62 protein-coding genes (1 of these 62 only partly in view) are annotated in these 54,582 nt (G+C 58.1%); 34 read left to right on the forward strand and 28 right to left on the reverse strand.

Going from position 1 to position 54,582, the window contains the following annotated elements; translation table 11 throughout:
• Positions 1-204 precede the first annotated feature (204 nt).
• Positions 205-1,188: a quinone oxidoreductase family protein gene (locus ACR0JR_RS10675; RefSeq protein WP_480456125.1), complete on the forward strand. Its 984-nt coding sequence runs from the start codon at positions 205-207 to the stop codon at positions 1,186-1,188.
• A gap of 41 nt (positions 1,189-1,229) precedes the next feature.
• Here ACR0JR_RS10675 and ACR0JR_RS10680 read toward each other — a convergent pair whose 3' ends face one another.
• From ACR0JR_RS10680 to ACR0JR_RS10715, 8 genes are all read right to left on the reverse strand, one after another.
• Positions 1,230-1,763, reverse strand: a complete 534-nt coding sequence (locus ACR0JR_RS10680; RefSeq protein ID WP_480456126.1) for an outer membrane protein — start codon at positions 1,761-1,763, stop codon at positions 1,230-1,232.
• Between the two features lie 263 nt (positions 1,764-2,026).
• Positions 2,027-2,500 carry a YHS domain-containing (seleno)protein gene (locus tag ACR0JR_RS10685; RefSeq protein ID WP_010443607.1) on the reverse strand — a complete coding sequence of 158 codons (474 nt, stop codon included), beginning with the start codon at positions 2,498-2,500 and terminating at the stop codon, positions 2,027-2,029.
• 172 nt (positions 2,501-2,672) lie between these two features.
• The gene (locus tag ACR0JR_RS10690; RefSeq protein ID WP_170544754.1) at positions 2,673-2,948 is read right to left on the reverse strand and encodes a hypothetical protein; all 276 of its coding nucleotides are present in this window, start codon (positions 2,946-2,948) and stop codon (positions 2,673-2,675) included.
• Positions 2,945-3,550 carry a glycerol-3-phosphate 1-O-acyltransferase PlsY gene (gene plsY, locus ACR0JR_RS10695; RefSeq protein ID WP_480456127.1) on the reverse strand — a complete coding sequence of 202 codons (606 nt, stop codon included), beginning with the start codon at positions 3,548-3,550 and terminating at the stop codon, positions 2,945-2,947. The genes ACR0JR_RS10690 and plsY overlap by 4 nt, the downstream gene beginning before the upstream one ends.
• The gene (gene pyrC, locus ACR0JR_RS10700) at positions 3,550-4,830 is read right to left on the reverse strand and encodes a dihydroorotase (RefSeq protein ID WP_480456128.1); all 1,281 of its coding nucleotides are present in this window, start codon (positions 4,828-4,830) and stop codon (positions 3,550-3,552) included. Before pyrC ends, plsY begins: the two co-directional genes overlap by 1 nt.
• Positions 4,827-5,213 carry a hypothetical protein gene (locus tag ACR0JR_RS10705; RefSeq protein WP_480456129.1) on the reverse strand — a complete coding sequence of 129 codons (387 nt, stop codon included), beginning with the start codon at positions 5,211-5,213 and terminating at the stop codon, positions 4,827-4,829. Before ACR0JR_RS10705 ends, pyrC begins: the two co-directional genes overlap by 4 nt.
• The gene (locus ACR0JR_RS10710; protein ID WP_480456130.1) at positions 5,198-5,716 is read right to left on the reverse strand and encodes a hypothetical protein; all 519 of its coding nucleotides are present in this window, start codon (positions 5,714-5,716) and stop codon (positions 5,198-5,200) included. Before ACR0JR_RS10710 ends, ACR0JR_RS10705 begins: the two co-directional genes overlap by 16 nt.
• Positions 5,713-6,648, reverse strand: a complete 936-nt coding sequence (locus ACR0JR_RS10715; RefSeq protein WP_010443613.1) for an aspartate carbamoyltransferase catalytic subunit — start codon at positions 6,646-6,648, stop codon at positions 5,713-5,715. The genes ACR0JR_RS10710 and ACR0JR_RS10715 overlap by 4 nt, the downstream gene beginning before the upstream one ends.
• A 758-nt stretch (positions 6,649-7,406) precedes the next feature.
• Here ACR0JR_RS10715 and ACR0JR_RS10720 point away from each other — a divergent pair.
• The 6 genes from ACR0JR_RS10720 to ACR0JR_RS10745 all read left to right on the forward strand — a co-directional run bounded on the left by ACR0JR_RS10720 (position 7,407) and on the right by ACR0JR_RS10745 (position 14,903).
• Complete coding sequence (locus ACR0JR_RS10720) at positions 7,407-8,171, forward strand: uracil-DNA glycosylase (RefSeq protein WP_480456277.1); 765 nt, start codon at positions 7,407-7,409, stop codon at positions 8,169-8,171.
• A complete protein-coding gene (locus ACR0JR_RS10725; protein ID WP_480456131.1) occupies positions 8,168-8,767 on the forward strand; it encodes a metallophosphoesterase family protein in 600 nt (199 codons plus the stop codon). Before ACR0JR_RS10720 ends, ACR0JR_RS10725 begins: the two co-directional genes overlap by 4 nt.
• On the forward strand, positions 8,764-9,384 hold the full coding sequence (locus tag ACR0JR_RS10730; protein WP_170781276.1) for a LysE family translocator: 621 nt from the start codon (positions 8,764-8,766) through the stop codon (positions 9,382-9,384). Before ACR0JR_RS10725 ends, ACR0JR_RS10730 begins: the two co-directional genes overlap by 4 nt.
• A 6-nt stretch (positions 9,385-9,390) precedes the next feature.
• Positions 9,391-9,933, forward strand: coding sequence for a molybdenum cofactor biosynthesis protein B (gene moaB / locus ACR0JR_RS10735; RefSeq protein WP_010443618.1), 543 nt, complete (start codon positions 9,391-9,393; stop codon positions 9,931-9,933).
• Between the two features lie 105 nt (positions 9,934-10,038).
• The gene (locus ACR0JR_RS10740) at positions 10,039-11,496 is read left to right on the forward strand and encodes an efflux RND transporter periplasmic adaptor subunit (RefSeq protein WP_480456132.1); all 1,458 of its coding nucleotides are present in this window, start codon (positions 10,039-10,041) and stop codon (positions 11,494-11,496) included.
• A gap of 5 nt (positions 11,497-11,501) precedes the next feature.
• Positions 11,502-14,903 carry an efflux RND transporter permease subunit gene (locus ACR0JR_RS10745; RefSeq protein ID WP_480456133.1) on the forward strand — a complete coding sequence of 1,134 codons (3,402 nt, stop codon included), beginning with the start codon at positions 11,502-11,504 and terminating at the stop codon, positions 14,901-14,903.
• On the opposite strand, the gene ACR0JR_RS10750 is transcribed toward ACR0JR_RS10745, so the two are convergent.
• Both ACR0JR_RS10750 and ACR0JR_RS10755 read right to left on the reverse strand, forming a co-directional pair.
• Positions 14,883-15,317, reverse strand: a complete 435-nt coding sequence (locus ACR0JR_RS10750; protein ID WP_170772025.1) for an NUDIX hydrolase — start codon at positions 15,315-15,317, stop codon at positions 14,883-14,885. The two genes, ACR0JR_RS10745 and ACR0JR_RS10750, sit on opposite strands and share 21 nt — an antisense overlap.
• A gap of 4 nt (positions 15,318-15,321) precedes the next feature.
• The gene (locus tag ACR0JR_RS10755; protein WP_480456134.1) at positions 15,322-16,134 is read right to left on the reverse strand and encodes a protein-disulfide reductase DsbD domain-containing protein; all 813 of its coding nucleotides are present in this window, start codon (positions 16,132-16,134) and stop codon (positions 15,322-15,324) included.
• 148 nt (positions 16,135-16,282) lie between these two features.
• On the opposite strand from ACR0JR_RS10755, the gene ACR0JR_RS10760 reads away from it, so the two are divergent.
• Complete coding sequence (locus ACR0JR_RS10760; protein ID WP_480456135.1) at positions 16,283-16,837, forward strand: YqgE/AlgH family protein; 555 nt, start codon at positions 16,283-16,285, stop codon at positions 16,835-16,837.
• Here the strand turns inward: ACR0JR_RS10760 and ACR0JR_RS10765 are convergent.
• Positions 16,834-17,781, reverse strand: a complete 948-nt coding sequence (locus tag ACR0JR_RS10765; protein ID WP_480456136.1) for an L-threonylcarbamoyladenylate synthase — start codon at positions 17,779-17,781, stop codon at positions 16,834-16,836. The two genes, ACR0JR_RS10760 and ACR0JR_RS10765, sit on opposite strands and share 4 nt — an antisense overlap.
• Before the next feature lie 132 nt (positions 17,782-17,913).
• Here ACR0JR_RS10765 and ACR0JR_RS10770 point away from each other — a divergent pair, with 132 nt between their 5' ends.
• The 7 genes from ACR0JR_RS10770 (at position 17,914) to ACR0JR_RS10800 (ending at position 24,420) form a co-directional block, all read left to right on the forward strand.
• Positions 17,914-19,617, forward strand: a complete 1,704-nt coding sequence (locus ACR0JR_RS10770; RefSeq protein WP_480456137.1) for an acyl-CoA dehydrogenase family protein — start codon at positions 17,914-17,916, stop codon at positions 19,615-19,617.
• Positions 19,617-20,663 (forward strand): MBL fold metallo-hydrolase, encoded by a 1,047-nt coding sequence (locus ACR0JR_RS10775; protein ID WP_480456278.1) that lies wholly within the window; start codon positions 19,617-19,619, stop codon positions 20,661-20,663. The genes ACR0JR_RS10770 and ACR0JR_RS10775 overlap by 1 nt, the downstream gene beginning before the upstream one ends.
• A gap of 4 nt (positions 20,664-20,667) precedes the next feature.
• Complete coding sequence (locus ACR0JR_RS10780) at positions 20,668-21,117, forward strand: DUF6173 family protein (protein ID WP_170544721.1); 450 nt, start codon at positions 20,668-20,670, stop codon at positions 21,115-21,117.
• Positions 21,118-21,181: 64 nt separating this feature from the next.
• Complete coding sequence (locus ACR0JR_RS10785; protein ID WP_480456138.1) at positions 21,182-23,020, forward strand: glycerophosphodiester phosphodiesterase family protein; 1,839 nt, start codon at positions 21,182-21,184, stop codon at positions 23,018-23,020.
• The gene (locus tag ACR0JR_RS10790; RefSeq protein WP_480456139.1) at positions 23,007-23,561 is read left to right on the forward strand and encodes a hypothetical protein; all 555 of its coding nucleotides are present in this window, start codon (positions 23,007-23,009) and stop codon (positions 23,559-23,561) included. The genes ACR0JR_RS10785 and ACR0JR_RS10790 overlap by 14 nt, the downstream gene beginning before the upstream one ends.
• A gap of 68 nt (positions 23,562-23,629) precedes the next feature.
• Positions 23,630-23,764: an aa3-type cytochrome c oxidase subunit IV gene (locus ACR0JR_RS10795; protein WP_480456141.1), complete on the forward strand. Its 135-nt coding sequence runs from the start codon at positions 23,630-23,632 to the stop codon at positions 23,762-23,764.
• Between the two features lie 23 nt (positions 23,765-23,787).
• Complete coding sequence (locus tag ACR0JR_RS10800; RefSeq protein ID WP_480456142.1) at positions 23,788-24,420, forward strand: hypothetical protein; 633 nt, start codon at positions 23,788-23,790, stop codon at positions 24,418-24,420.
• Here ACR0JR_RS10800 and ACR0JR_RS10805 read toward each other — a convergent pair.
• Together ACR0JR_RS10805 and ACR0JR_RS10810 are read right to left on the reverse strand one after the other, a co-directional pair.
• Complete coding sequence (locus ACR0JR_RS10805; protein ID WP_480456143.1) at positions 24,409-24,741, reverse strand: AzlD domain-containing protein; 333 nt, start codon at positions 24,739-24,741, stop codon at positions 24,409-24,411. The two genes, ACR0JR_RS10800 and ACR0JR_RS10805, sit on opposite strands and share 12 nt — an antisense overlap.
• The gene (locus tag ACR0JR_RS10810; protein WP_480456144.1) at positions 24,738-25,448 is read right to left on the reverse strand and encodes an AzlC family ABC transporter permease; all 711 of its coding nucleotides are present in this window, start codon (positions 25,446-25,448) and stop codon (positions 24,738-24,740) included. Before ACR0JR_RS10810 ends, ACR0JR_RS10805 begins: the two co-directional genes overlap by 4 nt.
• On the opposite strand from ACR0JR_RS10810, the gene ACR0JR_RS10815 reads away from it, so the two are divergent.
• Genes ACR0JR_RS10815 through ACR0JR_RS10830 form a run of 4 tightly spaced genes read left to right on the forward strand, consistent with a single transcriptional unit; the run spans position 25,447 to position 28,787 of the window.
• On the forward strand, positions 25,447-26,388 hold the full coding sequence (locus tag ACR0JR_RS10815) for a formate dehydrogenase accessory sulfurtransferase FdhD (RefSeq protein WP_480456145.1): 942 nt from the start codon (positions 25,447-25,449) through the stop codon (positions 26,386-26,388). The two genes, ACR0JR_RS10810 and ACR0JR_RS10815, sit on opposite strands and share 2 nt — an antisense overlap.
• Positions 26,381-27,037, forward strand: coding sequence for a molybdenum cofactor guanylyltransferase MobA (mobA, locus tag ACR0JR_RS10820; RefSeq protein WP_480456146.1), 657 nt, complete (start codon positions 26,381-26,383; stop codon positions 27,035-27,037). The genes ACR0JR_RS10815 and mobA overlap by 8 nt, the downstream gene beginning before the upstream one ends.
• Entirely contained in the window at positions 27,034-27,525 is a 492-nt protein-coding gene (gene mobB / locus ACR0JR_RS10825; protein ID WP_480456147.1) for a molybdopterin-guanine dinucleotide biosynthesis protein B, read from the forward strand. The genes mobA and mobB overlap by 4 nt, the downstream gene beginning before the upstream one ends.
• Positions 27,522-28,787 (forward strand): molybdopterin-binding protein, encoded by a 1,266-nt coding sequence (locus tag ACR0JR_RS10830; RefSeq protein ID WP_480456148.1) that lies wholly within the window; start codon positions 27,522-27,524, stop codon positions 28,785-28,787. Before mobB ends, ACR0JR_RS10830 begins: the two co-directional genes overlap by 4 nt.
• Here ACR0JR_RS10830 and ACR0JR_RS10835 read toward each other — a convergent pair whose 3' ends face one another.
• From ACR0JR_RS10835 to ACR0JR_RS10845, 3 genes are all read right to left on the reverse strand, one after another.
• Positions 28,788-29,780: a hypothetical protein gene (locus ACR0JR_RS10835; protein ID WP_170474133.1), complete on the reverse strand. Its 993-nt coding sequence runs from the start codon at positions 29,778-29,780 to the stop codon at positions 28,788-28,790.
• 14 nt (positions 29,781-29,794) lie between these two features.
• Positions 29,795-30,265, reverse strand: coding sequence for a transcription elongation factor GreA (greA, locus tag ACR0JR_RS10840; protein ID WP_039540543.1), 471 nt, complete (start codon positions 30,263-30,265; stop codon positions 29,795-29,797).
• Between the two features lie 233 nt (positions 30,266-30,498).
• Positions 30,499-30,879, reverse strand: coding sequence for a VOC family protein (locus ACR0JR_RS10845; protein WP_170474136.1), 381 nt, complete (start codon positions 30,877-30,879; stop codon positions 30,499-30,501).
• An 89-nt stretch (positions 30,880-30,968) separates the two neighbouring features.
• Here ACR0JR_RS10845 and soxR point away from each other — a divergent pair, with 89 nt between their 5' ends.
• The 4 genes from soxR to ACR0JR_RS10865 all read left to right on the forward strand — a co-directional run bounded on the left by soxR (position 30,969) and on the right by ACR0JR_RS10865 (position 35,835).
• Positions 30,969-31,424 carry a redox-sensitive transcriptional activator SoxR gene (soxR, locus tag ACR0JR_RS10850; RefSeq protein ID WP_480456149.1) on the forward strand — a complete coding sequence of 152 codons (456 nt, stop codon included), beginning with the start codon at positions 30,969-30,971 and terminating at the stop codon, positions 31,422-31,424.
• Positions 31,425-31,560: 136 nt separating this feature from the next.
• Complete coding sequence (locus ACR0JR_RS10855; protein WP_480456150.1) at positions 31,561-33,207, forward strand: electron transfer flavoprotein-ubiquinone oxidoreductase; 1,647 nt, start codon at positions 31,561-31,563, stop codon at positions 33,205-33,207.
• Positions 33,208-33,311: 104 nt separating this feature from the next.
• Entirely contained in the window at positions 33,312-35,024 is a 1,713-nt protein-coding gene (locus ACR0JR_RS10860) for a tetratricopeptide repeat protein (protein WP_480456151.1), read from the forward strand.
• Positions 35,014-35,835, forward strand: coding sequence for a 4-(cytidine 5'-diphospho)-2-C-methyl-D-erythritol kinase (locus ACR0JR_RS10865; protein WP_480456152.1), 822 nt, complete (start codon positions 35,014-35,016; stop codon positions 35,833-35,835). Before ACR0JR_RS10860 ends, ACR0JR_RS10865 begins: the two co-directional genes overlap by 11 nt.
• Here the strand turns inward: ACR0JR_RS10865 and ACR0JR_RS10870 are convergent.
• Positions 35,828-36,826, reverse strand: coding sequence for a polyprenyl synthetase family protein (locus ACR0JR_RS10870; RefSeq protein WP_480456153.1), 999 nt, complete (start codon positions 36,824-36,826; stop codon positions 35,828-35,830). The two genes, ACR0JR_RS10865 and ACR0JR_RS10870, sit on opposite strands and share 8 nt — an antisense overlap.
• A gap of 56 nt (positions 36,827-36,882) precedes the next feature.
• On the opposite strand from ACR0JR_RS10870, the gene ACR0JR_RS10875 reads away from it, so the two are divergent.
• The 3 genes from ACR0JR_RS10875 to ACR0JR_RS10885 all read left to right on the forward strand — a co-directional run bounded on the left by ACR0JR_RS10875 (position 36,883) and on the right by ACR0JR_RS10885 (position 38,154).
• On the forward strand, positions 36,883-37,098 hold the full coding sequence (locus tag ACR0JR_RS10875) for a putative signal transducing protein (protein WP_008755664.1): 216 nt from the start codon (positions 36,883-36,885) through the stop codon (positions 37,096-37,098).
• The gene (locus ACR0JR_RS10880) at positions 37,095-37,874 is read left to right on the forward strand and encodes a tRNA1(Val) (adenine(37)-N6)-methyltransferase (protein ID WP_480456154.1); all 780 of its coding nucleotides are present in this window, start codon (positions 37,095-37,097) and stop codon (positions 37,872-37,874) included. Before ACR0JR_RS10875 ends, ACR0JR_RS10880 begins: the two co-directional genes overlap by 4 nt.
• Before the next feature lie 115 nt (positions 37,875-37,989).
• Positions 37,990-38,154, forward strand: a complete 165-nt coding sequence (locus ACR0JR_RS10885; RefSeq protein WP_010443648.1) for a YdcH family protein — start codon at positions 37,990-37,992, stop codon at positions 38,152-38,154.
• Here the strand turns inward: ACR0JR_RS10885 and yddG are convergent.
• From yddG to ACR0JR_RS10935, 10 genes are all read right to left on the reverse strand, one after another.
• Positions 38,151-39,017 carry an aromatic amino acid exporter YddG gene (gene yddG, locus ACR0JR_RS10890; RefSeq protein WP_480456155.1) on the reverse strand — a complete coding sequence of 289 codons (867 nt, stop codon included), beginning with the start codon at positions 39,015-39,017 and terminating at the stop codon, positions 38,151-38,153. The two genes, ACR0JR_RS10885 and yddG, sit on opposite strands and share 4 nt — an antisense overlap.
• Positions 39,014-39,961: a transcriptional regulator GcvA gene (locus tag ACR0JR_RS10895; RefSeq protein WP_480456156.1), complete on the reverse strand. Its 948-nt coding sequence runs from the start codon at positions 39,959-39,961 to the stop codon at positions 39,014-39,016. Before ACR0JR_RS10895 ends, yddG begins: the two co-directional genes overlap by 4 nt.
• Before the next feature lie 303 nt (positions 39,962-40,264).
• Positions 40,265-40,987 (reverse strand): acetoacetyl-CoA reductase, encoded by a 723-nt coding sequence (phbB, locus tag ACR0JR_RS10900; protein WP_010443651.1) that lies wholly within the window; start codon positions 40,985-40,987, stop codon positions 40,265-40,267.
• A 187-nt stretch (positions 40,988-41,174) separates the two neighbouring features.
• Positions 41,175-42,350 (reverse strand): acetyl-CoA C-acetyltransferase, encoded by a 1,176-nt coding sequence (locus tag ACR0JR_RS10905; RefSeq protein WP_480456157.1) that lies wholly within the window; start codon positions 42,348-42,350, stop codon positions 41,175-41,177.
• A 193-nt stretch (positions 42,351-42,543) separates the two neighbouring features.
• On the reverse strand, positions 42,544-43,377 hold the full coding sequence (locus tag ACR0JR_RS10910) for an EAL domain-containing protein (RefSeq protein ID WP_480456159.1): 834 nt from the start codon (positions 43,375-43,377) through the stop codon (positions 42,544-42,546).
• 112 nt (positions 43,378-43,489) lie between these two features.
• Complete coding sequence (locus tag ACR0JR_RS10915) at positions 43,490-43,678, reverse strand: hypothetical protein (protein ID WP_010443654.1); 189 nt, start codon at positions 43,676-43,678, stop codon at positions 43,490-43,492.
• 90 nt (positions 43,679-43,768) lie between these two features.
• Positions 43,769-44,740: a sterol desaturase family protein gene (locus ACR0JR_RS10920; RefSeq protein ID WP_480456160.1), complete on the reverse strand. Its 972-nt coding sequence runs from the start codon at positions 44,738-44,740 to the stop codon at positions 43,769-43,771.
• Complete coding sequence (locus ACR0JR_RS10925; RefSeq protein ID WP_170474180.1) at positions 44,737-45,123, reverse strand: hypothetical protein; 387 nt, start codon at positions 45,121-45,123, stop codon at positions 44,737-44,739. Before ACR0JR_RS10925 ends, ACR0JR_RS10920 begins: the two co-directional genes overlap by 4 nt.
• Positions 45,124-45,182: 59 nt before the next feature.
• Positions 45,183-45,512, reverse strand: coding sequence for a hypothetical protein (locus tag ACR0JR_RS10930; RefSeq protein ID WP_170474183.1), 330 nt, complete (start codon positions 45,510-45,512; stop codon positions 45,183-45,185).
• Positions 45,513-45,594: 82 nt separating this feature from the next.
• On the reverse strand, positions 45,595-46,161 hold the full coding sequence (locus tag ACR0JR_RS10935) for a TlpA disulfide reductase family protein (RefSeq protein WP_480456161.1): 567 nt from the start codon (positions 46,159-46,161) through the stop codon (positions 45,595-45,597).
• A gap of 21 nt (positions 46,162-46,182) precedes the next feature.
• On the opposite strand from ACR0JR_RS10935, the gene argH reads away from it, so the two are divergent.
• The 5 genes from argH to ACR0JR_RS10960 all read left to right on the forward strand — a co-directional run bounded on the left by argH (position 46,183) and on the right by ACR0JR_RS10960 (position 51,898).
• Entirely contained in the window at positions 46,183-47,571 is a 1,389-nt protein-coding gene (argH, locus tag ACR0JR_RS10940; RefSeq protein WP_480456162.1) for an argininosuccinate lyase, read from the forward strand.
• Positions 47,571-47,753 (forward strand): hypothetical protein, encoded by a 183-nt coding sequence (locus tag ACR0JR_RS10945; protein ID WP_010443668.1) that lies wholly within the window; start codon positions 47,571-47,573, stop codon positions 47,751-47,753. The genes argH and ACR0JR_RS10945 overlap by 1 nt, the downstream gene beginning before the upstream one ends.
• Positions 47,754-47,834: 81 nt before the next feature.
• Positions 47,835-47,984, forward strand: a complete 150-nt coding sequence (locus ACR0JR_RS10950) for a hypothetical protein (protein WP_480456163.1) — start codon at positions 47,835-47,837, stop codon at positions 47,982-47,984.
• A 71-nt stretch (positions 47,985-48,055) separates the two neighbouring features.
• Entirely contained in the window at positions 48,056-49,321 is a 1,266-nt protein-coding gene (lysA, locus tag ACR0JR_RS10955; RefSeq protein ID WP_480456165.1) for a diaminopimelate decarboxylase, read from the forward strand.
• 96 nt (positions 49,322-49,417) lie between these two features.
• Positions 49,418-51,898: a TIGR02302 family protein gene (locus ACR0JR_RS10960; protein WP_480456279.1), complete on the forward strand. Its 2,481-nt coding sequence runs from the start codon at positions 49,418-49,420 to the stop codon at positions 51,896-51,898.
• Here ACR0JR_RS10960 and ACR0JR_RS10965 read toward each other — a convergent pair.
• The gene (locus ACR0JR_RS10965) at positions 51,895-52,584 is read right to left on the reverse strand and encodes a zinc-ribbon domain-containing protein (RefSeq protein WP_480456166.1); all 690 of its coding nucleotides are present in this window, start codon (positions 52,582-52,584) and stop codon (positions 51,895-51,897) included. The genes ACR0JR_RS10960 and ACR0JR_RS10965 overlap by 4 nt on opposite strands.
• Positions 52,585-52,766: 182 nt before the next feature.
• Here ACR0JR_RS10965 and ACR0JR_RS10970 point away from each other — a divergent pair, with 182 nt between their 5' ends.
• The 3 genes in view from ACR0JR_RS10970 to ACR0JR_RS10980 are tightly spaced (each overlapping or abutting the next) and all read left to right on the forward strand, a layout consistent with a single transcriptional unit that may run on beyond the window.
• A complete protein-coding gene (locus tag ACR0JR_RS10970; protein WP_480456280.1) occupies positions 52,767-53,444 on the forward strand; it encodes a cell division ATP-binding protein FtsE in 678 nt (225 codons plus the stop codon).
• On the forward strand, positions 53,441-54,340 hold the full coding sequence (locus ACR0JR_RS10975; RefSeq protein ID WP_480456167.1) for a cell division protein FtsX: 900 nt from the start codon (positions 53,441-53,443) through the stop codon (positions 54,338-54,340). Before ACR0JR_RS10970 ends, ACR0JR_RS10975 begins: the two co-directional genes overlap by 4 nt.
• Positions 54,340-54,582 carry the start of a lysophospholipid acyltransferase family protein gene (locus tag ACR0JR_RS10980; RefSeq protein WP_480456168.1) on the forward strand. It continues 498 nt past the right edge of the window, so the window shows 243 of its 741 coding nt (coding positions 1-243); its start codon is at positions 54,340-54,342; its stop codon lies off the right edge, out of view. Before ACR0JR_RS10975 ends, ACR0JR_RS10980 begins: the two co-directional genes overlap by 1 nt.

Here is a 54,582-nt window from a genome sequence, read left to right on the forward strand (position 1 = left end):
TCTCTGGCGTGGGTGCGCCGCGGGATGCATCCGGTACGGCAAATTCGTGTGACCGGATCAGCCGGCAACGTCTGCCCATTTACAACGTCCACCCGCATTATAGCACATATTGCAAAATCTTGCCCGAACATGCTTGAGGGATAACAACGATTGCCCTGTCGAACAGGCATGTTAGCTTTGTTTCAACAGGCAACGGAGGGTATCATGCAGCAAACAGCGCGCACTGTCGTCATTCACGAACACGGCGGGCCAGAGGCCCTGCGGATTGAGGATCGTCCGCTTGGGGATCCGGGGCCGGGAGAAGTACGCATTCGCCACCATGCCTGCGGATTGAATTTCATTGATGTGTATCAGCGCACCGGTCTCTATCCGCTTGAATTGCCTCACGCATTGGGGATGGAGGCAGCCGGCGTGATTGAGGCTGTGGGCGAAGGTGTCACGCACCTTTCCACTGGCCAACGCGCGGCCTACGCTGCAGGCCCGTCCGGGGCCTATTCCGAAGCGCGTGTGATGCCTGCCGCACAGGTATGTCCGCTGCCCGAAAGTATCTCGTTCCGTACCGCTGCGGCCATGATGCTGAAAGGCATGACGGTCGAGTACCTGTTTCACCGCACAACGCCTTTGCGTCGGGGGGACACCGTTTTGTTTCACGCCGCCGCTGGAGGCGTCGGCCTGATTGCCTGCCAATGGGCGAAATCCGAAGGCATCAAGCTGATTGGCACCGCGGGAACGGATGAAAAATGCAGCCTGGCGCAGTTCAACGGCGCGTCGCATTGCATCAACTACCGAACCGAGAACTTTGTCGAACGTGTCGCCGAGATCACCGGCGGCAAAGGTGTAGATGTGGTGATGGATTCCATTGGCGCAGACACGTTCGAAGGGTCGCTGGATTGCCTGAAACCCTTGGGTATGATGATTTCATTTGGCAATGCATCGGGACCAGTACCACCGGTTGACTTAGGCATGCTTGCGCAACGAGGATCCTTGAAGATCACCCGCCCAACCCTGTTCACCCATATCTCGGATCACGCTACTTGTCAGGCAATGGCGCGGCGTCTGTTTGGCAAAGTGGATGGGCGCGAGGTTAAGATCCACGTCGATCAGGAGTTTCCGCTGGATCAGGTTGCTGATGCACATCGCGTATTGGAAGCGCGTCAGACCACCGGCAGTACAATCCTGGTGCCCTAACAGGAGAGGCCCGGCAATGACCGCCGGACCCGTACATTTGTTTAGAACCGGTACGCGACACGCAACTGGAGCGTCGTGGCATCAACATCGACGCCCGATGAATTGAAATCATCAAACTCATGATACAAAAGTTCGCCGCCTACGCTGATGTTGGGGGCGACGATCTGTTCATAGCCAGCACCAATAAACCAGCCATTGTCGCTGCCCAGATTATTTGTGTCCGCGTCGGCATAACCAGCGGTTCCGTATAGCAGACCCTGTGGGTTCACCTTGTAGCCAGCGCGCGCTTTGATGCGCCAGACTTTCTCGACCGTGGTAGCGCTGCCCAGGTCGATGTCGCTCCAGTCATAGTCAAAGCCACCGCCAACTACCCAGTCGCCCAGATCATAGTCATATCCAAGGATGATACCACCAATGGCACCATCGCCATCAACGCCTGAGATGTTGGTGTCGATATCCGCATAGCCGATCTGCGCGCCGCCATAGAAGCCAGTCCAACTGCCCGAGGATTGAGCCATCGCTGAACCCGCCGCTAGCGTCACGATAGAGGTGAACAGTGCAAGTTTACCCGTCATCTTCTGTTTCCTTTCGCTCGAAATCTGCTGACCGGTAATCGGCTGGCAGCCTTATGCCCAGCACTACGAACCAGCCCAAAAGCCGGATCAGTGATGCTTTGTCTATTCCGAACCATCCTGATGGCTAGCCGGTGTCCCCGGCGCGGGCCCATTTGATCTGGGCGCTTGTCTTTGATTCTAAATAGGCCGCGGCACGGCGCCTTCAAACGAAGATCGGCGGCAGATACGATCTGCCGCCGATATACAAAGGTCTTGTCAGCGAATTATTGCTGCAGTTCAGCCGGGTCTTTGTCGGCGATGTCTTCCCAGTTTGCGCTAGCCTGCTCAACAAAGCCCGGAATGTCGCCTTCCCAACGCTCCTGAATGTCCTGCGACAGGTTCAGGTACAGCTTGTTGTCGACGATTTTCCAGTAATTCGGGTCACCGTCAAACTTGAAGCCCATTGCGGTGCCAAATGCGCAGTAGCCACCGTAAGCGGGCAGGTATGCCTCAGGGTTGGCTTCAAAGGCGGCTTTGTTCTCTTCCGATGCGAAACGGTACAGCGCGTCGTTGTGCAGGGTGGAAATGCGGTAGTCGCCCTTGGTGGCTTCACCAACGGTGAAATAGGCAACTGGGTCATAGCCCTGCATTGCCAAGCCGGTTGAGCTTGCATTGATTTCAACACCTGCGGCCATGGCCGAGCTTGCAATGGCAACAGACAGCGCGACTCCGCTGATTATGGATTTGAACTTGTTCATGACTTCACCTTTCGTGAATAGGCTCGCTTAAGAGCACGGTAATTTTGCCCGGGCGATCCGGATTTGATTGTCGCGACGCCGGTAATTGGTCGTCACAAAATCCCAGTTGGGGAATGGCCTGTTCACGTTCAAAGCAATCAATTGTGATTGTGCGGTCACAAAGACCTGTTGTTCATTCCTGCACGTCAGGCACGAGCGCCAGAACAAAGGCAACCACTTTCTCAGCGGGCATCTCACAGGGGCGCAGCAGCGCACCGCTCTTGCGGGTGAGATAAAGGTTTAAGCTGATATAGTCCGGTCCGCCCAGTTGATAGGCCACGAGCTTGTGTGATTTCCCACCTGCCATGATCTGATGCGAAACCAAATATCTGCGCGGGCCAGCGGCCCCCGTGAATGTGCCGATGGGCAGATCATCGATCGCCTTCAGGAAAGCGCTGGACGCCGTCACGATTTTCCGATTTTTGGCTCGGTGCCTGCCTTGATACGCGCGAGGTTGGCGCTGTGCCGCCAGTAGACCAGTAAGGTCAAAGCAATCCCGAGGAAAAACGTACTGCCATCTGTCAAAACCATAATCCAAGTTGTGGACAGAGCGGCGGCGGCCAGCGCCCCAACAGATGAAATACGCCAGATCAGCACTGCAACCAGCCATGTCAAACAACAGGCGACACCCACGCGCCAGTCAAGCGCGAGCCAAAGGCCCAGAAAGGTTGCTACGCCTTTGCCGCCTTTGAAGCCCAGCCAGACCGGGAAGCAATGACCAAGAAATGCGGCAAGCGCTGCGATTTGCGCAGCGTCTTCACCGGCCAATACGCGCGCCAGCAAAACGGCAGCGGCGCCTTTGGCCGCATCAAACAACAATGTCAGCGCCGCCGCTCCCTTGTTGCCGGTGCGCAGAACGTTGGTTGCCCCGATATTACCCGACCCGATTTGCCGCAGGTTTCCCAGACCCATCACGCGCGCGACGATCATGCCAAACGGGATTGACCCAAGCAGGTATCCCAACGCGGCCCACAGGATGAGCTGAGTCATTGTGCTGTCGATCAAGGGCATCAGGCTCTCCGGTACACTTCTTGTCCAGCGACATAGGTTGCGGTGACCTTACCCTGCATCCGCTGGCCGTCAAACGGTGTGTTCTGCGATTTCGATTTCAGCGTAAAGCGGTCCAGAACAAAGGGAACATCCGGGTCGAACAGGACCAGATCAGCGGGCGCGCCTTGGGACAGGCGACCACTCTCCAAGCTCAGCCGTTTGGCCGGGTTCAGGGCCATGGCGCGGAACAGGGTCGGCAAGTCCAGCTGTTCGGAATGGTATAGGCGCAGCGCCGCAGGCAGCAGCGTTTCCAGCGCCACCGCGCCCGAGGCCGCCTCTTCAAACGGCAGGCGCTTGCTTTCCTCATCCTGCGGGGTGTGCATGGAGCTGATCGTGTCTATCAGACCGGTTCGCACTGCTTCGATCACGGCTAGCCGGTCATCTTCGGATCGCAGTGGGGGCTTGATTTTGAAGAAGGTGCGATAATCGGACACGTCCAATTCGTTCAGTGTCAAATGGTGGATCGACGTGCCTGCCGTGATGTCCAGCCCGTTGCGCTTGGCGCGTTCCAGTGCGGGCAGGGCGCGGGTCGTTGTGATCTGATCGGCGTGATAGGCGGCTCCGGTCATTTCAAGCAAGGCGATGTCACGATCCAGTCCCATCCGCTCAGCAATAGGCGCTACGGTGGGCAAGCCTCGCAGAGCGGCGAACTTGCCGCTGGTGGCTGCAGCTCCAGCGCTGAGCCCCGGCTCCTGCGGATGCGCAATGACCAGTGCGCCGCAGGATTTAGTGTAAGTCAGAGCACGAGAAAACACCTTGGTGTTGGTCACGACATGATCGCAATCGGTAAACGCCACGGCGCCTGCGTCCTGCAGGAACCCGATCTCGGTCATCTCACGCCCTTCGCGTCCTTTGGTCAGGGCGGCCATCGGCAGGACGTTGACCGGAGCGTCCGCTTGCGCGCGGCGGGTGGCAAACTCCAGCGTCTCGGGTGTGTCGACGGCAGGTAGGGTATCAGGGCGCGTGACGATGGTTGTCACACCCCCCGCGGCTGCTGCAAGACCTGCAGATTTATAGCTTTCCTTGTGCCGTTCACCGGGTTCGCACACCTTGACGCCAATGTCGACAATGCCGGGGGCAAGGCATTGCCCACCGCAATCGACCACCTGCGCGTCAGCGTCTGGGGCCGCGCCTTCACCAAGCGCCGCGATCCTACCGTCGGCAACCTTCAGCCAGCCGATGCTATCTGTGTCCGCTTCGGGGTTGATCAGGCGGGCATTGGTGAAAATCAGATTGCTCATGCCATGGCCCTTTCGATTGCGGCTTTGGTGGCGGCGGGGTCCGCCTGGTATTTGATAAGGTGTTTGTCGCCGCCTTTGGTGACGATCTGGACAAAGCTGCCAATCGTGTTGACCGCCTGAATCTGGTTCAGCGCCACCTTGCGCGAACCGGGACCGGTGAGGGTGGTGTCTGTCATTTCCCACGTGGCGACCAGTTCTTCCGAGGCCAAATACCACGCGCGGATCCCGATGGCAGCCAACCCGGCAGGCGCGCCGGTCCAGACGTAGGGATTGCCGATCAACCATAGCACGACCATCGCGGCCGCCATTGCAAAGGCGGCGAGCCATGCATTGGTGCGGACAAAAGCGCTTTTGTCCGAGGAGAATGTCACAGGATCAGCCACAAGGCACCTCCGATGGCGATCAGAATCAGCAAGGCAATGACCGCTGATCCGATGCGGTTTGGTTTGGTATCCGCTGGCGGGCTTTGCGGGGCCGAGTATGGCTTTGCGCTTTCCGTCTCGATCACGTCGCCGGTCCAGTTCGTGGCCTCTTCCGTGAACAGGCCAATCAGATGCAGGCGTGGATCGGGTGAAAGGGTTACTGATCGATCGCCGAAAGCCGCGCTGCGCAGGACCATCACCCAGCCTTCGATGGCCTCCAATTTCGTGCGGTCTAACTGGTCTATCGAGACACCGCAGCCTTCGCTGAGATAGCCATAAAGCCCAAGGTCTTCGAGGTCGGATACTGGAAAAATGTCGATCTGTTCGGGGTCCAGCCCTTCGACTCCAAGTACCTGATCAACAGCCCCCGGTTCGTGCAGGAATTTCGCCTCTTCCGGGTGCATATCCAGCGAGAACAGGCGGATCACGCCGCGCTCATGGGGGGCGATGATCAGATCGTTCATGCGGCTTCTCGCACGTTGCGCGCCAGCAGGTCCATGGCGGCCATGCGGACAGCAACGCCCATCTCGACCTGTTCCTGAATGACGGACCGGTTGATGTCATCGGCCAGAGTGCCGTCGATCTCGACCCCTCGGTTCATGGGGCCGGGGTGCATGACGATGGCGTCGGACTTTGCCAGCGCGAGTTTCGCGGCATCCAGCCCATAGCGGTGGTAGTATTCGCGCTCTGAGGGGATGAAACCGCCGTCCATGCGTTCTTTCTGAAGGCGCAGCATCATGACTACGTCGACGTCTTTCAGGCCTTCGTTCATGTCGTCATAGATTTCGGCCCCGAATTCGGCGAACTGAGACGGTACCAGCGTCGGCGGGCCGATCAGGCGGATACGGTTTTCCATCTTGCCCAGCAGGATCAGGTTCGAGCGCGCGACGCGCGAATGCGCCACATCTCCGCAGATCGCGATGTTCAGCCGGTGCAGCCGGCCCTTGGCCCGGCGGATGGTCAGCGCGTCCAGAAGGGCTTGTGTCGGGTGCTCATGCCGCCCGTCGCCCGCGTTCAGCACGGCGCAGTTTACCTTCTGCGCCAGCAGGTCCACCGCGCCGGAATGAGGATGCCGTACTACAAGCAGATCGGGATGCATCGCATTCAACGTCATCGCCGTATCGATCAGTGTCTCGCCCTTTTTGATCGAACTGGCCTGCATCGCCATGTTCATCACATCGGCCCCCAACCGCTTGCCCGCCAGTTCGAAACTGGCCTGCGTGCGGGTCGAGTTTTCAAAGAACATGTTGATCTGGGTCAGACCCGACAGCACGTCCGAATGCTTAGTCGATTGCCGGTTCAGATCGACATAGGTTTCGGCCAGATCAAGGATAGCGGTGATATCGGATTGCGACAGATGCTCGATGCCAAGAAGGTGACGATGGGCGAAACGCATGGGCGGGCTCCTGTCTGACAATCGGACCGCTTATAGGAAGCCATGCAAGCCAAGGCAACCTAAGGTTCCGACCCTTCTGGCAGTTTCTCGCATCCGCCTTCGGGCAGGCATTGTTCGCCGGGTTTGCACCACTTGCCATAGCCGCAATCGATAGCCTTGATCGGAACACAGCCCTGATGAGCCGAGCATTTAAAGCCGGGCCGGCATTGCGAACCGGTTTCATCACACAGAAACCAGCCGGGGCGTGAGCATCCGCCGCCCGGCAAGCAGGATGAACCGGCTCCGCAGGTCCGGCCATCCGCGCAGGTTGGGGATGGAGCTGGGACCAAATCCGGTCTGCTGCGCTCGCATTCCCCGCGCCCGTTGCAGAAGCTGCCACCTGGGCAATCCAGACGCGAGGTGCACTTGTTCGCCCCCGCCGGGGCGCAACGGGTTCCTCCTGCCACGCAGCGCTCGAACGGGCCGCAGGTGCGTCCGCCTCCACAATAGGTGTGCCCGGGTGGGATACAGCGGCCATCAAAGCTGCAGCGCTGGCCTGCGGGGCAGCAACCGCGCCCGCATTGCAACTGTCCGGGGCGGCATTGAGTATTCCGGTCAAACAGCTGCGCGCTCGCCGAACCGCCAGAGGTTGCTAGCAATAGAGCAATCAGAAGGAATCGCAGAAATGACAGCATGACCCCGCCATGGTCGGTGCGACCCTGTGCCATGGCAAGGTCTATTCGCTTTCCCTCGGTCAAAAGCTGGTTAGATTGAGGGTTATGGAATCGGGTTTGGACCATCATACCGCGAGGGCGCTGCTGGAATGGCAGATCGAGCTGGGCGCCACCGAGGCGATCGGCGACGCGCCGGTGGATCGCTATGCGTTGCCGGACAAAGCGTCCAAGGCGAAGAAACCCGCTGCGATTGAACCTGCAAAAAAGCCTGAACCCGTCGATGCCGTAGCAGTTGCAAAACAGGCGGCAAAGACCGCCGGATCGCTCGTCGATTTGCGTGCGGCGATGGAGACGTTTGATCTTTGCGACCTCAAACGCGGCGCGCGGCAGTTGGTGTTTGCCGACGGCACACCGGGCGCAAGGGTAATGATCATCGGCGAAGCGCCCGGTCGTGATGAGGATCGCGAAGGTAAGCCCTTTGTCGGGCGCGCCGGGCAATTGCTGGACCGGATGCTGGCCGCGATTGATCTGGATCGGCGCGAGAATGTCTACATTACCAACGTGCTGCCGTGGCGCCCTCCGCAAAACCGCGATCCCAAGCCAGAAGAGATCGGCATGATGAAGCCGTTTCTGGAACAGCATGTGGCATTGGCCAAACCCGAGGTGCTGGTGGTGATGGGCAATATCAGCTGTCAGGCCGTGCTGGGCAAACGCGGTATCACACGGCTGCGCGGGAAATGGGATCAGGCGCTGAACCTGCCGGTCATCCCGATGTTCCACCCGGCCTACCTGCTGCGTCAACCGCAGATGAAGCGACAGGCCTGGGCCGATCTGCTGGACCTGCAAGCGCGGCTGAGGGGCGGGGCATGAGGGTGCTGGCGTTCTCTGACCTGCACATGGCGCGCAACCGCGCTTCCGACTTGGTGGCCGCCAGTGCTGAGGCTGATCTGGTCATTGGGGCCGGCGACTTTTGCAACGCGCGGCGGGGATTAGATGAAGCGATGCAGATGCTTTCGGGCATTGCGGCTCCGCTGGTTCTGGTGCCGGGCAATGCGGAAAGCGCCGAGGAACTGACAGAAGCCGCGCCTGAAGGTGCGCATGTTCTGCACGGGACAGGCATGACACTGGATGGTCTGCGCCTGTTTGGGCTGGGCTATGGCGTGCCAGTCACGCCTTTTGGCGATTGGTCCTGCGACCTGACCGAGCCTGAGGCCGCAGAACTGCTGGATCGGTGCGAGGCCACAGATATCCTGATCGTGCATTCTCCACCCAAAGGGCATGGCGATACTACCTCGCAAGGCCAATCGGTTGGCTCAGTCGCCGTTCGAGACGCAGTCGAACGGCTTCAGCCCAAATTCGTCTTTTGCGGGCATATCCATGACAGCTGGGGTTACCGAGGCACCATCGGCCGTACACAGATAGCCAATCTGGGGCCCAAAGTGCATTGGTTCGAGGTGAGTTTATGATCGACACGGTAACGCTGCTGGCTTTTATCCCGGCAGCGCTGGCGCTGAATTTCACACCCGGCGCGGATATGATGTTCTGTTTTGGTCAAGGCTTGCGCGCAGGTCCGCGCCCTGCGATTGCCGCAAGTGCCGGGGTCTCTGCAGGCGGTATGGTGCACGTTCTGATTGCCGGTCTCGGCCTTGGCGCGGCGGTCGCTACCCTGCCGTGGCTGTTCGATGTGATCCGCTGGGTCGGGGTGGGTTATCTGCTTTATCTCGCATGGGGTGCGATCAGGAATGGTGCAGTCGCCGCCGACGCACCGAACAGACCCACCCGTTACGCTTTTCGGGACGGGATGCTAGTCAACCTGACCAATCCCAAAGTCATTCTGTTCGTGCTCGCTTTCATCCCGCAATTTATCGATCCAGGGAAGGGTTCGGTATTGGCGCAGTTCCTGATCTATGGCGCAATTCTTGGTGTCGGCGGGTTTGTTGTGAATGGGCTGGTCGGCATTTTCGCTGGCGGCGCAGGTCGGATGCTAATCGGCAACCCGCGTGCCTCGCGTATTCTAGGTTGGGTGTCAGGGGGGATCTTCACCGCTTTGGCCCTCCGGCTTGCTATTATGGAAAGGGCCTGACACCGCATGTCACGCATTGACGAAAGCAAGAAGTTCATTCCCGTCCGGATCGCTGTCCTGACTGTTTCTGACACGCGGTCTCTGGACGAGGATCGCTCGGGCCAGACGTTGGTGGATCGGATCGAAAAAGCGGGCCACTCAGTGGCGGATCGCAGGATTATACAAGATGAGCGCGCTGAGATAGCAAAACAATTGCGTGCTTGGATCGCTGATCCTGAGATCGACGTTGTGATCTCGACCGGCGGCACAGGTCTGACGGGTCGCGATGTTACAGTCGAGGCACATCGGGATGTTTATGAAAAAGAGATCGAGGCGTTTGGCACCGTGTTCACCATAGTGTCTATGGAAAAGATAGGTACTTCTGCCGTGCAGTCCCGCGCCACAGGCGGTGTGGCGGGCGGAACCTATCTGTTTGCGCTGCCGGGCAGCCCGGGCGCGTGTAAAGACGCGTGGGATGCGATTTTGGAGAAACAGTTCGATTATCGCCACCGCCCCTGCAATTTCGTGGAAATAATGCCCAGATTGGACGAACATCTGCGACGGAAGTAGACTGGTCCTGCGTTTAACGCATCATAACCGCTTTGTGGCTTGGCATTTTTTGCGACCCGGCTACCTTTGCGGAAGACAGCATGTGCGACCAAAGGTGAGTGACCGATGCGATTTCTGCGGCAAAGCCTTGTAGGTGTGTTCCTGGCGTTTCTGACGCTGGGCCTGTTGATCGTGGCTGTACAGATGATCTCGGGTGCGGTGCAGGATGTGCTGACGCGGGACAATCAGACCCCCGAGGCGCGGGAACGCATTTTCGCCGTCAGTGTCCGCGCCGCCGAACCAGAAACCGTTACGCCCTATCTGGAGGCATTTGGTCAGATCCAAAGTCGCCGTCGGCTGGAGCTGCGCGCAGCCTTGGGCGGGCGCGTTGTGTCGCTGGCGGATGACTTTGAAGACGGTGGCACCGTGACGGCTGGTGAGTTGCTGGTTGAGTTGGATCCAGCTGATATGCAGTCAGCCTTGGACCGCGCCAAATCCGATCTTCTGGATGCCCAATTTGAAGAACGAGACGCAGAACGCTCGCTGCTGCTGGCGCAGGATGAATTGAAATCAGCCGAAGCGCAGGCCGAGCTACGCGACCGGGCTCTTCAGCGTCAACAAGACCTACAGACACGAGGCGTTGGCGCGGCTGCCAGTGTTGAAGAGGCGGAACTGGCTGCAACATCTGCTCATCAGGCAGTTCTGGCGCGCAGGATTGCGTTGGCGCAGGCTGAGTCTCGGGTTGATCAGGCCACCACACTGTTTGCCCGCGCCCGCATCGCGCTGGAAGGGGCCGAGCGTGATTTGGAAGACATGACGATCCACGCCGGCTTTGACGGGACGTTGACTGAGGTCACTTTGGTTGAAGGCCGGTTGGTCGCGGCCAATGAAAAGCTGGCTGAACTTGTGGACCCCAACGCGCTTGAGGTCGCGTTCCGGGTCTCGACCGCGCAATATGTGCGATTGTTGGACGCGCAAGGCGGCTTGATTTCCGCACCAGTTACCGTGTCGCTAGAGGTCACTGGGACCGATCTGATCGCCAAGGGCCAAATCAGGCGCGACAGCGGTGCTGCGGGTGAAGGGCAGACCGGGCGTCTGATCTATGCCCGCCTCGATGATGCGCCAGGTTTCAAACCAGGGGATTTCGTCACCGTTTCGGTTGAGGAACAACCGCTGGAGAATGTTGTGCGTCTGCCGTCCTCTGTTCTGGATGCAGCGGGCAACGTGCTGGTGCTTGGTCCGGACGATCGGTTGGAGCCTTTGGCAGTACAACTGATCCGTCGTCAAGGAGATGAAGTATTGCTGCGCGGTGAAGGTCTGGAGGGTCGAGAAGTAGTGATCGGACGGACGCCTCTGTTGGGTTCGGGCGTTCGTGTCCGGCCTCTGCGGGTTGAAGCCAGCACCGAAGTTGATCCCGGCATGGTCGAACTCTCCGACGAAAAGCGGGCTCAACTTGTCGCACAGGTCGAGGCCAGCGATGGGATGTCACAGGCGGATAAGGCCCAGGTATTGGGTCAACTGAGCGAGGCAAAGGTACCTGCCGCTCTTGTACGCCGTCTTGATGACAATCGGGCCGGGGGTTAGGCGCCATGATGCGCGAAATTCCCAGCGCGGCAGGCGGTATCCTGAGTTATTTTACCAGGCATCGGACAGCGGCCAATCTGTTGCTGCTGGTCATGTTGGTGTTGGGCATCGCGGCGATCCCCAACATGCGGGCGCAGTTCTTTCCTGATGTGATCCTTGAACGCGTCGATGTGAATGTCGAATGGGAGGGCGCCGGCCCCGAGGATGTCGACAATGGCATAATCCAACTGCTCGAACCTGCGCTATTGGCTGTCGAGGGTGTGGCCAGTACCGAATCAACCTCGCGCGAAGGATCGGCACAGGTCCGGCTGGAATTTGAACCAAACTGGGATATGTCCCGCGCAGTCGAAGAGGTTAGGACGGCAGTCGACAGTGTCACCAACCTGCCCGAAGACGCCGAGGAGCCGACAATTCGGCGCGGGGCCTGGCGTGATCGTGTCACAGATGTGGTCATCACTGGCCCCATCGAGGCCGAGCAATTGGCTAAGTTCACCGATGAACTGATCAGCCGCCTCTTTGCCGCCGGGGTCACGCGCACTACGATCCGCGGTTTGGCCGCACCGCGCGTGGTGGTCGAGGTGCCCACAGTGCAGCTGATCGCCAATGACATTTCACTCTCGGATATCGCGGCGGCCATCGCTGCCGAAGTCACGGCTAACCCTGCAGGCGATGTCTCGGGAGCCAATGCGCGCATCCGGACGGGGGTGGAAAAACGCACCCCGGAAGAAATTGAGGGCATCGCCCTGCGCAATTTTGCAGACGGCTCAAAGCTTGTTGTAGGGGATGTGGCTGAAATCAGGGTCGAGGGCGTTACGCGCAATCGCAGCTATTTTGTAGGTGAAAATCCTGCAATGTCGATCCGCGTAGATCGTTCCAATCTTGGCGACGCCATTGGCATCCAGCGCGATGTTGAGGATGTAGTGGCCCAGATGCAGGCGAGCCTGCCCGAAGGCATCACGATTGAGCTGATCCGCACACGGGCGCAAGCCATCACCGACCGTCTGGATATTCTGGTGGACAACGGTCTGTTGGGCCTGGGACTGGTGGTGTGCCTGCTCTTCCTGTTCCTCAACGCGAGGATCGCTTTTTGGGTGGCCGCCGGCATTCCGGTTGCGATGTCAGCGGCTATTGCTCTGATGTATCTGGGCGGGCTTTCACTGAACATGGTGTCTCTGTTTGGTCTCATCATCACGCTGGGCATTGTGGTCGATGACGCCATTGTGGTGGGCGAACATGCCGATTTTCGTGCTCGCCGGCTGGGCGAAGCGCCGATGGTCGCTGCCGAACGCGCAGCCCGGCGCATGGCGATGCCGGTGTTTGCCGCAACCGTCACAACCGTCATCGCATTCTTTGGACTAACCGCGATCGGTGGCCGGTTCGGAGAGTTGATCCGCGACATTCCGTTCACCGTTATTGCGGTCCTGATTGCCTCATTGATCGAGTGTTTTTTGATCCTGCCGAACCACATGGCGCATGCCATCGCACATTCGGCAAAGGAACATTGGTATGACTGGCCAAACCGGGTCGTAAATAGAGGTTTCCGCTGGGTGCGCGATCATCTGTTCCGCCCGCTGGTCGCGTGGGTGATCTGGGCGCGCTACGTTGTGGTTGCGTTGATGGTTGTCGTTCTGGCCAGCCAGATCGCTCTGTTCATACGGGGGGATGTGAACTGGCGTTTCTTCAATGCGCCGGAACGCGGCTCGGTCACCGGCAATTTCATCATGGTTGAAGGTGCCACACGTGCGGAGACGCTTGAAATGATGCACATGGTCCAGCGGGCCACCGAAGAACTGGGCCAGATCTACGAAGAGCGTCATGGCCGCAATCCCATCGATTATGTTCTGTCAGAAGTAGGCGGATCGGCCGGATGGGGGCTGCGTGCGGCGGATGGGAAGGACAGCGATCTGCTGGGCGGTGTCTCGATCGAGTTGATTGATGCCGACCTGCGTCCCTATTCCAGTTTTGAGTTTGTGGGTGAGCTTCAGGACTTTGTCCCCCGCCATCCGAAGGTCGAATTGCTCAGTTTCCGCGGCTGGCGCTCGGGCCCCGGTGGCGATGCAATTGACGTGCAATTCTACGGCGCCGATGTGAACACGTTGAAATCCGCGTCCGAAGATTTGCAGGCGGCGCTGTCGAAATACACAGAAGTTTCGGCGCTTGAGGATAATCTGGCCTATGACAAGGAAGAGTTCATTCTGGATCTGACGGCACAGGGCCAGGCGCTGGGCTTCCGCATCGAAACACTTGGCCGCGTATTGCGAAACCGACTGAACGGGATCGAGGCCGCCACTTTCCCGGACGGACCGCGCAGCACCGAGATTCGGATCGAACTGCCCGAGGGCGAACTGACAGCTGATTTTCTGGAACGCACGCTGATGCGGACGCCCGATGGTGTTTACGTTCCGCTGGCCGATATTGTCTCGGTCGAGCGAAAGTCAGGGTTCTCGACTGTCAGGCGCGAAAATGGCCTGCGCGTGATCTCGGTGAACGGCGACATTTCCGAGGATGATCCGGCGCAAGCCGCCGAGATTGCTCGGGCGATGCAGGAGGAAATTCTGCCCAACATTGCCTCCGAACGTCAGGTTGAATGGCGCATGGCAGGTCTGAGCGAACAGGAGGACGAGTTCCTCTCAGAGGCGCGCACCGGGCTGATCCTGTGTCTGACCGGGATTTATCTGGTTCTGGCATGGGTCTTTGCCAGCTGGACGCGGCCCTTGGTGGTCATGGCGATCATACCCTTTGGCCTCGTGGGCGCGATTTGGGGGCATTACCTTTGGGATGTGCCGCTGAGCATGTTCACCGTTGTTGGCTTGTTGGGCATGACCGGGATCATCATCAACGACTCGATCGTGTTGGTGACTACAATCGATGGGTATCAACAGGAACGAGGGCTGGTACCGTCGATTGTTGAAGGCACCGCAGACCGGCTGCGACCGGTGATGCTGACCACTTTGACCACTGTGCTGGGCCTGACGCCTTTGATGTACGAAAGCTCACAACAGGCACAGTTCTTGAAGCCAACCGTGATCACGCTGGTCTACGGGCTGGGCTTCGGGATGGTGCTGATCCTGTTGCTTGTTCCCGCGCTGCTGGCGATCCTGAACGATGTCTCGCGTCCGATGACTGCAATGCGGCGTGCCTTACGAGCGCCGGATAGAGTGGTGCGCATAGCCGTTCGCGCAACAGGCGCAGCGCTGGCGGTTTGGTTAGGGGTATCAATGATCTGGCCCGCCGTTACGGGTGAACCGATGGTGCTGCTTTCAGACTTCTACCCAGCCCCGGATGGGCCAATTGTGTTGCAATTGGGCTTTGGCGTCTTTGCCGCCGGAGCGACGGTGATCCTGTTGTTGGGAGTGCTGCTGTCGAGCTTGCTATACGCACGATTGTCAGGTCGCGCCGAGGCTTGATCGCAAGATCGCAAGCTGCAGAAGATCGGGTACGCGGCTACTCATGGGAAGGTCACGGGCTTTGATCTGATCGACGGGGAACCACTGCGCGTCCCGCGCGTCATCTGCAGCAACCGGCGTACCCGAAGTGTAGCGACACGCGACACCAACCAACAGATAATGCGCCCGGATCAGCCCTTCGCCGTCGCGCAGAAGCAAATCCAGATTATCGAGATACTCCATCGGTTCGGCAATCACGCTCGTCTCTTCCCGCAGCTCACGGGCAGCGGCGGCCAAAACGGTTTCACCCCATTCCACATGGCCACCGGGAAAACCCCACAACCCTGCGTCGGGTTGCTTGTTGCGCTGAACCAACAGCACCTGATTTTCATGAACAACTACGGCCAACGCGCCAATCTTAGGAGTTTGACTCATCCGATCAGCCTGCGCTGCATCCCTGTATGTCTACAGCGTGGTTCGCCCCGAGCACAGTGATTCGCACTTCAGACCGATCCAGCGCAAACGGACCACCCGAGGCGCTGATGACCTCAGAACTGGTGATTAAGGTTTTGCCCTGGCGATGTGTTTCGGGTTGCGAAGCCCAGAGCATCGGGTTTCCCGGTTCGATTATGGCGAATTCGGACCCGCCTGCAGAGGGCATGGTGATATGCGCCTCGATCCGCATCCCGTCCGAAGTGGGCGTCAGGTGGCAGGTTGCGTTCACCACGCCAGCCTCACGCTCGGAAAACGGGCGCTGGGCAAGGGCAGCTGCTATAGCCGGATGGCGACCGGCTTTTGCATCCAGAGTGTGGTCAAAATCCAGCTTACCCGGTACACAGACATCTTTGCAGACACCCAAATCCATCTCACCGCGCAAACGAACGGGTTTTGCAGGGTTCTTAGGTGTGATCTCAACGGGAAGTACCAGTTGATCCTCATACCCGACCGAGCGCAGCCCATTTTGATCGAACACATGCGGTGCGGGCCACGTGATAGCGATATCCGCTATGTTGCCAGAGCCTGTCCAATTGAACTGCGGCGGAATGCCCGCATCACCCGGCGCACGCCAATAGGTTTTCCAGCCTTCCTTCAGCGTCAGATGCAAAGCGCCTTGATAGGTGCCCTTGGCGGTCCGGCCACCGTCCAGAACCTCAAGCTGCACCAGGTTACCAACCCCTTGAGCAATCGCAGGCAAGCCAAAGCAAAGAGTGGCCGTCAGACCGGCTGCGGCGGATTTCGAAAACAGTTTCATTGGCAGAACATGCGCATTCTGAGCGTAAATGCCAAGTCACGTTCCGGTCACTTAGGTGAAATGCCCAGAAATCCCAGCTGGTCCCTTGCCATTCCCCGGCATGCGGGTTCATTCTGGTGTCATCCTATGGCGCAAGAGAAGTTTGCTGATGGACCTTACGGGAAAACTGCTGATTGCTATGCCCGGCATGGGCGACTCACGATTCGAACATTCGGTCGTCTATATCTGCAGCCATGGCGAAGATGGCGCGATGGGTTTGATTGTCAACAAGCCTTCAGATTTGCGGATCAAGACCTTGCTGGAACAGCTCAACATCCCGTGCCGCATTCCGGTTATTGGGGAGCGTCTGGTTCAATTCGGCGGCCCGGTCGAGATGTCGCGTGGCTTTGTGCTGCACAGCGCGGACTACGATGCGAATCTGCATTCGATGCAAATTGCGGAAGATTTCAGCATGACCGCAACGCTCGATGTGCTTGAAGATCTGGCATCAGGCAAGGGGCCGCTGAATTCGATGCTGACTCTGGGCTATTCTGGTTGGGGGCCGGATCAGCTTGAGGATGAGATCGCCATGAATGGCTGGTTGACGACCGAAGCGTCCTCGAAACTTGTTTTCGATGTTCCGGATGACGAGAAATGGGAGGCCGCTTTGGCCACGCTGGGGGTTGATCCACTGACACTCTCTGCCAGCGCAGGCCGCGCCTAATCGCGGGGGGCCGCCGCGCGGCGAAGGCGGTCGTTGATGGCTGTACCCAACCCATGATCTGGGATCGGTGAAACAGCAATCGGTCGGCCTGTTTCATTCAGCTTGTGTAGCGCCGCGAACAGGTTGGCGGCGGCTTCGGCAAGATCGCTGCTATCTGAAAGGTTCAGATCACAGGTGACATCTCCGAATCCCAGCAAAACTTCGGCGCCTTGTGTGGCTTGTGCGTTCAGGCGAACGGGCGCATCCGGCGCGTAGTGGGATTGCAATTGCCCCGGCGCAGTCAGCAGATCACCCGGCTGGTGATGATGCAATTCCGTTTGCAAAACTTCTTCGATTCGTTCCAGCGCCACACCACCTGGCCGCAGCAGAGCAGGGGCTCCGGCCAGACCGACAATGGTGGATTCAAGCCCAACACCGCAGGGACCATCATCCAGAATGGCAGCGATCCGCCCCTCGAGCCCGGTTCGGACATGGGCCGCTGTGGTTGGGCTGATCTGCCCAGACGGGTTAGCCGAGGGGGCCGCCACTGGGCCATCAAATGAGGCCAACAAGGCGCGTGCGGTGGGATGGGCGGGCACCCGAACAGCCAAAGTATCCAGCCCCGCCGTGACGAGTGATGAAATCCCGTGATCATCCTGCAAGGGGAGAACCATTGTAAGTGGACCGGGCCAGAAGGCTTGTGCCAATTGCTCGGCCTGATCGGTCCATTCAACAAACCTTTTTGCTGTTTCGGTTGAGGCTACATGGGCGATCAGCGGGTTGAAGCTGGGCCGCCCCTTGGCCTCATAGATCGCAGCCACAGCCTCGCCATTCCGCGCATCGCCGCCCAGACCATAGACAGTCTCGGTCGGGAAGGCGACCAGCAGTCCTTGCCGCAACAGGTCGGCGGCCTTAGCGATGCCGTCGGCATCTGCTGATAAGTCTTGAGTGCCGAGAATGGTCATAGGTCGTGACGCCGCGTTTTGGTTGCTTGCAGTTCAGGTCACGGTAGGTAATCGTGCCAGCCCAGATGAATACCGGCGTGGGGCCGGGATTCCAACCCCACGCTGACAAACTGCCAGACTCAGAGGGAAACCATGCCCTATCGTGCCCCGATCTCAGACTATGAATTCCTGTTTCGCAACGTGATCGGTTTTGACCAGATCGCCGCGACCGAGAAATTCTCGGAGGCCAGCGATGACGTTGTCAGCGCCATTCTGACCGAGGCCGGGAGAATGTGCGAAGAGATCATGGCCCCGCTTCAACGTCCGGGCGATCTGGAACCCGCGCGGTTGGAGAACGGCGTTTTGCGTACGCCTCCGGGTTACGCAGAAGGGTGGAAAGCGATTGCCGAAGGCGGATGGATCGGGATGAGCGGCGATCCCGAATATGGTGGCATGGGCCTGCCCATGACCATGACCACCGCCGTGAATGAGATGATGAGCGCCGCCTGCCTGTCGCTGCAACTGGCCCCGCTGATGACCCAAGGCCAGATCGAGGCGCTGGAGCATCACGCAAGCGATGCGTTGAAGGCGCTCTATCTGCCGAAGATGATGGCGGGTGAATGGTCGGGCACCATGAACCTGACCGAGCCACAGGCTGGCTCGGATGTCGGAGCGCTGACTTCGAAGGCCGAAGATAATGGCGATGGCACATATTCGGTGACGGGCCAGAAGATCTATATCTCATGGGGCGATAACGACTTTGCCGAGAATGTCTGCCATCTGGTACTGGCGCGTCTGCCCGATGGTGTGCCGGGGACCAAGGGGATTTCGCTGTTTCTGGTGCCGAAATACATCCCCGATGAAAATGGCAATCCTGGCGTTGCCAACGATTTGAAAGTCGTCTCGCTGGAACACAAGATGGGCCTGCACGGGTCCCCAACCTGCGTGATGCAGTATGACGGTGCCAGAGGCTGGTTGGTCGGCAAAGAAAATGGCGGGATGGCCGCGATGTTCACCATGATGAACAACGCACGTCTGGGCGTTGGTGGTGAGGGCGTCGGTGCGGCCGAAGGAGCCTATCAGCACGCGCTTGCCTATGCGTTGGAACGCAAGCAAGGCAGGACGCCCTCGGGCACGATCATCGACCACGCGGATGTACGGCGGATGCTGATTTCGATGCGTGCGGATGTATTTGCCGCGCGAGCAATCATGCTGGCCAATGCAGCTGCGATCGACATGGCGCAGGCCACGCGTGAGGCCGATTGGGCTGCACGGGCCGCTTTGCTGACGCCAATCTGCAAGGCCTTCGGGACGGAAACCGGGATGCGTGTGTCTGAGACCGGGGTGCAGGTGCATGGTGGCATGGGCTTCATCGAAGAAACCGGCGCTGCGCAATACTACCGCGATGTCCGCGTAACCGCGATCTATGAGGGCACCAATGGCATTCAAGCCATGGATCTTGTGGCGCGCAAGATGATGGATGGGGGTGAGGCGGCTTCGAACCTGCTGGATGAGATCGAGGATCAGGCCGAAAAAGCCCGCGCCACTATGCCCGAGCTTGCCGGCCCAGTGTGGGAGGCATCTGAGACACTGCGTGAAGCCACAGAGTGGATCGTTGCGCAATCAGACATGAATAACCGCTTTGCCGGGGCGTCAGCCTTTCTCAAGGCCTTTGCGCGGGTGCTGGGCGGGCATTACCACCTGTCGGCGGCTCTGGCCGATCCCGATGGACCGCGCGCAAAACTGGCGCGCTACTACATCAACGCGCTGCTGCCCGAGCATACAGGCTTGCTGGCACAGGCGCAGAACGGGGCTGATGACCTTTATGCGCTCAGCGCTGAGGAGTTGGCGGTTTGATGGATGGCGAGGGGCCTCAGGTGATGCGTTATCCGTGGGTTGAACCGCCTGCACCCGGCGAATGGGTCGAGGTTGCAGAAGGTGTTCTGTGGATCAGGCTGCCTTTGCCCATGGCGCTGGATCATGTGAATGTATATGCGCTGGATGATGGCGATGGCTGGACGATAGTCGACACCGGGCTTTCGTCGAAGAAAACACGTGCCATCTGGCAGACCCTGATGGAAGGGCCTCTGGCCGGAAAGCCAGTACACCGGGTTGTGGTCACCCATCATCACCCCGACCACGTCGGCAATGCAGGCTGGTTCCAGACCGAACACGGGGCCGAGCTTGTGACCAGCCGCACCGCTTGGTTGTTCGCCCGAATGCTGACGCTGGACGTCCAGGAGAACTGGCCGAAGGAAACGCTCGATTACTACCGCAGCGCCGGGATGGATGCGGATGTGCTGGCGGGCCGGATGGCTGAACGTCCCTTCAACTTTGCCGACACCGTCTACCCCATGCCGCTGGGCTTTACCCGTGTCAAACAAGGCGACGTGATCCGCATGGGCGGGCGCGACTGGGACGTCCACATGGGCAACGGCCACGCACCTGAACACTGTACCTTTTGGAGCCGCGACGACAATCTGGTGTTGACCGGAGATCAGATTCTCAGCTCGATTAGCTCGAATCTGGGTGTCTATGCGACTGAGCCGATGGCAGATCCGGTTGCTGATTGGCTGGAAGCCTGCGAACGCCTGCAGCCTCTGGCCCGACCCGATCATCTGGTTCTGGGCGGGCACAAGCTGCCCTTCACTGGACTGCCTATTCGGATGCGTCAACTAATCGATAATCACCATGGCGCGCTCGAACGTTTGCTAAGCGATCTAGATCAGCCCAAGACCGCAGCCGAGTGCTTTGCCCCGCTGTTCAAACGTCAGATCAAAGGCGGCGAATACGGCCTCGCGCTGGTCGAGGCGGTTGCACATATGAACCATCTCTACCACATTGGAGCGGTCACCCGGACGCGCCGCGCGGACGGGGCGTGGGAATATCAGCGCAAAGGGTAAAGCAATGGACAAGATCGAAACATCGGCGGAAGCCGCCGAATCCGCAGCATTACCCCGTTGCTATGAGGTACATGCCAACCCCGATGCCGCATCGGGTAACAAAGATTTGCCTAAGCCGTTGCAAAAGCCGGTCGAAACCAAGAGCCCTGCTCAATGGGCCTATGAGCGGCTGATCATGTATATCCAGAATTTCGAAAAGACGTTGGATGGCGATCACGAGGTTGCCATGGGCTTTACCGGGGGTGACGCGGGTGTCATGCGGATCGAGGGCATGGGCTACTTTGATCCCGATATCATCACCTTTTATGGCTCGGACGGCGGCGGGGCCAAAACCCAGCTGGTTCAGCATGTCAGCCAGTTGAATGTGATGCTGCGCGCATTGCCCAAGACGGTCGAAGACAAACCGGCCAATCGCATCGGATTCCGGCTGGCGGCTGATCTGGAAGACAGCTAACGCGCACCCTTGCAATTCACGCTTTCGCAGCCTTGAATGAGTTCACCATTCAGGAGGGCGCCGCGTGACCAATTTCTCAGCCGTAACAACCGCCTATCGCGGCGCTTGGGCCCAGCGGCGTGTTTTTGTGCCTGTCTATGTTGCTGTGCGGTTGTTGCTGGTTGCATTGATCGCCCCCGGCGTTGCCATTGCCGTCAATCTGGCCGTTTCACTGTCGGATCAATCCGCATTGACAGATCAGGACATTGCTATGTTCTTGCTGTCGCCTGCAGGGTTCATCGCGGCGGTTGCGGTGCTCAGCCTGTTCCTGCTTGCTGAAGTCTTTGTTTTCTCTGTCATGGCAGGATCGCTGCGAATGGGTGAGAACGACTCGTGGCGCGCGGGCAGCGCTTCGATCCGCCTGATCTTGACGCGCGTACCTGCGCTTTTCGGATTTGCTGCGCGGTTTATTCTGAGGGTGCTCTTATTGGCTTTGCCGTTTGTAGTTGTGGCCGGTGTGATCGCGTGGTGGACGCTGACGGAATACGACATCAATTATTACCTCACCTTCCATCCGCCTTCGTTCTGGGTGGCGGTGGTTCTGATCGGCTTTGTGGTGCTCTGCCTGGCCTGGGTTCTGATCCGCAGGCTTTCGGCCTGGGCGCTGGCTCTGCATCTTGTGTTGTTTGAAGATTGCGAACCTGCCGAGGCTTTCTCAGTTAGTACTGATCGGATGGAGGGTAAACGCGGCCGCCTTAAGATTGAACTGGCCCTGTGGCTTGCGATTCGTCTGTTCATTGCGGCGCTCATCGCGGGTGCCGCCGGTGTGCTGTTTGATCTGGTGCCGTTGCAAGAAAGCGCGAACCTGCGTTTTGCGCTGATTTTCAGTTTTATTGTCGCGGGCTTATGGTCATTGGCAGGGCTTGTGCTCGCTGCAATAGCACTGGGTGCACTGGCGGTATTGTTGGATGGGTTCTTCGAAACGCAAGCCAACGAGGTTCCCCACCCGGAGCCGGGCAACCTACGCGCGCCGCTCTATGCGGTTGTGGGTGGCGCAACTATTGCTTTGCTGATCGGCCTATGGTCCGGGCAGGAATTGCTCGAGCGAATTCAAGCGCCCGACCATGCCGATGTCATCGGGCATCGGGGCGCGGCGGCGATACGGCCGGAAAACACCATGGCTGCGGTGTTGAAGGCGATCGAAGATGGCGCCGACTGGGTCGAGATCGATGTTCAGGAAACAGCAGACGGTGTGGTTATCATCACGCATGACAGTGATTTCATGAAATTGGCCGGTGTGCCGCTCAAGGTCTGGGATGCGACGATGGAGGATGTGGCCGAGATCGATGTCGGCAGTTGGTTCGGCCCGGAATACGCCTCGGAACGGACGCCGACGCTGTATGATGTGCTTGAGGCTGCCAAAGGTAAGTCCAAAGTCATTATCGAGCTGAAATACTACGGCCATGACGTCGATCTGGAAAACCGCGTCGCTGCGATTGTCGAAGAACTTGAGATGCAGGACGATATCGCCACCATGTCCCTGAAGTATCCTGCGGTGCAGAAAATGAAAGCGCTGCGCCCGGATTGGCGCGCAGGAGTATTGGCCGCCACCGCGATTGGCAATTTGTCGGGGCTTGAGGGCGATTTTGTAGCTGTGAACGCAGCAACGGTTTCGCCGGGTCTGATCCGATCGGTCCACGATGCGGGCAAGGATATCTATGTCTGGACGGTGAACGACCCATTGCAAATGTCGGCCATGGCCTCGATGGGGGTCGACGGGCTGATTACCGACCGTCCCGCGATGGCCCGCGAAGTGTTGCGCGTCCGCGCTGAAATGGGGCCGGGGGAGCGGTTGATGTTGTGGCTGGCAACGACCTTTGGCCTGTCGATCGAAACCTCCGAGATGCGCGATGCAAACCCATAGACTCGCCGCCCTTTTGGCCTGCTGCGTGCTTCCCGCCAATGCGCAGGACTTGATGCGCAGCGTTGAAATGCCCGCGCACAGGGCGTTAGTCGAGTCGATGGAAGGCGCTGAGTTGACCCCGTTTGAAACCGATGGCTGCTCGGGTGGATTATCGTCAAGTTGGCGACTAGTCGCTGAGACCTTCCCCAAGTTCAGCTTGCTGTACGAAGAGCATCCCCCGTGGGAGTATTGCTGCGTCACACATGATCGCGCCTATCATAACGCGGGTGGTGCGTCACAGGCCGAAGCCAGTTTTGATGCGCGTCTTGCTGCTGACGAAGGACTGCGCCTTTGCGTCGAAGCCCACGGTGATACCCATGCCGAGGACTATGCTGCGCGCTATGATATGACGCCGGATCAGATTCGCTCGGTCCATTCGATTACATCCGAGGCAATGTTCCTTGCGGTACGCTTTGGTGGTGGTCCGTGCAGCGGTCTGCCCTGGCGCTGGGGGTTTGGTTATCTCGGCTGCACGATCTTTGGTCCAACTGCGCGCGAATGACGTCGTGACAGGCCCTGATTTTTACATTATTCAGCATTCCAAACACGCGAATTGGGATTCTTTGAAACATGGCTGAACATAAGCACGGCGAGATGGACATCACCGTTCAAACCAAAACCTTCGACGGGTTCATCAAATTCACCACCTGGTTTGTGGTGGCAAGTATCTTCCTTTGCATTTTCCTGGCGGTATTTGCTGCCTGATCATTTTCTGCGGCGTACCACCCATGTTCAGGATTTTAATAGCCTGTCTGCTGGCGGCGACAGTTGCTGGGTGCGCTGGTTCACAGCGCCCGCAGGCTGAGTCCTCTGAAATCGCATCCCGGTCCTATCGTGATCCGGGGCCGTCGACACTGACGCTTTATACAATGATCAGCACGCGCACCGGGTCGGGGGCGCATACGTCGCTGATGATCAGTGGTAGCGAGAGGGTGATTTTTGATCCTGCGGGATCCTTTCGTGCCGACGTAGTACCGATAAAGAACGATGTGCTTTATGGCATTACGCCAAATGTCGAGCGTGCCTATCGCAGCAGTCACGCGCGCGAGACGCATTATGCCCGTATCCAAACTATCCAAGTGACGCCGCAACAGGCGGAAATCGCGCTTCAACTGGCCAAACAGATGGGTCCAGTTGCCGGGGCATTCTGCGCGAATTCAACGGCACAGCTTTTGCAGCAGGTTCCAGGGTTCGAGCAAATCAGAACCACATTCTATCCGGTGAAACTGTCTGACCAGTTTGGTCAGATACCGGGTGTTGTCACGACGGAGTATCGCGAAAGTGACTCGGCCGATCTGCAGCAGGGTCTGGCCGAAAACAACGCGCGCCTGAACCAGATTGAAGCAGCCTCAACCAACTAGGTAGAGCAAACCATAAAGCGTGGCGGCGCCCGTAAAAATCGCCGCCAGAACGTTCTTTGTGACGTACCCGACTGTTAACGCAACAGCAGCAGCAGACATGCGCGGCAAATCAGGCTGGCCGTCGGTGGCGGATGGCCAGACCACAAGTGGCGCGATCAGGGCAGGAATAATCGCGACTGCCGTATAGCGCAGGTGGCGCAGCAGCCAGGGCGGCATCGGGCGATCCCCAACCAGACCGATAAATGTGAATCTTAGAAGGTAGCTGCCAATCGCAAGGCCGATGATTATGATCCAGATGGTGGTGCTATCGATCTGCGTCATGACTTATTCCGTTCCAGCATCAGTTCGACCTGTGCACCGGCGGCCATTCCTGCGGCACCTGCGATTAGAAGGCCTAGATTGAAGGGCACAGCAACCGTCAGCAAGGCCACCACGATCGCAACCAATGCCGCCACCACATGGGCCAACGTGCGCATCATTGGCCCGATCATGGCTAGAAAGGTGATTGGCAATGCGAAATCCAAGGCCCAACTTTCTGGTATCTGCGTTCCCAGAACCGCGCCCAGATACGTGCCCAAGACCCAAAGCGGCGTAATCGGTGTGACCGAGCCAAAGAAATAGATCATGCGCTGTGGCACGGTCATATCGGGTTCTTTTTCAAACCGGATCATCGAGCAGGCATAGGATTGATCGACGATCAGATAGGCCGCGCAGGCGCGCTGCCACAGTGGCGCTGCGCCCAGATAGGGCGTTAGCGAGGCCGAATACATTGCAACCCTCAAATTCACCGCCAGTGCAGAAATCAAGACGATCACGGTGGGCGTATTGTCCTGCAGCAATTGCAACGCGGTGAATTGCGCAGCACCCGCAAATACGGTGGCGGAAAAGGCCATGGTCTGAATGATGTTCAACCCCGCCTCGGTTGCAAAGACTCCGAACAGCAGGCCGAACGGCATGGCAACGAAGACGAATGGTGCCCCGTCGCGAAAACCTTTCCAGAAGTATGACTTGGGTGTGGCAGAGGCCATGGCTAAATCCTATGGTGTTGCGAGCAGCAGTAGCCGTCTTGGGAAGGGGTTGCAATTGGCCAAGGAATTCGACCTGTCAGACTACCTAATTGCCCCTGATCCGGGCGCGGCGCGACTGACCCGCGCGGTTGAAGGCGTAGATCAGAATGGAGAGGTCAGCCAGATCTCGGTAGTCGAGGAGCGCCCGTTGACGATCTTTCTAAATTCGCAGGAAATCGTGACCGCGATGACCATTGGTGACTACCCCGAATATCTCGCACTGGGGTTTCTGCGTAATCAGGGCATGCTGCTGGCCGATGATCAGATCACGCGGGTCGATTACGACGATGATCTGGAAACCGTTGTCGTGCGCACCGCGCGTGAGACTTCGTATGAGGACAAGCTGAAGAAGAAGACGCGGACAAGTGGCTGCGCAGTGGGTACCGTTTTTGGCGACATGATGGAGGGGTTGGAGGACGTGCTTTTGCCGCAGGTCTCGGTGCGCACCTCGTGGCTCTATGATCTGGCAGCCAAGATCAATCGCACGCCGTCGCTGTATCTTGAGGCCGGGGCGATCCATGGCACCGTGCTGTGCTGTGAGAGCCGCCCGCTGGTCTATATGGAGGATGTGGGCCGCCACAACGCCGTCGACAAGATCGCGGGTTGGATGTTGTCCGAGGGAGAGGGCGCCGCAGACAAGATCCTCTACACAACCGGTCGCCTGACCTCGGAGATGGTGATCAAAACGGCAATGATGGGGATCCCGGTTCTGGCATCGCGGTCGGGCTTCACCGCCTGGGGCGTTGAAATCGCGCGAGAGGTCGGCCTGACGCTGATCGGTCGCATGCGCGGGCAGCGGTTTGTATGTTTGTCTGGCGAAGACCGTTTGGTACGTGACGTTGATCCGACATCCGTGGCTGTCGAGGACAAGAAACATCGTAGGAAAAGTGCCAATGGCTGAACGGACACCAAAACTGTTGGGCGTTATTTTGGCAGGTGGCCTGGCGACTCGCATGGGGGGAGGCGACAAGGGGTTGTTGCAGATCGGCGGGGTTAGCCTGCTGGATCGTGTGATCAATAGGTTCTCGCCTCAGGTCGAGGCTCTGGCTCTGAATGCCAACGGGGATGCATTGCGATTCAATGAACTGGGATTGCCTGTGATTGCGGATTCGATCGATGGCTTTGCGGGACCACTTGCCGGCGTTCTCGCTGGACTTGATTGGGCTGCAGAACAGGGTGCCCAGTCCATTGTGACAGTCGCCGCTGATACACCGTTCTTTCCGCGAGATCTGGTGGCGCAACTGGTGCGGGCTTCCGAAGGGCAAAAGCACCCTCTTGTTCTGGCAACCACTCCGCGAACTGGCGAAGAGGCCTTGAAATCGGGGGGGTCCAGGCGGGTGAACAGGCACCCGACATTTGGTCTCTGGCCTGTTGCGTTGCGCGATGATCTGCGGGCGGCACTTGAGGGTGGTTTGCGCAAGGTTGTCCTTTGGACTGACAAGCATGACGGGCGAGAAGCGCTGTTTTCGGCCCAGCCGTTTGATCCCTTCTTCAACGTCAACACACCCGATGATCTGGTACGCGCTGAAACCCTGTTGGAGCTGGCATGAGACTCTACGGCGTCATCGGTTGGAAAAACGCGGGCAAAACCGGGCTTGTGGAGCGACTGGTGGCCGAAATCACTGGACGTGGGTTTACCGTCTCTACCATTAAACATGCCCACCACAGTGTCGATGTCGACCAGCCGGGAACAGACAGTTACCGGCATCGCGTGGCTGGGGCGTCCGAAGTGCTTTTGGCATCGGGTCAGCGTGTTGCTCTGATGCAGGAATTGCGCGGAGCACCAGAGCCAAAACTGGATATCTTGTTGGCACGCTTGTCTCCGGTTGATCTGGTGCTGATTGAAGGGTTCAAGCGTGAACACCACCCCAAAGTGGAGGCATTTCGTACAGCGCCTAGAAACCCGCTGATCTCGACGGAAGATGACTCGATCCGTGCGGTTGCCAGTGATACGCCATTGAAGCTGGATCGCCCTGTTTTTGATTTGAACGATACGGCGGCAATTGCTGATTTCATTCTTGGGGAGGTCGGACTATGAGCAAGCCGGACATATCGCCTCCACCCCTGCGCAATGATTGCTTTGCCTTGCCCGCCGGGGTGAACTGGACGCCGGTCGACGACGCACTGGCATTGCTCCGGGACAGATTGACCGTGGTAACAGGGGTCGAAAGCGCGCCGCTGATGCAGGCCGCCGGTCGCATTCTGGCAGAAGATGTGCAGGCCAAACGGTCAAACCCACCACAGCCCAACACCGCTGTTGATGGGTACGGATTTGCCGGACCAGTGGCGGGTGGCCCTTGTGTCTTGCCCTTGGTTGAAGGTCGCGCAGCGGCCGGTGTTCCGTTTGGCGGTAAGGTTCCCTCGGGCCATGCCGTACGCGTGTTGACCGGGGCTGCGCTTCCGGAGGGTGTTGATACGGTTATTCTGGAAGAGGATGTGACCCTCGATCAGGGTCACATTGCGTTCCGAGGTCCATTGAAAAAAGGTGCAAACGCACGAAAGGCTGGCGAAGACGTGGTCGAAGGTGCGCTGGCCTTGCCTGCAGGGCGACGGCTGACACCCGCTGATTTGGCACTTTTGTCGGCAATTGGGTTGGCCGAAGTGTCGGTGTACAAAGTGCTGCGCGTCGGGGTGCTGTCGACCGGGGACGAATTGGTCGAGCCCGGTGACATTGCCGCACCAGGGCAAATCTACGACGCCAACCGTCCGATGCTGTTATCGCTGGTCGAACGAATGGGGTTTGAACCGGTTGATCTTGACAGCGCCGAGGACAGCCGGGAGGCGTTGGAGGATCATCTGGATCAAGCCGCTCGGCGGGTGGATGTGATCCTGACCAGCGGTGGGGCCTCTGCCGGGGATGAAGATCACGTCTCAGCCCTGTTGCAAGAGGCCGGGGCGATGCAGGAATGGCGCATCGCGCTGAAACCCGGACGGCCTTTGGCGTTGGGCATGTGGGATCAAACGCCGGTGTTCGGCCTGCCCGGCAATCCGGTGGCCGCAATGGTCTGCACGTTGGTATTCGCCCGCCCCGCGCTGAGCTTGATGGCCGGAGCAGGTTGGCAGGAACCGCAAGGGTTCGACGTGCCTGCCGCATTTGAAAAGCGCAAGAAACCGGGTCGCCGCGAATATCTGCGCGCCCGCATCCGTGAAGGACGGGCCGAGGTGTTTCATTCAGAAGGGTCCGGCCGGATAAGCGGGCTGAGCTGGGCCGAAGGGCTGGTTGAAATCGAGGACGGTGCGCGTGATATTCAGCCGGGTGATCCAGTACGATTTATCCCATACGGAAGCTTTGGGCTCTAATCAGTCAAACGTCCCTGCAACCCGTCCCAGCAGCATAAAAGCGCGCGCGGTACGCGTCTCACCCAATGCGTTCAGTTCGGCGTCGCTGGCGTCGGGTTCGAACTCAACGATCATGTGATCGAAGCGCCGCAGGAAATGGTGTGCCGCATCGCGAAAGATCGGATCCTGTTTCATCCGCGCCGCCGTCAGCGCCAGCGAAGACCGGTCCCGGATACCGCCCAACGCAGCCACCGAACGCCCGCGGGCGCCTTGCGCAAACTGCCGCCAGATCTCGGGCCGGGCCATATCGGGGCGCAGGTCATCCATATAGATGCCTTCCTGACTAAGCAGGGTCAGAACATCCTGTGAGGCCTGAACAAGTTGCGATGCCTTGCGATCCTTCAACGCAAGACGCAGCGCGTCGAAACCCGCCTCGTCGCTCTGCGTTTCGGGGAAGTTCAGGGCGCGGATGAAGATGTTGGTTGGCAACGGGGCCGCAATCTCTTCCGCAGGCGTGCCAAGTTCCAAGGTGGTTTGATTTGCAGGTTCGGATGCGGGCTTGCTGGCGCGTGCAGGTTCGCTGCGATTGGTTGAGAATGTGGCTAATGCGCTCTCGGTCTTTTTGGCACTTTCGGCGATTTCATCCAGTTTCTTGCCGACCGTCGGTTCATAGGTGCTGGTCGCGCGCTGTTGTTGCACCACATAGCTGTTGCGGATTGCGTCGATAGCGGTTTGCAGACGCGCGCTTTCTTCGCGCATAACGCGACTGGCGCGCATCGCCAACGCTGCAACCCAGATCATCGCCACTGGCATAAACACCGCCAGAAATGTGACGATAAATCCGCCTTCCTGTGCCCCGGGGAGCACCAGAAATACTACTGACACCACCAGCCAGATCAGGCTGAGCACAACAGCCGCGATCTCGATCTCGGTAATCGAGGGATGCGCGGGCCGATCGTAGATTCCCAGCGAGGTCGGTTTCTCGGGTTCTTGCTCGGGCTCAGACCCTGACATGATAAATGCTCCGGTCAGGCGTATTCGATACTCAGAACTTCGTAAGAGCGTACACCGCCGGGGGTGCGAACCTCGACACTGTCGCCTTCTTCTTTGCCGATCAGGGCGCGGGCGATCGGGGATTTGATATTCAGGAGGCCATTTTCAATATTGGCTTCATACTCACCGACGATCTGCCAGGTCTTTTCTTCGTCGGTATCTTCATCAACCAATGTCACCTTGGCGCCAAACTTGATCGCACCCGACAGCTTGGCGGGATCGATGACGTCGGCAAGCGACAGGATGCCCTCAAGCTCTTTGATGCGGCCCTCGATAAAGCCCTGCTTTTCACGAGCGGAATGGTATTCCGCGTTCTCTTTCAGGTCACCGAGTTCGCGGGCTGAGGCAATCGCCTCGATGATCGCCGGGCGCTCGACGGATTTCAGGTTTTTCAGCTCTGCCTCGAGCGCGGCATTGCCCGAAGGCGTCATGGGGATCTTTTCCATAGTCTTGTCGTCCACGCATAAATGTTACGCCCCGCCGCACAAAAGCGTCGGGGCGAAGGATGGGTTGGCAATTACCTGACCCAAATGGAGCGTGAATTGCAAGAGGGGAGGCGCGGGTTGTCAGTAAACTCGCAACTTAGCGCCGCCGTTTAGGAGGTTGATTGCGCCGGTGGCGCTGCCCCAACAGCTCCCCGCGTCGCCAACGGCTGGCATCGTGCCCAAGCCACAACATCTCAATCATACTGAACCACCTCGAATTCGATGCCGTTGTCGTCGCGGAAATAGAAGCGCCGCCCGGGCTCATAATCAGCGTGGTTGTGAGGTTTGAACCCTGCTTTGCGAACCTTTTCTTCGGTGGCTTCGATATCTTCGACCAGCACGCCCACATGGTTCAATCCACCCACGATATCATAGCTGCTTTCACTTAATGGCTTAGGATCATCGGGGGCGTAGAGCGCCAGATAGGTGTGAGCGCTGCCCACATGCACTGTGTAGCCACCGGCAATGGCCGGGCCTTCCCAGCGTGTTTTCCAGTCAAAGACTTTCTGCATCCACGCCGCAGATGCCTTTGGGTCGCGGACCGTGAAGTTGGTATGTTCCAGAGTCGCCATCATAGGATCTCCTTCCTGATTTAAGGCTTGTCCCGACTCACCGTAATTTCTAAACCTAACTTTAGGTCAAGGGATTTTTTTTGGAGAATGTTATGGCTGTTTCCGAAGGATTGGCGATTGGTGCTTTGGCTCGACGGACGGGGTTAGCTGTGTCGGCGATCCGGTACTATGAGGCGCAGGGTTTGATATCTCCGTGGCGAAACGCGGGTGGTCAGCGACGGTATCAGCGTGCCGATATTCGACGGCTAAGTTTTGTGATGATCGCACAGCAGTTCGGCTTGACCCTGCCAGAAATACGAGAAGTGCTTTTGGAACTGCCCGGTAATCGAACACCGACGCCGCAGGACTGGAAAAACATCAGCGAAGGGCTGCGCACCCGGCTGGATCAGCGAATCGATACGCTGATGCGGTTGCGCGACAATCTGGACGGCTGTATCGGCTGCGGCTGCCTCAGCTTGCCTAAATGTAAGCTTTACAACCCCGATGACAGGGCAAAATCCCATGGTAGCGGTCCCAGATACCTGATGGGCGATGCGCCAGAGACTTGATGTGTCGAATAGCGTCATTGTTACGCCGTGTTTCGATTGACCAAAGTCTTTCCGACCATGTAATCAGCCGTGAAACAATATTGCGCCGACCAAGCGGTGAAAGCGCCAATTCGGAAAGTTAGCTAAGGAGCCCGCGATGGCCGAGATTGAACGCGAAGCGATGGAATACGACGTGGTGATCGTGGGTGCAGGCCCCGCGGGCCTGTCAGCGGCCATCCGTCTGAAACAGCTGGATGCCGACCTGAATGTCGTGGTTCTGGAGAAGGGCTCGGAAGTGGGTGCACATATCCTTTCGGGTGCTGTGCTGGACCCTTGTGGTCTGGATGCGCTGATCCCAGACTGGAAAGAAAAAGGCGCGCCGTTGAACGTGCCTGTGCATGAAGACAACTTCTACATGCTGGGTGAGGCGGGTCAGATCCGTATCCCCAACTTCCCGATGCCGCCGCTGATGAACAACCACGGCAACTACATCGTCTCGATGGGCAATGTCTGCCGCTGGATGGCCGAACAGGCCGAGGAACTGGGCGTCGAAATATTCCCCGGCATGGCCTGTTCCGAGCTGGTCTACGGTGAAAACGGTGAAGTCAAAGGCGTCGTGGCCGGTGTTTTTGGTCTAGAGGCCGACGGTTCTTACGGTCCTAACACTGAGCCGGGTATGGAGCTGCACGGTAAATACGTCTTCCTGTCGGAAGGCGTGCGCGGTTCACTGTCCAAGGAAGTCATCGCCAAATACGACCTGTCTGCCGGTAAAGAGCCGCAGAAATACGGCGTCGGCATGAAAGAGATCTGGGAGATCGACCCGGCCAAGCACAAAGAAGGCAGCGTCACGCACACCATGGGCTGGCCACTGGGCAGCAACGCGGGTGGCGGGTCGTTCATCTATCACCTTGAAAACAATCAGGTCTATGTCGGTTTTGTGGTTCACCTGAACTACAAGAACCCACACCTGTACCCCTACATGGAATTCCAGCGCTTCAAGCATCACCCGATGGTGGCCGAGCTGCTGAAAGGCGGCAAGCGCGTTGCTTACGGCGCGCGCGCGATCACCGAAGGCGGCTATCAGTCGATGCCGAAACTGGTGGCTCCGGGTGTGGCGCTGCTGGGCTGTTCGGCGGGCATGGTCAACGTGCCTCGCATCAAGGGCAACCACAACGCCATGCTGTCGGGTAAAGCAGCGGCTGAAGCCGCTTTTAACGCCATCAAGGCCGAGCGTTCGGGCGATGATCTGACCGCCTATGAGGCTGACGTTCGTGAAGGCGCAATTGGCGCCGACCTGAAGAAGGTGCGGAACGTCAAGCCGTTGTGGTCGAAATACGGCCTAACCGCCAGCCTGGTGCTGGGTGGCATGGACATGTGGACCAACACGCTGGGCTTTTCGCTGCTGGGCACGCTGGGCCACGGTAAGAACGACGCGGAATCGACGGAAGATGCCAGCAAGCATCAACCGATCGATTATCCGAAACCCGACGGCACTCTGTCCTTTGATCGCCTGACAAATGTATCGTTTGCGGCCACCAATCACGAGGAAAGCCAGCCTTGCCATCTGAAACTGGCCGACCCGGAAATACCGGTGAACGTCAACCTGCCTAAATTCGATGAACCGGCGCAGCGTTATTGCCCAGCAGGCGTCTATGAAATGGTCGAGGATGAAAACGGTCCGCGATTCGTCATCAATTTCCAGAACTGTGTTCACTGTAAGACCTGCGACATCAAGGATCCCAGCCAGAACATCACTTGGACAACGCCGCAAGGCGGCGACGGACCGAACTACCCCAATATGTAGGCAAGAACATGGGCGTTGGCAGGGTCGTGAAGGCTCTGCCATTGCCCTTCGCCCACCAAAGCCCTAGCTTATCCTTCAGGCAACGACAGTAAGGCAGGCAATCGGTGGTTTCCCTGGTAAGACGTACGGCACTGGCCGTTATTCTCAGCTCAGCAATAACGCTCCCGGCGGTAGCCGATACCGGGTCGGGGTCGTATCTGGCGGGGCGGCAGGCGATTTATCAAAGCGACTATCCAGCCGCCGAGCGGTATTATTCGCAGGCGCTTCAAGCAGATCCTAAAAACGCAAAACTGTTAGAAAACGTTGTTGTAGCGCGGTTGGCTCTGGGTGAAATCGAGCGTGCCTTGCCGGTTGCGAATGCCATCGAAGAACAGGATTTACCCAGTCAGGCTGCCCGGATGGTGATCGCGGCGAATTTGCTTGCAAGCGGAGAGCTGGATGAATTTCTGGCCCGTGACCCTGAGACACAGGGGGTTGGTCCTTTGGTCGATGGTCTGTTGATCGCATGGACACACATGGCGCAGGGTGCCATGTCCAAGGCGATGGAAGAATTTGATGCGGTTTCCACGCAGGAAGGGCTTAAAGAATTTGCGCTCTACCATAAGGCTATGGCCTTGGCATCGGTCGGGGATTTCGAAGGGTCCGAAGCGATTTTTGAGGCCGATAACGGTGCTGTTGCCCGTTTCTCGCGCCGCGCGGCGTTGTCGCGAACCGAAGTTTTGTCGCAACTCGACCGCAACGAAGACGCGCTTCAATTCCTTGAAGATGTGTTCGCTGCAGGAAGTGACCCGACCATTGAAGGGTATGTAAGTCGCCTGACTAATGGCGAAACGTTGCCGTTTACACATGTGCAATCTGCACAGGGCGGCATGGCCGAAGTGTTCTATTCAGTGGGTGCGGCACTGAGCGCCGAGGCCGCGCCCGACTATGTACTCCTCTATATTAGGGCCGCGACGTTCCTGCGCTCAGACCACATCGACGCCATCCTGTTGAGCGCAGAGCTGCTGGACGGGCTGGAGCAATATGATCTCGCCGTTGATGTCTATCGGCAGGTGCCACCGACAAGCAGCGACTATCACGCTGCCGAGTTGGGACGCGCCGAAGTGCTCAGCCGTTCCGATCGCAAAGATGCGGCCGCCGAAGTGTTGCAAAACCTTGCAGCGCAGAGCCCCGATTTGCCGGGTGTACATGTGGCTTTGGCAGATCTTCGGCGTCAGCAGGAAAATTATACGGCGGCAGTTACGTCATATGACAAGGCCATTGCTCTGACCGAAGAAGGCGCGGGCAGCAACTGGTTCCTGCACTATGCACGCGGGATATCCCATGAACGTCTCAAGAACTGGGAGATGGCCGAGGCCGATTTCCGGCGCGCGCTTGAGTTAAATCCGGATCAACCGCAGGTGCTGAATTACTTGGGGTATTCGTTGGTTGAACGAAAAGAGAAGCTGGATGAAGCGCTTGAGATGATAGAACGCGCGGTCTCTGCGCGGCCGGACAGCGGCTATATTGTCGACAGTTTAGGGTGGGTGTTGTTCCGCCTGGGCCGGTATGACGAGGCGGTTGATCACATGGAGCGAGCCGTTGAGCTGATGCCTGTCGATCCGGTGGTGAATGATCATCTGGGCGATGTTTATTGGGCTGTAGGTCGTGCTCGCGAGGCGGAGTTTCAGTGGAAACGTGCCCTGTCCTTCATCGACCCCGAAGACCCCGATGGAGAGGCCGATCCTGAGCGTATTCGTCGTAAGATTGAGGTAGGGCTGGATACTGTCTTGCACGAAGAGGGCGCTGAGCCATTGAAAGTCGCCAATGAAGGCTGAGGCATTCGCCCCCGCCAAAATCAACCTGACCCTACATGTAACCGGCCAGCGAGACGATGGCTATCATATGCTGGATTCATTGGTTGCCTTCGCAGATGTCGGGGATCGACTTACCTTTTCTTCGGGACCCAACCTGGCATTGTCGGTAGCGGGTGAGTTCTCGAGCGGTGTGCCAATCGACCATAGCAATCTGGTCTGGCAGGCTGCCGAGGCGGCTGGCTGGACCGGCAGCATTCTTCTAGACAAGCAACTGCCCCATGGCGGCGGTATCGGAGGCGGGTCTTCGGACGCAGCCGCGGTCCTGCGCACGGCGACGACTCAGGGGTCCATAAACGCCAATGATATTGCCTTGTCGCTGGGGGCAGATGTCCCGGCATGCCTATACGCTGCTGCGGCGCGAATGCGAGGTATAGGTGAGCAGATCGAACCGATTAATTTGCCGCCATTGCCAGTTCTTCTTGTTAATCCGGGGATCGCAGTTCCAACCGGGCCCGTGTTTTCTGCGCTTCAAAGTCGAGAGAACGCGCCGATGCCAGCGAGAATTCCTACGTTCAAAACGCCAGTAGATTGTGCGGCGTGGCTACGGAATCAGCGCAATGACCTTGAAGCACCAGCGATGACGGTAGCCCCGGGAATTGCAGCTGTCCTTGATGCACTGAGGGATACACGCGACGTGTTACTGACCCGCATGTCAGGTTCAGGCTCTACCTGTATGGCGCTTTATCCAACCCTGAAAGCGGCCCATTTCGCCGCCTACGAGATCGGAGCCGCGCAACCCAACTGGTGGTGCCGCGCGACAATGCTTAGTTGAGGCGCGAAACAACATAGTCCGCCAGATCGCCTAGCAATGTGCGGATTTCGTGGTCAGGAACGGCTTCCAATGACGCCTTCGCCTTGGCTGCCCAGCCGAACGCATCTGCGCGGGTAGCTTCCAGCGTGCGGTATTTGGCCATCAGCGATAGGGCGTAGTCCAGATCGCCTTCTTCCTGACGTCCGCGCCCTATCGTGCGTACCCAGAAAGCATGTTCATCAGCGGTGGCTTGCGCCACAGCTTTAATGACGGGCAGTGTTAGCTTTCGCTCGCGGAAGTCATCACCGACATTCTTGCCGGTGACCGCGCTATCACCTTGATAATCCAAAAGATCATCAGCGATCTGGAAGGCAACCCCAAGCGCATCACCATAATCGTAAAGCGCTTTGACTTGAGCATCGTTTGCGCCGGCAATGACACCACCAACCTCGGTTGCAGCCGAGAAAAGCGCGGCAGTCTTCCCGCGCACGACTTGCAGATAGACACCCTCATCCGTGCCCAGATCGGTGGCTGCTGTCATCTGCAGCACTTCACCTTCCGCGATCGTGGCCGACGCGTTAGCCAGAATATCCAGAACCCGTAGCGAGCCCGTTTCAACCATCAGCTGGAAACTGCGGGAAAACAGATAGTCGCCAACCAGAACGCTGGATTTGTTGTCCCATAGCAAGTTTGCGGTGGGCCGCCCACGCCGCTGCCCGCTTTCGTCCACGACGTCGTCATGCAAAAGGGTCGCGGTGTGGATGAATTCGACAGTCGCGGCCAGCTTAACGTGATGGTCGCCGGAATAGCCAAATAACTGTGCAGCAGCCAATGTCAGCATTGGGCGCAGGCGTTTGCCACCTGCCTCAACCAGATGTGCAGTCACTTCGGGGATGCGTGGGGCATGTTCCGACGCCATTCGGGTCCGAATCAGCGTATTCACCGCTGCCATTTCACCCGCCAACATCTCAGCCAGACGCTCATGCGGTTTCGAGATCGTGCTGACGCTCATCACACTCCTGATACAAGGCTCGACATCCCAGTCACCTTGCCCTTACATCCATCCCCATGAAAGAACTATTGCGCAGCACCGATCCGACAATCCTGGCTTTTGCAACGGCTCTCCTTGAGGGCGAGGATATAGACTGCTTTCAGATGGACGTAAATATGAGCATCCTCGAAGGGGGCATAGGAATTTTCCCTCGTCGCTTGATGGTGCGCGCCGATGACCTGACCCGCGCCGAGCGCGTTATGCGTGATAACGAGATACCGCTGGGGCGATGAGCTTGTTTTTCGACAATGAGCTGACGCTGAATGATTTTCTGGGTGGTCGTGTGCGATTATGGCAACCAAAGACAGGGTATCGCGCTGGCGTTGATCCTGTCTTGCTGGCCGCTTCGGTTCCTGCCCTCAAGGGTCAGTCGGTGTTAGAGCTCGGATGTGGCGCGGGAGCCGCTATTTTGTGTTTGTTGGCACGTGTTCCGCAATTGCAGGCGACAGGGGTCGAACTGCAACCCGCTTATGCGGAACTGGTGCGTCGAAATGCCACTCAGAACGCTATGGACCTGTCGGTGGTCGAGGCTGATCTGAGCGCGCTACCCAGAGACCTGAAACAAGCACAGTTTGATCACGTCATCGCTAATCCGCCTTATTACAGGCCGGGTGCACATAGCCCATCGACCGATCCGGGACGGCAGATTGCTTTAGGTGAAAACACCCCACTAACGGAGTGGATAGATGTCGCGGCCCGGCGGTTAGCACCACGAGGATACTTGCACATGATCCAGAAAGCGGATCGCTTGCCAGACATACTGGCTGCCTGCAGTGGCCGCTTGGGGTCGGCCGAAGTGTTGCCGCTTTCTGCACGCTTGGGCCGCCCGGCCGAGTTGGTGATTCTACGAGCTCGTAAGGGAGGTCGTGCCAGCTTTCGGTTACAATCTCCGCTGATAATGCATCAGGGGGATCGGCACCTTAAAGATGGTGAAAGCTATACTCCCGAGGTTTCGGCGGTGCTGCGCGATGGCGCCGCATTGGCCGGATTCGCTTCAGATCGGCAATGACCAGCCGAATTTGTCGGATTTATTACAGATTCTGTGCGTCTGCAGCGTGACAGCCTGGAAATGATGTGATCAACTTCTTACGTCATACTTACCAAACCAGAGAAGGAGGACCGCCATGAGCGTGAGCGCGCATCTGACGGAGTTGAAGAAAAAACACGAAATTCTCGGTCTTGAAGTAGAAGAAGCTCAACGCTCACCTGGTATTGACGATCTCCATATTGCACAGCTCAAGAAGCAGAAACTGAAGCTGAAAGAAGAGATCGAGCGCCTGTCGGCCTAAGCCTTCAGGCTGGCGCGGGCAGCGATTGCAGCGCCACCGGTGACAAGCAAGGCCGCGATCGCCAATCCCCACGACGGGGCGGCGATCCCGGCCAGAACCAATACAAGCGTCGATAGCAAAGGTGCCGCGTATGAAGCGGTGCCGAGGATTTGAATATCCCCGCGTTTAACTCCGATATCCCAAACATAGAACGCCAGCCCGACCGGGCCCAAACCCAAGGCGAGGGTTGAGGCCCAGCCTATTGCGCCCTTCGGCCAGACTGTTTCTTCAATTGCAAAATGCAGCGCCCAAGAGGCTATTGCAGTGATGATGCAGAACACCGCAACCGAACTTGTCGGTACATCGCCCATCCTTCGCGACAGTACCGAATAGCCTGACCAAGTCAGCGCACACAAAAGGGCCAGCCCATAACCGGGCAGATGTTGCGCCTGAAACCCTGCACTGCTGCCACCTGTAATGATCACTGCAGCCCCGGCAAAGCCAAGGCTAGCGCCGATCAGGTGGCCAGGTTTCAGGTGTTCGCCGGGGAGCAAGCCGGACAGCAAAACAATGAGCAAAGGCCAGAGATAAGCAATCAGCCCCGCCTCAGCGGCGGGTGCCATACGCAGGGCTGAGAAATACAGAGCGTGATATCCGAAAAGCCCAATTGCACCGAACAGATACGTGGTCCATGCGATCTGGCCCAACTGCTTCAGACCGCCATTTGCTATAGTCCAGATCAAGCCCAAAGTTCCACCGATCGTAAAACAAATTGCGTTCAGCAACAGAGGTGGTGTGGGGGCTGAGCCCACGGTAAAAAAGGCCAGCAGGGACCACAGCAAGACGGCGACAAAGCCGATTGCGGTCGCACGGGAACGAGTCATGGGCGTCCAAGTTCCTTTTCTGGGATGATCTCAAAGTCGTCCCACATATGCGCGGTTTTTTCGATCTCTGCAAAGAACCATTCTCGGAAAGCAGCGATTTGTGGACGGTCTTTGGCTTCGGGCAGGCAAATGAATCGGAACCGCGCTTCGGTCTGCACCGCCACTTTGAACGGGGCGACAAGTCGGCCTTCGCTCACATCCTTGATGATTAAAGGCCGCCGCCCCAGTGCAACCCCCAACCCGGCGCAGGCTGCATCAATCGCGTGATCAGGTTGAGAAAAATGGGTGCCCGTTGCAGGTGAATACGACATACCAACGGCGCGGAACCAAGACGGCCAATCGCAACCAGGGGCGACCTTGAAGAGGGAATCATCAAATATCAGCGGAGCGTCACGCAGCGATTCGGGTGTTTGGAACCTCTCACGCAATTCAGGTGTCATAATAGGCGTCACCCAATCTGGTCTTGCGGCGTAGGAAGACAGGTCTGCGTCGTCAGATATTCCAAATCGGATCGCCGCATCCACATCATCCCGCCGCAAATCGACAACCTTTAGTGATGCGGATAGCCGCAGTTCGATGTCCGGATGTAATCGCGCAAACTCGAACAAGCGGGGGGCCAACCACTTTGCGGTCAAGGCTGGTCCGGCAGTGAGAGTCAGCGTCCCGCTGCTTTGCAACCTTCGTGTTGCAGCCCATGCTGTCTGTAGAGTCGTAAATCCCTCTGCTGCGCCGGGTGCTAATGTGCGACCGGCCTCGGTTAGTTCAACGGCGCGGTTCAGGCGGCGAAACAGCGGTTGCCCGAGGTGCTCCTCAAGCGATTTGATCTGAAAGGACAGAGCAGCGGGGGTGACGTGTAGCTCTTCCGCGGCCTTGGCAAAAGACATGTGCCGCGCGGCGGCATCAAAGGCACGCAATGCGGTCAATGGTGGCAGGCGGTCGCTCATCCAGTTAAAATATCCTTAACTGACTATACGAAAAAGCTCGTTTGTAGGCCAGATAAATATGCCTCATCATCGGAGCAAGTCAAATGAAACTGATCTGAGAAAGAGGCAAACATGATTGAGATGACAACCCATCCTTCGGTTCAGCGTGCCTTTCAAAAGGCGCATTGCGAGCGCGGCAAAGCGGTCAGGAGCATCTGGCGAATGATTTTTGGTTCCCGCTGACCGCAGCGCGCGCGGACTTACGGGATAAAAGAAGGGCCGGTCCTTGATGGACCGGCCCGTTTTCGTTCCAATGCCGTTGGTTCAGACGAAGAACTGTGCACCGTTGGCCGAAATGGTCGAGCCGTTGATGAACTGCGAATCGTCCGAGGCAAGAAAGGCGACGCAACGCGCAATCTCTTCCGGCTCACCCAGGCGACCTGCGGGGATCTGGCCAATGATCGATTCGCGCACTTTTTCCGGCACTGCCATGACCATTTCGGTCGCGATATAGCCGGGGCAGATTGCATTGGCGGTAATACCGGCCCGCGCGCCTTCCTGTGCCAGCGATTTTACAATACCCAGATCGCCTGCTTTTGTTGCGGCATAATTCACCTGGGCGAACTGACCTTTCTGGCCGTTGATTGAGCTGATCACGATGATCCGGCCGAACTTACGCTCGCGCATGCCCGGCCATACCGGGTGAACGGTGTTGAAGACACCCGTCAGGTTCGTGTCGATCACCTGATGCCATTGCTCAGGCGTCATCTTGTGGAACGGCGCATCGCGGGTGATACCTGCGTTGGCGACCACAATGTCGATCGGGCCGACCTCGGCCTCGACTTTTTCGATGCCCGCTTTGGATTCGTCGTAATCCGCAACATTCCATTTATAGGTGTTGATACCGGTTTCTTCGGTGAACTTTGCGGCGGCTTCGTCATTGCCTGCATAAGTGGCGGCAACATTATATCCTTCGGCCTTCAACGCCTTGGAAATTGCTGCGCCGATGCCGCGGGAACCGCCGGTTACGAGTGCTGTACGTGCCATTTAGGACTCCTCCAAATTTAGTCGTCTTGGTAATTCTGTTACTCTGAGAGTTGAGGGTGCGCAATATCGTTTCGTGATCGAATTAATCTTTCTGTCCGACGATATTGTCGCATCTAAGGGATATGATCCGATTGTAACAAAAAAGGGCGCCCTGTGGACGCCCTTTTGTAATTAGTTTTCAGCGCAATTAGTCGCGCTCCACGCACAATGCGACACCCATGCCACCACCAATGCAAAGGGTCGCAAGACCCTTCTTCGCGTCGCGGCGTTTCATTTCGAACAGCAGGGTGTTCAGAACCCGACAGCCGGATGCACCAATCGGGTGACCGATAGCAATTGCACCGCCGTTGACGTTCACAATCGACGGATCCCAGCCCATGTCTTTGTTCACGGCGCAGGCCTGTGCAGCAAATGCTTCGTTGGCCTCGACCAGATCCAGATCGTCAACCGACCAGCCCGCTTTTTCCAGCGCTTTGCGCGAAGCGTAGATCGGGCCGACACCCATGATTGACGGGTCCAGGCCGGCGGTCGCGTATGAGGTGATACGGGCCAGAGGCTCAATTCCGCGCTTTTCGGCATTCTCGGCCGACATCAGCAGGGTGGCTGCGGCACCATCGTTCAGGCCCGAAGCATTTGCCGCCGTGACCGAGCCATCCTTGGTGAAAGCCGGGCGCAGTTTGGCCATCGCCTCCATGGTCGCGCCATGGCGGATGTATTCGTCCTTATCCATCACGATGTCGCCTTTGCGGGTCTTGATGGTGAAGGGCACGATCTCGTCGGCGAATTTTCCAGCGTTTTGGGCTGCTTCGGCCTTGTTCTGCGAAGCAACAGCGAATTCGTCCTGCATGTCGCGGCTGATCTGCCATTTCTCGGCCACGTTTTCGGCGGTCTGACCCATGTGATAGCCGTTGAAGGCATCCCACAGACCATCGCGGATCATAGTGTCGATGTATTTCATGTCACCCATCTTGTGACCGGCGCGTAGAGCGGCGGCGTGGGGTGATAGGGTCATGTTTTCTTGTCCACCTGCAGCCACGATCTCGGCGTCGCCCAACTGGATGTGCTGAGCGCCCAGAGCGACAGCGCGCAGACCCGAACCGCAAACCTGATTGATGCCCCATGCCGCGCTTTCCTGCGGCAGACCTGCATTGATATGCGCCTGACGGGCGGGGTTCTGCCCTTGTGCGGCGGTCAGGACCTGACCCATGATGGTTTCGCTTACCTCACCCTTGTCGACCCCGGCGCGCTCGACAACGGCCTCCAGGACGGCAGCGCCCAAATCATGTGCGGGGGTGTTCGCAAACGAACCGCTAAAGCTACCGACGCCCGTACGTGCGGCGGATGCGATTACTACGTTGGTCATACAGTCAATCCTTTACCGTCATGGTCTTGTGGGAAATCTGACGGCGCAGGTCGTGGAGAGGCTTTCTCCGGATACAAGAGCGCCTCGGGTTCCCCGCTCCAGCATCTTCTGCAATACCGCAATGCTGCATCTGCAGCAACGGGCAGCTTGTCTCAGAGTTGACTGCGGTGTATCTTTGCGCGGCTTCTTTCTATCAACTACCTGTTTTTGAGGATTTTTCTTTGACCCAAGGTGGGGAGACCGAAGGTGCGCCGTACAAGAAGCCCTGCAGGCAATCGACCCCATTTTCGATCAGAAAAGCAGCATCTTCAGCGATCTCGACCGATTCGGCGATGACGAGAATTTCAAATTCACGTGCTACGGCGATCAGCGCGCGCACCAGCGCCTGATTGTCAGAGTTGTTACTGACGCCACGTATGAACTGCCCGTCGATCTTGGCGGCGTCGAACAGAAACTCGCGAAAATGGCGAAAGCTGAAGTTGCTGGCTCCGAAGTCATCCAGCGCGAAGGCGATCCCGCGGGCTTGTTGCTGATCCATGAAGTCAACTACCAGCTCGGGCACCTGCATGGCTGACACTTCAGAGATTTCCAGAATCAACCTCTCGCCCAGGCTTGCGTCTTTTTTCAGGAACCTATCCAGTACACGCGACCAGTTGGAATAACCGATGGATCGGGCGGACATGTTGATGGACAAGCGAATGCCGGGATTTCGGATCAGAGTTCGCAATCCCATCTCGAGCGCTATGCAATCCAGATCCCGACCGATGGGCGTGTTTTCAACCTGTGGCATGAACTCGCGCGCGGGTATGACGCGACCGGTTTCATCCAATACGCGGATGAACCCTTCGTAAAAGGCGATCCCTTGCGGGGGGTGAGCCTGAATAACGGGTTGAAACGCCAGCCTGCATTGCTTGTGCTTTACCGCTTCGGTGGCCATCTGAAGAACGGTTTGGTCCCGAAAGGTGACGGCGGCGCTCAACGGGTTGTCTGACCCTTCAGGTAGGTCCGCGCGCTTCCTGTTTCCCATGTTCTACCATTCCTCTGATCCCGACGATTACGGTCCGGACAGCAGTTTCAGGGAAGACAGGTAAAACCGGAGTTAACGAGCGTGTATTTATCTGCAGGTGTTGGGCCGGTGATCAGTGTGTGGACTGCCGGGCATGCCGCAGCGAAGCCGCCGCGCCAACCAGTGCTCCGAACAGTCCAAGCGCAGCCATAACAAAACCGAGACCCAAAATAGTCGGGACAGCTCCGTTGAGCGCGGCGGCCATGGTGACGACAAAACCCAGCAATCCAGTAGCGGTAGAAATTCTCAGCAATTTTGACATGTGGATCTCCGGAGAATGCTTACTTAAATCACCTCTCGGATATGGAGCACCTGTGCCAAAAATCAAGCAGAGAAAAGGTCTTTTTGAGACTTAGGCCCGCTTTGGCGCGGTGGCGGACGCCTGCGGGTCGAATTGCTCAAACCCAGGTGTTCCGCAATCTTCCGGATGGCGGACAAGATGTTTGGCCTTGATCTGCTCGGAATTGTCTCGGCTACTATCATGGCTGTAGCCCGGAGGCGCAAAACAATAAGCTAATCGTTGGCGCAATGTCAGCCCAGGCTGGGTGGCATCCTTCCAAATTCCGACCCATTCATGAAACGCCACGCGCAGTGGATTGAAAGTGCCGATATTGTGTACGAGGCCATAGTCGACCTTGTCATCCTCTTGCTCGGGAACGAACGTGCCGAACAGCCTATCCCAGATGATGAACACACCGGCATAATTGCAATCCAGATAGCGTGCATTGCGTCCGTGATGGGCGCGGTGGTGGCTGGGGGTGTTCATCACGGCCTCGAACCAGCGGGGCATTTTGCCAATGGCTTCGGTGTGAATCCAGAACTGATAGATGAGGTTCAGGCCGCCGACAAACAGCACCATTGCGGGATGAAAGCCCAGCAGGATCAGCGGCGCACGCACCACCATCATGAAGGTAAACGTATAGGTCCAGGTCTGACGCAGCGCAGTGGTCAAATTATAGTGCTGCGAGCTGTGGTGGTTCACGTGGCTGGCCCAGACCCAGCGGATGCGGTGCCCGAACCGGTGCACCCAATAATAGCGCAGATCATCCAGCACAAAGCAGAGGATGATGACCGGGATCGAAGTGCCCAGGTTCAGCGGCGTGATTTGCCACAGCCACATGAAAAACGCATACGCGATGAAGCCCAGCAAAAAGCCTGAGGCAATGTTGCCCGCCCCCATGATCAACGAAGTCACGGCATCGCGCGTCTCATACCGACCGCCCTGACCTTTGACGGCGATCCATAGAAATTCCGCCAGAATGGCGGCGATGAAAAACGGTACGGCCCATTGCACCGCGTCGGGAAAGCTTACGTGATCAGTCATGCGGGTTCCATCAGATGTCGCCAGTGGCGGCACTCGGTTTCGTCGAGATGGATGAGTACGCGCGGAGTGCTGAAATCGTGAAATTGAACTTCAAACCCATCGGGATGGTCGATCCTGTCGAAGTCCAGCAGATGCCGGGCTACCGTGTCAGCCCCGAAGGACCACAGCAACCCGGCGCCTGTCTCGGTTCGTACAAGGGCGGCATGACCGTCATGGGCGACCGTGACATCAATGACTGTGTCATCAGGGAAGTGTCGAAGCCATTGGATTTGTGCGGTTTCAGGCGTCAGTAGGCGTAAACGAGATCTACCCGTCAGATGCAACAATAGCGCGATCCCGGCAATGCCGCCGACGACAAGTCCCAACAGAATTTCCAGCGGCATTCGATCCTCCTGCTGACAAACTGCAAGAGGTCGAATTGCCTGTCAAAGGTGGCGTGGCGTCAGCCGTGCTCTAGGCCGTCCAGAACTTCGTGTTGCACCACCCGTTCGACAAAGGGCACCAAACCCTCGGGGCCCGATGTGCGATCTTTTAGATGGATGCAGATATCGGGGCGGCGCGCGGCAATTATGCCGACCATTTCACCGCGTATGTTGTCGTCCAGACCGGCACCCATGATGGCGCAGGCGATGCGGGGTTCGGTGTCCAGTTGTCGCCGGACCTCATTCTGATCATGTGCGCCCAGCCATTGGATAGGCAAATGATCCAACTGCCGCGCAACGTCACCGATTACATTCGGCAAACGGCCGATCAGTAATACTACTGGCTTCATATGGCCTCCATTTCGCTGATCACAAACGAAAACCGGCCCAACGGGGCCGGTTTCAGTCTAACACAAAATGAAGCGGGCAGCTTTAGCTATTGGCCTCAACCAGAGTCGATATGATTGACTTCGCGCTTTCCGAGTTCCATTCCGCATCGCCGATCAGGCGCGCAATTTCCTGCCCTTCGGGGTTCAGAATGACGGTAATCGGCAGAGCGATGACACCGAATTCGCGTGCGGCGGCAGAGTTGGGGTCCTGATGGCGTGGCAGGTTGTCGATGCCGTTCTCGTCAAAGAACTTCTTGATCCCGGCAGGCGTGTTACGGCCAGTGGCCAAGGTCAGCACCTGGAACTTGTCGCCGCCAAATTCTTCCTGAAGCTCGGCAATCTGCGGCATTTCCTTGCGGCAGGGGGCGCACCATGTGGCCCAGAAGTTCACCAACACGTATTTGCCAGCATAGTCTTCCAGCGTGCCGACACCGCCATCGTCTTCCAACTGAAACTCGATGGTCTTGGCGGGTTTTGGTTCCTTATGCAGGATCAGCCGTTTCAACGTGCCATCGCGCAGCACGCCCAGAGTCTCGGCATCCGTTGCCAAAGCGGTGTTTGCACCCAGCGAAAGGGCCATATAAAGGGGGATCAGACGAAATAGGCGCATATCAACTCCGGGTTTTCTTACATGACCGATCAATCCTCGAACCAGATGTGGGGCGGCCGCTTTGCCGCCGGTCCAGACGCGATCATGGAGGCAATCAATGCCTCGATCGGGTTCGATCAGCGGATGGCAGCCCAGGACATCGCAGGCTCGCGCGCCCATGCCGCCATGCTGGCTGCCACAGGCGTTATTACTGATAGTGATGCGCAGGCAATTCGGGAAGGGCTGCTCACCGTTTTGTCAGAAATCCAGAACGGTACGTTTCAGTTTTCGACCGCGCTGGAAGACATTCATATGAATGTCGAGGCGCGGTTGAAAGAGGTGATCGGAGAGCCAGCAGGTCGTTTACACACGGGACGTAGCCGGAATGATCAGGTCGCGACCGATTTCAAACTGTGGGTCCGTGACCAACTGGACGCAGCGGAAACTGGCCTGCTGGCCCTGATCCGCGCGCTTTTGGCGCAGGCCGAAGCTGGTGCCGATTGGGTCATGCCGGGCTTTACCCATCTTCAAACCGCGCAGCCAGTGACCTGGGGCCACCATATGATGGCCTATGTCGAGATGTTTGGCCGCGACCTATCCCGCGTCCGCGATGCGCGTGCGCGGATGAACGAGTCCCCCTTGGGCGCTGCTGCGCTGGCCGGGACGTCGTTCCTGATCGACCGGCACATGACGGCCGAAGCGCTGGGCTTTGATCGCCCCGCAGCCAACTCGCTTGATGCTGTCAGCGACCGCGATTTCGCGCTGGAGTTCCTGTCGACAGCTTCGATCTGTGCGGTCCACCTGTCGCGTTTCGCCGAGGAACTGGTGATCTGGTCTTCGGCCCAATTCCGTTTTGTCACTTTATCCGACCGGTTCTCGACCGGCTCGTCAATCATGCCGCAGAAAAAGAACCCCGATGCCGCGGAATTGATCCGCGCCAAAGTGGGTCGCATTTACGGCGCCAATACAGCGTTGATGATGGTGATGAAGGGCTTGCCGCTGGCCTATTCCAAGGACATGCAGGAAGACAAGGAACAGGTCTTTGATGCCGCCGACAACTGGATGCTGGCGCTTGCCGCAATGGAAGGGATGGTCAAGGACATGACCGCCAACCGCGACAGCCTTGCAGCTGCTGCAGGGTCCGGTTTCTCAACTGCAACCGATCTGGCCGACTGGCTTGTCCGTGTGCTAGGCCTGCCGTTCCGCGATGCGCACCATGTAACCGGTTCGCTGGTTGCCATGGCCGAAAGCAAAGGCTGCGACCTGCCTGACTTGACGCTTGAGGACATGCAGTCGGTTCATGCTGACATCACTGATGATGTCTATTCTGTTCTTACGGTCGAAAATTCGGTAAACTCGCGCCAGTCCTATGGAGGCACCGCACCGGATCAGGTGCGAGCCCAGATCAAGCGATGGAAGGCGTTGGTGTAATGCATATACGACGCGTGGTGCTGTTGATTGCGGTTGCAGCGGCTCTGGCTGGCTGCGGCGCTGATGGCGAACCCATCCAACCCACCATGAGCGCAAGTGTTGGCGTTGGCAGCAGCGGCACTTATGGCGGTGTCGGGGTTGGTGTGCGTCGCGGTGGTCTGGGCGTATTTCTGGGGCTCTGAGGCATTGCCATTCGTATTTGTCATTCCCATGTGAGCAGAACAACCGGCTGCACGCTGCTCCTCTGGACGTAAGGTGGCAACATGAAATTCTTTGGCCTGATCTTGGCACTTGTCGTTCTTGCAGCTTGCGACCCGGCATACAAACCACAACCCAAACCTGAGTCCGAAGCCCGCTCGACAGGAATTTCGGTATCTGGATATGCGCGGATCGGTGCATCGAAGACCTTCTAGATAGCGATGGGATTTCTGCAGATGGCTGGAATCATTTGATCCACATGCCTCTTTTGGTCTAAGCGCGCGGTATGGATCATTTTCTCTACCGCGACGGCGCGCTTTTCGCCGAGGATGTGCCAATCTCCGAAATCGCAGCCGCGGTCGGAACCCCGTTTTATGTTTATTCGACGGCTACTTTGCTGCGGCATTTCAAGCTGTTCGATGACGCGCTTGAGGGCACCGACCACCTTGTCTGCTACGCGATGAAAGCGGCCAGCAATCAGGCAATCCTGAAGACGCTGGCTCAGGCAGGTGCGGGGATGGATGTGGTTTCTGGCGGAGAATACCGGCGTGCCAAGGCTGCAGGCGTGCCCGGCGACAAGATTGTATTCTCGGGCGTTGGCAAAACTGCAGATGAGATTCGCACGGCATTGACTGGCGGAATTCGGCAATTCAACGTCGAATCCGAGCCTGAAATGCAGGTGATCAATGCGGTCGCGCTAGAATTGGGCGTGAATGCGCCGATCACCGTTCGGGTGAACCCGGATGTCGATGCCAAGACCCATGCCAAGATTGCTACTGGAAAGTCCGAGAATAAGTTTGGCATCCCGATCTCGCGCGCCTCCGAGGTTTATGCGTTGGCTGCAAGCCTGCCGGGCCTCGAAGTGATCGGGATCGACGTCCATATCGGCTCGCAACTGACCGAATTGGAGCCGTTCGAGTTGGCATACAACAAGGTCGCGGAACTCACTGAGCGCTTGCGCTTCGAAGGGCACAATATTCGGCGCCTTGATCTTGGGGGTGGATTGGGCATTCCCTATACGCGTTCCAATGACGCGCCGCCTTTGCCAGTTGAACATGGCGCGATGATCAAGAAAACGCTGGGCCATCTGGGCTGTGAGATCGAGATCGAGCCCGGCCGACTGATTGCGGGTAATGCGGGTCTGATGGTGTCCAAGGTCATCTACGTCAAATCCGGTGAAGACCGCGATTTCCTGATCCTTGACGGGGCGATGAACGACCTGATCCGCCCCGCTATGTATGAAGCGCATCATGATATAGTCGCCGTCGACGAACCTGCTGCAGGGGTCGAACAAAGGCCCTATGACATTGTCGGTCCTGTTTGCGAATCCGGCGATACATTTGCCAAGCAGCGCAACATGCCGCCGCTGAAATCAGGTGATCTGATCGCTTTCCGCAGCGCGGGGGCCTATGGCGCGGTCATGTCCAGCGAGTACAATACGCGCCCCCTGATCCCTGAAGTTCTGGTGAACGGGGATCAATTTGCCGTAATTCGTGAACGCCCAAGCTTTGACGAAATCATAAACCGCGATACCATACCAGAGTGGCTCTGACGCGATAGGCGCGCGGGCCGGATCAGGAGGCCCGCCTTGCGCGAGAACCAGACCCTGCCGATTCCAAGACTGTCCCTGTGGCTGACGCATGGGGGCATGCTGGCCGAGCAGGTGATGCGCGCCTTCTGGCCGCTATTTTCTATTCTCATGGCGCTGCTGGCGGCCCTGATGCTGGGGCTGCACGATCTTGTGCCCATCGAAACCGTTTGGATTTCTGCGGCTGCCGGATTGGTTGCGTTGATTGCGACCGCGATCTTGGGGATCAGGCGGTTTCACCTGCCAACCCGGTCTGAGGCGTTGGTTCGGCTGGATGAGACCCTGCCCGGTCGCCCGATTCAGGCATTGATGGATGATCAGGCAATCGGTGCGATGGATGCGGAATCGGTGGCACTGTGGCAAGCACACCAGGCGCGCATGGCAGACCGTGCTTCAAATGCCGATCCGGTGAAACCCGATTTGCGGCTGGCCTCTCGCGATCCCTATGCGCTTCGCTATGCTGCATTGTTGGCGCTCGTCGTTGCAGCTCTGTTTGGTTCGTTCTGGCGGATTGGCTCGGTGGCGGACATGACGCCGGGGACCGCTCAGGCGGGGCAGGGCCCGACCTGGGAAGGCTGGGTTGAACCGCCACGTTATACGGGCTTGCCGACACTTTACCTTGCTGATCAAACTGATCCAATACTTACGGTGCCCAAAGGCAGCCGCATCACGCTGCGGTTCTACGGGGAGATTGGTGCACACAGCCTGACCGAGACGACGACGCCGCCTGGAACCGAGGCCGCAACCGAGCCGGAGCAGGACTTTGTCGCCGATCGCTCGGGCCAGTTGCGGATCGAAGGTCCGGCTGGGCGCGATTGGGCGCTGGACATACTCGCGGACACAAAACCACAGATCGAGGTGGCGGGCGCTGCTGAGGCCGAAGCTGGCGGACAGATGAAACTACCGTTCGCGGCGTCCGACGACTATGGCATCATTTCAGGCACGGCTCGGATCGAGTTGAATCTGCCTGCTGTGAATCGCGAATTTGGCCTGGCAACTGAACCGGAGCCGCGCGAAATCATCACGGTTGAGCTTCCGATGCCGATCACCGGCGACAGGACGGATTTTACCGAAGACCTGATCGAAGATTTCTCGCAGCACCCCTGGGCGCATTTGCCGGTGAAAATTACCCTCTTGGCCGTTGATGCGGCAGATCAGGAATCGGTGGCCGAACCTTATTTTGCCGATCTGCCTGCCCGGCGTTTCTTTGATCCATTGGCTGCTGCGGTCGCTGAACAACGGCGCGATTTACTCTGGTCGCGCGACAATTCACTGCGCGTTGCACAATTGTTGCGTGCCGTCTCGCATCTGCCCGAAGATTTGTTCCGCTCGGACACCGCCTACTTGCGCCTGAGGGTGATCTTGCGTCGGTTGGAAACCTTTGATCGGCACGGTGCGCTAAACCTCAAACAGCAGGAAGAGATCGCGCAGGCGCTATGGGATCTCGCTGTTCTGATCGAGGACGGAACACTGGCTGACGCTTTGGAGCGGATGCGCCGCGCGCAAGAGCGTTTGACCGAAGCAATGCAGAACGGTGCCAGCGATGAGGAAATCGCTGAGTTGATGCAAGAGCTGCGCGAAGCAACGCAGGATTATATGCGACAGCTTCAGCGCCTCGCCCAAGAAAACGGCGAAGATGGTCAGAACCAACAAGGCCAGAACGGCGAAACGCTGCAGATGACGCAAGATGACCTGCAGCGGATGATGGATCGCATTCAGGAGCTGATGGAACAGGGCCGCATGGCCGAAGCGCAGCAGGCGCTGGAAGAGTTCCAACAGATGATGGAAAACATGCGCGTCACACAAGGGCAAGGCCAGGGTGGCCAATCCGAAGGTCAGCAGGCCATGGAGGGGCTGGCGGAAACTCTGCGGGAACAGCAAGGGTTGAGCGATCAGGCCTTCAGAGATCTACAGGAACAGTTCAATCCAGGAGCCCAATCCGGCGAAAGTCAGGGCAATGAAGGCAGCAGCGGCGGGCTCGGGCGTGGACAAAGCCACGAAGGTCAGGGCGGCCAGGGTCAGGATCAGGCAGGTGAGGGGCAGCAAGGTCAGGGATCTCTGGCGGATCGGCAACAAGCGCTGCGAGATGAACTGGGACGGCAGGAACAAAGCCTGCCGGGTGGCGGCACGCCTGAAGGTGATGCCGCACGTGAGGCGCTGGGCCGTGCAGGGCGAGCGATGGACGAGGCCGAAGACGCCTTGCGCAGCGATGATCTGGCCGAGGCGATCGACCGGCAGTCCGAAGCGATGGAAGCGCTGCGCGAGGGGATGCGATCACTGGGTGAGGCCATGGCGCAGAACCAGCAAAACCAGCCGGGGCAGGGTACGGAAGCGGGTGATATGCAAGCCAACAACCGCGACCCGTTGGGCCGCGCGCCGGGATCGGCAGGGTCGATCTCGACCGATGATAACCTGTTGCAGGGCGAAGACGTCTATCGCCGAGCGCGCGAGCTGCTGGATGAAATCCGTCGCCGCACTGGCGAACAGGATCGGCCTCAGATTGAGCTGGAGTACCTCAAGCGCTTGCTCGAAAGGTTTTAGTTCTGTCCTGCGCCACCTGTCTGTGATTCTAACCACAAACGCGCCTGATCGACCATTGATACATAAGATTTCAGCACCGGATCAGCTTGCGGTACCGCTTCGCTGATCTGGCTAGCATTGCCATAGATCAGAAACAGAATAACGCCGATGATCAGTATCAGCGCGAAGCCACGTAAAAATCCACCGGATTTGCGAGTCGGTGCATCTGTTTCAGCCTCGTCCGAGCCGAGATCGCTGCGCAGGCCGGAATTGATTGCCTCAACATCAGGTAGCTCATCGCGCTGACCTGCATCGGCTGCTGATTCAGTGGCGGAAGGTCGATTGGGTTTGACCTTTGGCTCTTCGGGTGGGTCAAGGGCCAGATCAGGCTGGCTTTCTAGACTACTGCCTTCACGCTCTCGCAGATCAGCCTCGCGCGCGGCTTCTTCCTTTAGGATGTTAGAAACCGCGGGATCTATGTTGCTGGCGCTCTCATCATGAGACGCTTCAGCCGCTGTTTTGACCTCTTCAGGATCTGGCGAGTCTAATTCCTGCGTTGCCTCGGCCTCTGTTTCGACGGTGGCAGGGTGTTTTTCCTGAAACCAGGTCTTTTCGCAATTGGAGCATTGCACTTCGCGCCCGTCTTCTGGGATCACCTCGTCCGGGACTTCGTACTGGGCGCTGCAATTCGGACACGTTAAACGCATTCTGCCTCCTGGCCTTCAAGGCTGGCCTGATAATAGTTTTTTCAGGGATGATATTCCGTTAAGACCCAACAGCAAAGCGTGTTTTCGGTTTCGCGGGCCAAGTGTCGCCAATTGGCCCCGCCCGAGGCATTGAATCCAGCGCTGCGCTCGGGCAAGAGGTGAGCAGAACAATGGGGGCAGGCGTGATCGAGCTGGACAATATCAGCTATACCTACGGCGGCGGCGAATTGCTGAGCGATGTTTCGCTGCAGTTGCAGCCGGGTTCGTTCCACTTTCTGACCGGCCCATCTGGTGCAGGCAAAACCACATTGCTGAAACTCTGCTATGGCGCGTTGCTGCCAACCTCGGGCAAGTTGACGGCCTTTGGCGAAGATATCGCCAGCATGGACCGTGACCAGATGGCGCTGCTGCGCCGTCGGATCGGCGTGGTGCATCAGGATTGCCGCTTTCTGGATCACATGACGCTGGCCGAAAATGTCGCGCTGCCGCTTATGGTCTCGGGGCGCTCAGAAAATGGACAGCAAGACGACCTGACCGAGCTGCTGAGCTGGGTCGGACTTGGAAGCAGACTCGAAGCACACCCGCCCGAATTGTCGGGTGGGGAACGCCAGCGTGCCGCCTTGGCCCGCGCGGTCATTTTGTCGCCTGACGTGGTGCTTGCGGATGAGCCTACCGGCAACGTGGATTGGGAGATGTCTCAACGTCTGCTGCGCCTGCTGATCGAACTGAACCGGATGGGTAAAACCGTGCTGATCGCCACCCATGACCTAAGCCTGATCCGGGCCGCCAAAAGCCAGGTGCAGGCGCGTGTACTGCGCATCGCGCAGCGTCGGGTGCAGCTTGCGGGGGCGGATCTATGAGCAAGGGCACGATCCGCAATCTGCTGCGCCGTGACACCCGTTCTGATCGCGTTGTGCCGCCCACTGGTTTCACTGCTCAGCTGACCCTGTTTGTCTCGGGCGCGATGGCATTTCTCGCAGTATTTGCACTGGCCCTGTCGCTGGCCTCGGGCCGGGTGGCAGATCGCTGGGCCTCGGAACTGGCCGGGGCTGCGACCTTGCGGATCAATGCCCCTGCAGATCAACGCGCGGCACAGACCAAGGCAGCTTTGAACGTTCTCCAGCAAACGCCAGGGGTCGCTTCGGCTCGGGCGTTGACAGGCGAAGAACAGGCCACACTGCTGTCGCCCTGGTTCGGACCGGACTTGCCTCTGGACACATTGCCAATTCCGCAACTGATCGAGATCATCGAAGGTGAACCCGGCCTGGATGCGGCTGGTCTGCGCCTGAGATTGGGGGCAGAAGTGCCGGGCGCGGTGCTGGATGATCACACCCGCTGGCGCGAGCCATTGGTTGATGCGGCCAATTCACTGCGGCGTCTGGGCTGGATTTCGATCCTGCTGATCGGTGGCGCGACCGCCGCCATGATCACCCTTGCCGCCAACGCCTCACTTGCCGCCAACGCGCAGATTATCGAGGTACTGCGTCAGGTCGGCGCGCGGGATCGGTTCATCGCCAGAGCTTTTGTGCGGCGCTTTACCTTCCGCGCGCTTTTCGGGGCGGCGGTTGGAACCCTGTTAGGTATGTCTGGTGTTTTACTGCTACCCGAGGCCTCGGATACTGGTGGATTTCTTACAGGGCTTGGGTTTCAAGGGATTGGATGGCTACTGCCGGTGCTGATACCAGTGTTGGGGGCCGCCGTTGCATTTCTGGCCACATGGTCGGCAGCACAGCGCAAGTTAAAGGAGCTTTCGTGATGTTCATGGCCATTCAATGGGTCCGGTCGCTGATCTTCATGATCACTATCTACGCCTGGATGCTGGTCCTCGGGATCATCTTTGCCCCCTATGCGCTGTTTGCCAAAAGTGGCGCTTTGCGCGCCTGTAAGACCTATGCGCGGACGACCAAATGGTTGGCCCGCTGGATGGTTGGCATTCGTTGTGAAGTGCGCGGAGAGGTGCCTTATGGTGAGGTTGTGATCGGCGCCAAGCACCAGTCG

It is taken from the genome of Ruegeria sp. AA3, from assembly GCF_056542905.1.

Coding starts and splice junctions, on each gene's coding strand:
- lysA (WP_480456165.1), top strand. CDS start 48,056: ATGGATCATTTTCTCTACCGCGACGGCGCGCTTTTCGCCGAGGATGTG.
- ACR0JR_RS10800 (WP_480456142.1), top strand. CDS start 23,788: ATGTTCAGGATTTTAATAGCCTGTCTGCTGGCGGCGACAGTTGCTGGG.
- ACR0JR_RS10760 (WP_480456135.1), top strand. CDS start 16,283: ATGGACCTTACGGGAAAACTGCTGATTGCTATGCCCGGCATGGGCGAC.
- ACR0JR_RS10710 (WP_480456130.1), bottom strand. CDS start 5,716: ATGAACGATCTGATCATCGCCCCCCATGAGCGCGGCGTGATCCGCCTG.
- ACR0JR_RS10870 (WP_480456153.1), bottom strand. CDS start 36,826: ATGAGCGTCAGCACGATCTCGAAACCGCATGAGCGTCTGGCTGAGATG.
- ACR0JR_RS10680 (WP_480456126.1), bottom strand. CDS start 1,763: ATGACGGGTAAACTTGCACTGTTCACCTCTATCGTGACGCTAGCGGCG.
- ACR0JR_RS10675 (WP_480456125.1), top strand. CDS start 205: ATGCAGCAAACAGCGCGCACTGTCGTCATTCACGAACACGGCGGGCCA.
- ACR0JR_RS10835 (WP_170474133.1), bottom strand. CDS start 29,780: ATGTCAGGGTCTGAGCCCGAGCAAGAACCCGAGAAACCGACCTCGCTG.
- ACR0JR_RS10875 (WP_008755664.1), top strand. CDS start 36,883: ATGAAAGAACTATTGCGCAGCACCGATCCGACAATCCTGGCTTTTGCA.
- mobB (WP_480456147.1), top strand. CDS start 27,034: ATGAGACTCTACGGCGTCATCGGTTGGAAAAACGCGGGCAAAACCGGG.
- ACR0JR_RS10795 (WP_480456141.1), top strand. CDS start 23,630: ATGGCTGAACATAAGCACGGCGAGATGGACATCACCGTTCAAACCAAA.
- ACR0JR_RS10740 (WP_480456132.1), top strand. CDS start 10,039: ATGCGATTTCTGCGGCAAAGCCTTGTAGGTGTGTTCCTGGCGTTTCTG.
- ACR0JR_RS10745 (WP_480456133.1), top strand. CDS start 11,502: ATGATGCGCGAAATTCCCAGCGCGGCAGGCGGTATCCTGAGTTATTTT.
- argH (WP_480456162.1), top strand. CDS start 46,183: ATGACCGATCAATCCTCGAACCAGATGTGGGGCGGCCGCTTTGCCGCC.
- ACR0JR_RS10975 (WP_480456167.1), top strand. CDS start 53,441: ATGAGCAAGGGCACGATCCGCAATCTGCTGCGCCGTGACACCCGTTCT.
- ACR0JR_RS10880 (WP_480456154.1), top strand. CDS start 37,095: ATGAGCTTGTTTTTCGACAATGAGCTGACGCTGAATGATTTTCTGGGT.
- ACR0JR_RS10765 (WP_480456136.1), bottom strand. CDS start 17,781: ATGACCATTCTCGGCACTCAAGACTTATCAGCAGATGCCGACGGCATC.
- ACR0JR_RS10725 (WP_480456131.1), top strand. CDS start 8,168: ATGAGGGTGCTGGCGTTCTCTGACCTGCACATGGCGCGCAACCGCGCT.
- ACR0JR_RS10770 (WP_480456137.1), top strand. CDS start 17,914: ATGCCCTATCGTGCCCCGATCTCAGACTATGAATTCCTGTTTCGCAAC.
- ACR0JR_RS10945 (WP_010443668.1), top strand. CDS start 47,571: ATGCATATACGACGCGTGGTGCTGTTGATTGCGGTTGCAGCGGCTCTG.
- ACR0JR_RS10915 (WP_010443654.1), bottom strand. CDS start 43,678: ATGTCAAAATTGCTGAGAATTTCTACCGCTACTGGATTGCTGGGTTTT.
- soxR (WP_480456149.1), top strand. CDS start 30,969: ATGGCTGTTTCCGAAGGATTGGCGATTGGTGCTTTGGCTCGACGGACG.
- ACR0JR_RS10960 (WP_480456279.1), top strand. CDS start 49,418: ATGCTGGCCGAGCAGGTGATGCGCGCCTTCTGGCCGCTATTTTCTATT.
- ACR0JR_RS10685 (WP_010443607.1), bottom strand. CDS start 2,500: ATGAACAAGTTCAAATCCATAATCAGCGGAGTCGCGCTGTCTGTTGCC.
- ACR0JR_RS10965 (WP_480456166.1), bottom strand. CDS start 52,584: ATGCGTTTAACGTGTCCGAATTGCAGCGCCCAGTACGAAGTCCCGGAC.
- ACR0JR_RS10720 (WP_480456277.1), top strand. CDS start 7,407: ATGGAATCGGGTTTGGACCATCATACCGCGAGGGCGCTGCTGGAATGG.
- ACR0JR_RS10895 (WP_480456156.1), bottom strand. CDS start 39,961: ATGAGCGACCGCCTGCCACCATTGACCGCATTGCGTGCCTTTGATGCC.
- ACR0JR_RS10925 (WP_170474180.1), bottom strand. CDS start 45,123: ATGCCGCTGGAAATTCTGTTGGGACTTGTCGTCGGCGGCATTGCCGGG.
- ACR0JR_RS10930 (WP_170474183.1), bottom strand. CDS start 45,512: ATGAAGCCAGTAGTATTACTGATCGGCCGTTTGCCGAATGTAATCGGT.
- ACR0JR_RS10755 (WP_480456134.1), bottom strand. CDS start 16,134: ATGAAACTGTTTTCGAAATCCGCCGCAGCCGGTCTGACGGCCACTCTT.
- ACR0JR_RS10810 (WP_480456144.1), bottom strand. CDS start 25,448: ATGGCCTCTGCCACACCCAAGTCATACTTCTGGAAAGGTTTTCGCGAC.
- ACR0JR_RS10815 (WP_480456145.1), top strand. CDS start 25,447: ATGGCTAAATCCTATGGTGTTGCGAGCAGCAGTAGCCGTCTTGGGAAG.
- moaB (WP_010443618.1), top strand. CDS start 9,391: ATGTCACGCATTGACGAAAGCAAGAAGTTCATTCCCGTCCGGATCGCT.
- pyrC (WP_480456128.1), bottom strand. CDS start 4,830: ATGAGCAATCTGATTTTCACCAATGCCCGCCTGATCAACCCCGAAGCG.
- ACR0JR_RS10780 (WP_170544721.1), top strand. CDS start 20,668: ATGGACAAGATCGAAACATCGGCGGAAGCCGCCGAATCCGCAGCATTA.
- ACR0JR_RS10865 (WP_480456152.1), top strand. CDS start 35,014: ATGAAGGCTGAGGCATTCGCCCCCGCCAAAATCAACCTGACCCTACAT.
- ACR0JR_RS10775 (WP_480456278.1), top strand. CDS start 19,617: ATGGATGGCGAGGGGCCTCAGGTGATGCGTTATCCGTGGGTTGAACCG.
- ACR0JR_RS10790 (WP_480456139.1), top strand. CDS start 23,007: ATGCAAACCCATAGACTCGCCGCCCTTTTGGCCTGCTGCGTGCTTCCC.
- ACR0JR_RS10910 (WP_480456159.1), bottom strand. CDS start 43,377: ATGGGAAACAGGAAGCGCGCGGACCTACCTGAAGGGTCAGACAACCCG.
- ACR0JR_RS10935 (WP_480456161.1), bottom strand. CDS start 46,161: ATGCGCCTATTTCGTCTGATCCCCCTTTATATGGCCCTTTCGCTGGGT.
- ACR0JR_RS10920 (WP_480456160.1), bottom strand. CDS start 44,740: ATGACTGATCACGTAAGCTTTCCCGACGCGGTGCAATGGGCCGTACCG.
- ACR0JR_RS10830 (WP_480456148.1), top strand. CDS start 27,522: ATGAGCAAGCCGGACATATCGCCTCCACCCCTGCGCAATGATTGCTTT.
- yddG (WP_480456155.1), bottom strand. CDS start 39,017: ATGACTCGTTCCCGTGCGACCGCAATCGGCTTTGTCGCCGTCTTGCTG.
- ACR0JR_RS10855 (WP_480456150.1), top strand. CDS start 31,561: ATGGCCGAGATTGAACGCGAAGCGATGGAATACGACGTGGTGATCGTG.
- ACR0JR_RS10950 (WP_480456163.1), top strand. CDS start 47,835: ATGAAATTCTTTGGCCTGATCTTGGCACTTGTCGTTCTTGCAGCTTGC.
- ACR0JR_RS10905 (WP_480456157.1), bottom strand. CDS start 42,350: ATGACCAACGTAGTAATCGCATCCGCCGCACGTACGGGCGTCGGTAGC.
- ACR0JR_RS10885 (WP_010443648.1), top strand. CDS start 37,990: ATGAGCGTGAGCGCGCATCTGACGGAGTTGAAGAAAAAACACGAAATT.
- ACR0JR_RS10845 (WP_170474136.1), bottom strand. CDS start 30,879: ATGATGGCGACTCTGGAACATACCAACTTCACGGTCCGCGACCCAAAG.
- plsY (WP_480456127.1), bottom strand. CDS start 3,550: ATGCCCTTGATCGACAGCACAATGACTCAGCTCATCCTGTGGGCCGCG.
- mobA (WP_480456146.1), top strand. CDS start 26,381: ATGGCTGAACGGACACCAAAACTGTTGGGCGTTATTTTGGCAGGTGGC.
- greA (WP_039540543.1), bottom strand. CDS start 30,265: ATGGAAAAGATCCCCATGACGCCTTCGGGCAATGCCGCGCTCGAGGCA.
- phbB (WP_010443651.1), bottom strand. CDS start 40,987: ATGGCACGTACAGCACTCGTAACCGGCGGTTCCCGCGGCATCGGCGCA.
- ACR0JR_RS10730 (WP_170781276.1), top strand. CDS start 8,764: ATGATCGACACGGTAACGCTGCTGGCTTTTATCCCGGCAGCGCTGGCG.
- ACR0JR_RS10805 (WP_480456143.1), bottom strand. CDS start 24,741: ATGACGCAGATCGATAGCACCACCATCTGGATCATAATCATCGGCCTT.
- ACR0JR_RS10750 (WP_170772025.1), bottom strand. CDS start 15,317: ATGAGTCAAACTCCTAAGATTGGCGCGTTGGCCGTAGTTGTTCATGAA.
- ACR0JR_RS10715 (WP_010443613.1), bottom strand. CDS start 6,648: ATGCGTTTCGCCCATCGTCACCTTCTTGGCATCGAGCATCTGTCGCAA.